This window comes from Kitasatospora sp. NPDC127060 (assembly GCF_042724935.1).
In the GTDB taxonomy this organism is placed as follows: Bacteria; Actinomycetota; Actinomycetes; order Streptomycetales; family Streptomycetaceae; genus Kitasatospora.
Map to the genome: position 1 here is coordinate 1 of NZ_JBHXEG010000026.1, position 56,542 is coordinate 56,542.

Consider the following 56,542-nt stretch of genomic DNA (forward strand, 5'->3'; position numbering starts at 1 on the left):
CCTCCTCGGAGGGGGCCGGGCCGCTTCGTGCGACTCAGCGGAAGATCACTGGAAGATCAGTGGAAGAAGTGCCGCGCGCCGGTGAAGTACATCGTCACGCCGGCCTTCTGGGCGGCCTCGACGACCTGCTCGTCGCGGATCGAACCGCCGGGCTGGACGATCGCCTTCACGCCGGCCGCGATCAGGATCTCCGGGCCGTCCGGGAACGGGAAGAAGGCGTCCGAGGCCGCGTACGAGCCCTTGGCCCGCTCGCCGGCCCGCTCGACCGCGAGCTTGCAGGAGTCGACCCGGTTGACCTGGCCCATGCCGACGCCGACCGAGGCGCCGTCCTTGGCCAGCAGGATCGCGTTGGACTTGACGGCCCGGCAGGCCCGCCAGGCGAAGGCCAGCTCGGCCAGCTCGGCCCCGGAGAGCGCCTCACCGGTGGCCAGCGTCCAGTTCGCCGGGTCGTCGCCCTCGGCGTGCACCCGGTCGGCGTCCTGGAGCAGCACGCCCCCGGAGATCGGGCGGACCTCCTGGCGGTTGGCCGGGGCGCCGGGGGCGACCAGCACCCGCAGGTTCTTCTTGCGGGCCAGCACCTCGACCGCGCCGTCCTCGTAGGCGGGGGCCACGACGACCTCGGTGAAGATCGGGGCGATCTGCTCGGCCAGCTCGACGGTGACCGGGCGGTTGACCGCGATCACGCCGCCGTACGCGGAGACCGGGTCGCACTCGTGCGCCTTGCGGTGCGCCTCGACCACGTCGGCGGCGGTGCCGATGCCGCACGGGTTGGCGTGCTTGATGATCGCGACGGTCGGCTCGGCGTGGTCGTACGCGGCGCGGCGGGCGGCGTCGGTGTCGACGTAGTTGTTGTACGACATCTCCTTGCCGTGCAGCTGCTGCGCGCCGGCCAGGCCGCCGGTGCCGTCGCTGTACAGCGCGGCGCCCTGGTGCGGGTTCTCGCCGTAGCGCAGCACGTTCTGCCGCTCCCAGGTGGCGCCCAGGAACTCGGGGAACCGCTCGTCGCTGGGGGCGTAGCCGGCCTCGAACCAGGAGGCGACGGCCACGTCGTAGGCGGCGGTGTGGGCGAACGCGGCACCGGCCAGGCGCTTGCGGGTGGCCAGGTCGAAACCGCCCTCGCGGACGGCCGTCAGCACGTCGGCGTAGCGGGCCGGGTCGACCACGACGGCCACCGAGGGGTGGTTCTTGGCGGCGGCGCGGACCATGCTCGGGCCGCCGATGTCGATCTGCTCGACGCACTCGTCCGGGGTGGCGCCCGAGGCGACGGTGGCCTTGAACGGGTAGAGGTTCACCACGACCAGGTCGAAGGGCTCGACGCCGAGCTCGGCCAGCTGGGCGCGGTGCGACTCCAGGCGCAGGTCGGCGAGCACGCCGGCGTGCACCCGGGGGTGCAGCGTCTTCACCCGGCCGTCCAGGCACTCCGGGAAGCCGGTCAGCTCGGAGACCTCGGTCACCGGGACGCCGGCGGCGGCGATCCGGCCGGCCGTGGAGCCCGTGGAGACGATGGCGACCCCGGCGGCGTGCAGGCCCTGGGCCAGCTCCTCCAGACCGGTCTTGTCGTACACGCTGATCAGCGCGCGACGGATCGGACGGATGTTCTCCGAAACGGGGGGCGTGGTGGAGCTGGCACTCATGCCGGAATCCATACCTTTCGGTCCTCGATGCGGTGACCTTCGCGGGCCAGCCGGCCCACGACGTCGACGAGCAGCTTGCGCTCGACAGTCTTGATGCGCTCGTGCAGCGCGTCGCCGCCATCGGCGTGGTCGGCGTCGACGACCTCGACGACGCCCTGCGCGATGATCGGCCCGGTGTCCACGCCGGCGTCGACCAGGTGGACGGTGCAGCCGGTGACCTTGACCCCGTACGCGAGCGCGTCGGTGACGCCGTGGGCGCCGGGGAAGGCGGGCAGCAGTGCGGGGTGGGTGTTGACGATCCGTCCGGCGAAGGCCGCGATGAACTCGGGGCCGAGGATCTTCATGAAGCCGGCCGTGACCACCAGGTCGGGCTGGTGGGCGGCGACGGAGGCGGTCAGCGCGCGGTCCCAGTCGGCGCGGTCCGCGAAGTCCTTCACCCGGTGGACGAAGGTCGGCAGGCCCGCCCGCTCGGCGCGCTCCAGCCCGACGATCCCGTCCCGGTCCGCGCCCACGGCCAGGATCTCGGCGCCGTAGGCCGGGTCGGCGACGGCGTCGATCAGTGCCTGCAGGTTGGTACCGGAGCCGGAGACCAGCACCACCAGGCGGGCCGGTCCGGGCGTACGGGGCGGGAAGAGCTGGGCGGGGGCGGCGGCCACTGCGCGATTCTCCGTAGGTCGGGCGCCGCCCGCTGGTACGTCCACCGGCGGTGGGGCCACTACGAACGGCAGGTCGAGCGAGGGGGAACACCAGGAGAACCCGCCGCGACGCGGGCCCCGGGAACCTGGGTGAGCTGCTGACCGTCACCACGATAACGGCTGGTCGGAGAGCCCCGGCACCCTCCCTGCGGCGCTACGCGCGTAGTTGAGACGGGGATCTCCTCGGCCCGCCGCGCCGGAGTTGCCCGCGGCCCGCGCGGGTCCGGGCAGGCCCCCACCGGGCTCTCGAACGCTTGCGGGATCATTGGGGCGGGGAAGACCGCTCCCGGGCGGCCCCCGAACGAGCCCCGACCGAGAAGGAACGGCTGAACCCATGAGCAGCGGCGACGACACCGACGAGCGCAACCCCTTCGCGCCGCCGCCCGCGGACGCCCCGGACCAGCCGTGGCGCCCCCGCAACCCCTGGCCCGGCCAGGGCCCGGACGGCGACCGCGGGCACCCGGCCGGCCAGGGCGGCGACCAGTCCGGCGACCGCCCCCCGCTCCCGCCCCCGTGGGGCCAAGGCTCCGGCGACGGCGGCCCCGGCCGGCGCCCCCAGGCCCCGCAGCCGCCCCGCCTCGACCCGACCGACCCGGTCCACCGCAAGGCCCGCAACGCCGCACTGGCCGGGCCCTTCGCCCTGGTCTGCCTGTTCGCGGGCTTCCACTGGATCGCCCTGCTGGTCGGACTGCTCGGCATCGCCTGGGGCATCGGCGCGCTGCGGGCCAAGCGGCCCGCCGCCCCCGCCCCCGCCCCCGCCGGCGGCGTCGGCCCCGCCGGGATCCCGGCGCCCAACCCGCTCACCCCGGCCGCGCTCGCCGGGATCCTCACCGGCGCGATGACCGTGGTGGTCGCCACCTCGGTGATCGGGCTCGGCGTCTACTACAAGGACTACGTCACCTGCGTGCAGGACTCGCTGACCAACGTCGGCGCCGAGAACTGCGACCGGTACGCGCCCCAGTGGTACGTGGACTTCGCCGGGAACGCCGAGTAGGGGCCGACCGGCCCGGTCAGTCGGTGGGGGGCCGGCCGCCCAGCCGAAGCACCACGGCGTACGCACCGGCGCGCAGCTCCAGCACGCTCCGGCGAGCCCGGAGCGTGAGCCGGGCGTAGGCGCCCGGCACGAACGCCGGCGCGTTGAGGTCGGCCTCGGCGTCGTCCGCGCCCGTGCCGTCCGCCGCGCGCCCGGGCCCCACCGGGCCGAGCACGCGGTGGCGGACCAGCAGGGCGCCCGGCACCGCCACCAGGGCCAGCCAGCCGGCCGCCGCCAGGCCCGTCCACCACGGCACCGGCCCCAGCCGGGCCATCCGCTCCGCCGCCAGCGCCCCGCCCGCCAGCCAGCCCAGCACCGTCGCCCCGGCGCCCAGCAGCGCCGCGGCGGCCAGCGCCGCCGTCACCGTCGCGGCGGGCGGCCACGGCTCGGCGGAGGTCCGGCCCCCCGCCGCCGCCCGGCCCAGCAGGACGGCCGGCACCAGCCCCGCCAGCAGCGGCAGCAGCAGCGCCGCCAGTCTCCAGCCGCCCGGGCCCTCCTGGGGCAGCAGGGCGAACAGCGGGAAGTCCGGCACCGGACCGAGCCGCGCGCCGACCGGCGACACCAGCGAGCCGGCGCCGACCTCGAAGCCGGCGCCCAGCGCGTACGCCGCGCCCCACAGCACCGCGTTCGGCAGCAGCACCACGGTGAGCAGCAGCAGCCCGGCCAGCGCGGCCGGCCCGCCGCCGAGCAGCGCCATCCCCCGCCCCCCGCCGAACACCGCGTCCAGCACCGCCGCCACCGCCACCAGCAGCCCGCCCGCCGCGACCAGGCCCGCCCCGGCCGCACCCGCCGCCCGGACCACCACGGCGGTGCCGCCGGTCGGCCGCCAGCCCGGCGGGAGCCGGTCGAACAGCGGCTCGGCGCCCGGACCCCCCGGCTCGACGGACCGTACGCCGGCCGCCGTCGCCAGCCCGGCCAGCAGGGCCACCGCCAGGAGGTCCGGCAGCACCCGGCTGCGGAACAGCCCGGTCCCCGTACAGTGCAGCGCCACCGCCGCCGCCACCGCGCAGTACCCCGCCCACAGCGCCACCGGGCCGCCCCAGCGCGAGCGCAGCCCGCGCCGCGCCGCCACCCCGGCCCCCGCCCGGTACAGCCGCACCACCGCCAGGGCGCCGAGCAGCAGCGGAGTGACCGTCAGCGGGGCGTCCGCTCCCCCGCGCAGGACCGGCGCGCCGTGCCCGAGCAGCCAGAGGGCACCCGCCAACCGGGTGGCTCCGGCCGCGTCCGAGTCCGCGTACGGCGTCGCCACCCAGAGCCCCAGCACCGGCACCCCGACCACCGCCAGGCCGACCAGCGCCGTCCGCACCCCCGCCAACAGGTCGGCCAGCACCGGGCGTCCACCCAATTCGCCCGGCACTTGCAGGACCGGACGGCCCATCAGCTGCGTCATGCGCCTCATGGTGCCAAGGCGACTCGCCATGCCCCGTGAACCAGCAAACCGCCGCCGTGTCCCAGATTATTGTCTTATGCGCCTTTTCAGACCCTGCCCCCAAGCCGCCGCCGCCCCGGCCAGGAGCGTCTGATGACCACGCCCCCCACCCGAGCCGCCGACCCGCTGCGGAAGCTGACCCCCCGTGAGGCCGAGACCCTCGCCCACCTGGCCGCGGGCCACGGCCTCGACCAAACCGCCGCCGCACTCGGCGTCACCCCCACGACCGCCCGCAGTTATCTCCACCGGGCCATGCGCAAACTCGGCTGCCCCACCGAGGCCGCCGCCATCGCCCTGCTCGGAACCGCACCCCCCACCGGCCCGGGCCGGCGCCCCCCGGCCGCCCCCGCCGACCCCAACCGCACGCGAGTGACCCCCACAGCCCCGGGAGAACGCAGCGGCATGACACAGACCACCCCGACCACCGGAGAGCCCGGCACCGGCCGGCCGACGGCCGACGGCGAACCCGGCGCCCCGGCCACCCCAGCGGCCGTACGGCCGACGGACGGGGGCACCCGCCCGCCGTCCAAGGCCCGCCCCGGGCCGAAGGCGCCCCCCGCCGTCGCCGCGCGGAAGGACGCGCGGAAGGAGCAGCGCCCCGCCGGACGCGGCACGGACAAGGCCGCCGGGCGCGACGGCCACGACACGGCCGCCGACCGGGCCGGGAGGCGGACCGCAGCCCCGGCCCCCGCCGAGGCCAAGGCCCGGGCCCAGATCAAGGCCAAGGCCACGCCGGCCGTACCGTCGCCCGACGCGGCACGCGGCCCGGCCGGGGCCGAACGCAAGACTCCGCCGGGCCCGGCCTCGACCCCGGTCGTCGCCCCGACCGAGCGCGACACCGCCGAGCGCGACACCGCCGAGCGCGACACCGCCGACGCCCGCGAGCGGATCAGCCAGGCGCTCACCGAGGCGGGCCACGGGCGGGACCTGACCGAGAGCTTCGAGGAGTTGTACGAGGGCGCGCACACCCGGCTGGTGCAGCAGGTGTTCCTCCTGACGGCGTGCCGGCACCGGGCGGTGCACTGTGTGCGCCGGGCCTTCGGGGACGCCCGGCAGGACTGGGGCGGGGTGGTCGGCTCGGGGGACCCGGAGGGCTGGGTGCGGGTGCGGGCCTGCGAACTGGCGCTGTCGCCGTGGCGGCGGGGCGGTCCCCGGCGGGTGCACGCGTGGACGCTGCCGCACCGGCGGATCCGGGTGCGGCCGGCCGACGAGGCGCAGTCGGTGCTGCCGGACCACGACCGGCTGACCGACCGGGACAAGGCGCTGCTGAAGGCCCTGCGCCGACTGTCCCGGCCGCAGCGCCGGGCGCTGCTGCTGCACGACGGGCTGGGGCTGCCGGCGGCGGCGATCGCGGTGGAGGTGGAGTCCACGCAGGCGGCGGCCGAGGGGCGGGTGTGGGCGGCCCGGGCGGCGCTGGCCCAGTGGGTGCCGGAGCTGGTGGGGCCGGACCCGGCGGCGCCGGGGTTCGCGGACGGGCTGAGCAGGCTGCTGCACCGGGCGGCGGTCCGGGGCTGCCCGGAGCCGCCGCGGGCGCCGGTGCCGGTGCTGCGGGCCAAGCACCGGCTGGGGACGGCGAGCCGGACGGGCGCGGCGGTGCTGCTGACCGTGGCGGTGGGCGGGGCCACGGTGGCGACGCTCGCGGGGCTGCGCCCGGCGGCGCTGTTCCACCGGCCGGAGCCGCCGGTCCCCGCGCTGTGCGTGCCGGCCCCGACCGCGGAGGTGGCCGAGCCGGGTGTGCCGCTGCTTCCGGGCGGGGCGCCGAACGGCATCAGCAGCCTGTGGTGCAGTCCGGCGCCCGGGCTGGCGGCGGTGGTGGCGGAGCCGCAGGCGCAGGCGGTCGCCCGCTGGGAGTTGCCGGTCGCGGCCCGGGGCGCCGCCCCGCCCCCGCAGCAGGACCCGGCGGCGTGCCCGAGCTGGTCCCCGCTGCCCTGCGGCACCGGGCCCACACGCTGAGGCACGCCCCGGCTCCGGAAACGGCGAGCGCCCCCGCCCGAGGAGGGCGGGGGCGCTCACCGCGCGGGTGACCTGGGTCAGCCGGCGATGATCTCGCGGGCCAGGCGGGCGGTCTCGGACGGCGTCTTGCCGACCTTGACACCGGCGGCCTCGAGGGCCTCCTTCTTCGCCTGGGCGGTGCCCGAGGAGCCGGAGACGATGGCGCCGGCGTGGCCCATGGTCTTGCCCTCGGGGGCGGTGAAGCCCGCGACGTAGCCGACGACCGGCTTGGTGACGTGCTCGGCGATGTAGGCCGCGGCACGCTCCTCGGCGTCGCCACCGATCTCACCGATCATGACGATGATCTCGGTCTCCGGGTCCTCCTGGAAGGCCTTGAGGGCGTCGATGTGGGTGGTCCCGATGACCGGGTCACCGCCGATGCCCACGGCCGAGGAGAAGCCGATGTCGCGCAGCTCGTACATGAGCTGGTAGGTCAGGGTGCCCGACTTCGAGACCAGACCGATCTTGCCGGAGGTGGTGATGTCGGCCGGGATGATGCCGGCGTTCGACTGTCCGGGGCTGATCAGGCCGGGGCAGTTCGGGCCGATGATCCGGGTCTTGTTGCCCTTCGAACCGGCGTACGCCCAGAAGGCGGCGGTGTCGTGCACCGGAACGCCCTCGGTGATGACGACGGCCAGCGGGATCTCGGCGTCGATGGCCTCGACGACGGCGGCCTTGGTGAAGGCCGGCGGCACGAAGAGGACGGAGACGTCGGCGCCGGTCTCCTTCATGGCCTCGGCGACGGAGCCGAAGACCGGGATCTCGGTGCCGTCGACGTCGACCGTGGTGCCGGCCTTGCGCGGGTTGACACCGCCGACGATCTGGGTGCCGGAGGCGAGCATGCGGCGGGTGTGCTTCATGCCCTCGGCGCCGGTCATGCCCTGGACGATGACCTTGCTGTCCTTGGTAAGGAAGATAGCCATGGTGTTAAGTCCCCTTCCTTACTTGTTGGCCAGCTCGGCGGCGCGGTCGGCCGCACCGTCCATGGTGTCCACGCGCTGGACCAGCGGGTGGTTGGCGTCGTCGAGGATCTTGCGACCCAGCTCCGCGTTGTTGCCGTCCAGGCGGACGACCAGCGGCTTGCTGACGTTCTCGCCCTTGCTCTCCAGGAGCGCGAGGGCCTGCACGATGCCGTTGGCGACCGCGTCACAGGCGGTGATGCCACCGAAGACGTTGACGAAGACCGACTTGACGTCGGGGTCGCCCAGGATGATCTCCAGGCCGTTCGCCATGACCTCGGCCGAGGCGCCGCCACCGATGTCGAGGAAGTTGGCCGGCTTGACGCCGCCGTGCTTCTCACCGGCGTAGGCGACCACGTCGAGGGTGCTCATGACGAGGCCCGCGCCGTTGCCGATGATGCCGACCTGGCCGTCGAGCTTGACGTAGTTCAGGCCCTTGGCCTTGGCGGCGGCCTCCAGCGGGTTGGCCGCGGCCTTGTCCTCCAGGGCCTCGTGCTCGGGCTGGCGGAAGTCCGCGTTCTCGTCCAGGGAGACCTTGCCGTCGAGCGCGATGATCTTGCCCTCGCCGGACTTGATCAGCGGGTTGACCTCGACGAGGAGGGCGTCCTCGGCGATGAAGACCTTCCACAGCTTCTGCAGGACCTCGGCGACCTGGTCGGCGACCTCCGCCGGGAACTTCGCCGCGGCGACGATCTCGGCGGCCTTCTCCGGGGTGCAGCCCTCGTTGGCGTCGACCGGGATCTTGGCGAGCGCGTCGGGGTTCTCCTCGGCGACGACCTCGATCTCCACGCCGCCCTCGACGCTGGCCATGGCCAGGAAGGTGCGGTTGGTGCGGTCCAGCAGGAACGAGACGTAGTACTCGTCCTTGATGTCCGCGGTCTGGGCCAGCATCACCTTGTGAACGGTGTGGCCCTTGATGTCCATGCCGAGGATCTGCTCGGCCTTGGCGACGGCGTCCGCCGGGTCGGCGGCGAGCTTGACGCCACCGGCCTTGCCTCGGCCACCCACCTTCACCTGAGCCTTGACGACGGCACGGCCGCCGAAGCGCTCCGCGATGGCGGCAGCGTCTGCGGCGGTCTCGATGACATCGCCGTCAAGCACGGGCACGCCGTGCTTGGCGAAGAGGTCCCTCGCCTGGTACTCGAACAGGTCCACGTGTTTGTCCTTGTTCGTGGTCGCGGATTGTGTCTCTACGAGCGTGCCACGGCAGGATCTTCGCTGCGGGTCGTCGAAGCGGTGCGGGTACGCAGAGGTACGGCCTTGCGGCCCGCACAGCCCCGGGCGCACACGTCAATCAACACGCGCGTCACGTCCGTCTGGCAGGTTATCCCCGTGGGACGGGCCCGTTCCGCCCGGGGCCCTGTCCGGCTTGGGTGAGAACCGTCACAGACCGGCCCGGACGGCCCGTCCGCCGATCGGGCGACTTCACCCGCCCGGGTGAACTCGTCACACTCCCTGGTCAGCCCCCTTGATCAGGTGCCCGGGGATCGGGCGCTTCTCGATCGCCGCCGCCATGATCTCGGGGAAGGCGTCCGGGGTGCAGGCGAAGGCCGGGGCGCCCAGTGCGGCCAGGGCGGCGGCATGGGCGTGGTCGTAGGCCGGCGCCCCTTCGTCGGAGAGCGCGAGCAGCGCGATGAACTGGACCCCGGCCGCCTTCATCGCGGCGACCCGCCGCAGCATGCCGTCCCGGATGCCGCCCTCGTAGAGGTCGCTGATCAGCACCACGATGGTCTCGGAGGGCCGGGTGATCTTCGACTGGCAGTAGGCGAGCGCCCGGTTGATGTCGGTGCCGCCGCCGAGCTGGGTGGCGAACAGGACGTCGACCGGGTCGGTCAGCTGCTCGGTGAGGTCGACCACCGAGGTGTCGAAGACCACCAGCCGGGTGTCCAGGGTGCGCATCGAGGACAGCACCGCGCCGAACACCGCCGAGTGGACGACCGACGGCGCCATCGAGCCGGACTGGTCGACGCAGAGGACGACGTCCTTCTTCACCGCGCGCTGGGCGCGGGCGTAGCCGACCAGCCGCTCGGGCACGACGGTGCCGTGCTCGGGCAGGTAGTTCTTCAGGTTGGCCCGGATCGTCCGGTCCCAGTCGATGTCCCGGTGGCGCGGCCGGTTCACCCGGGCGCTGCGGTCCAGGGCGCCGCCCAGGGTGGCCCTGGTCCGGTCGGCGAGCCGGCGCTCCAGATCGGCGACCACCTTGCCGACCACGGCCCGGGCGGACTCCCGGGTGGTCTCGGGCAGCGCGTGCTTGAGCGACAGCAGGGTGCCGACCAGGTGCACGTCCGGCTCGACGGCCTCCAGCGTCTCCGGCTCCAGCAGCAGCCGGTCCAGGCCGAGCCGGGTGATCGCGTCATGCTGCATCAGCTGGACCACGGTGGACGGGAAGTACTCGCGGATGTCGCCCAGCCAGCGGGCCACCTGCGGGGCCGAGCCGCCCAGCCCGGCACTGCGGCGACCGCCGCGGGGCGCGCGGGCGCCCTCCTCGGGGGTGCCCCGGTAGAGCGCGGCGAGGGCGCCGTCCATCGCGGCGTCACGGCCGCGCAGGGTGCGGCCGGTGCCGTCGGCCTCGCCGCCCAGTACCAGGCGCCAGCGGCGCAGCCGTTCGTCGGCCGGGCGTTCGTCGGTCGGGCGTTCGTCGGTCGGGGTCGCTGCCATCGGATCCTCCTCGGACGGCGGGGGTCAGGTGTTGCGGCCGGTGGCCTGGCGCGGGATCAACGGCCGGACGCCGAGCAGCAGGGCCAGCACCGGGACGGCGGCGTCGGCGCGCTCCCGGTCGAGCTCGCCGGTCGCCTCGGGCGCCGCCGGGGCCGCGCCCAGCGGGCCGGCCGCGACCCGGCCGCCGATGGCGGTGCGCACGCCCGCCTCCAGGCCGGCGAAGGTGCGCCGCAGCAGGGGCAGGACATCGGTGAAGACCTCGCCGCCGACCCCACTGAGCCACTCGTCCAGCAGGGCGAGCAGCCGGGGGTCGTGCAGCAGCAGGGCGCCGCCGCCGGTGAGGAAGCCCTCGACCCAACCGGCCGCGTCCGCCGGGGCGTTGGCCGTCGACAGCACCAGGCGCAGCCTCCGGCCGGCCTCCTCGGAGTCCAGCCGGCCGTCGTCCAGCAGCAGCCGCACGGCGCGGCCGCGCAGCAGACCGGGGGCGCCGGTGGCGGGCCCCCCGGCGGGCTCGCGGCGGGCCAGCGAGCCCAGGGCGGCGGCCCAGCGGGCGGGCAGGCCCTCGTCGGGCCCGGCGGCGGCCTCGGCGGTGCCGGCGGTGGCGGTGTCCGGGGCGAGCAGGGCGATCGCGCCGTGCACCTCGTCGATCCGGGCCCGCATCGCCGTCGCGCTCTCGGCGTCCAACCCGACGCAGGCGGGCGGCAGTCCGACGCAGACCCGCTCGGCCAGGCCCTCCGCGGCTTCGGCGAGCGCGCCGTGGTCGGTGCCGCGCACATCGCCGTAGCGCAGCGCGCGGACCAGCGCGGGCAGTGCGCCGGCCAGGTGCGCGACATCGGTGTCCAGGGCCGCGCAGTCGGCGAGCACCCGCATCACTGCGGGCAGCGCACCGGAGAGTCCGGCCAGCAGGCAGGTCTCCACCAGGCCGGTCAGCTCGGCGAGTTCGACAGCGGCACGGGCGGTGCCGACCGCCTTGTTGACGGCGGCCTCCGCCACCGTGGTGCCCCACTGGGCGGCCTCGGCGATCCGGACCGCGAACTCGGGCTGCCAGCACAACCGCCAGCTCTCCCGGAAGGTGCCGGTGGAGTTGACCGCGGAACGGGCCGGCACGCCCCACTCGACGCCCAGCAGCCGCAGCCGGTGCAGCAGCCGGGAGCGGGCCGCGTCGGTGTCCTTGCGCAGGTCGAGGTCGAGGTCCCGGGGCGCCGCCTCCGGCTTGAGCCGCAGCGAGCGCTGCAGCCGGGCGAGGTCGCGCTGCAGCGGCACCGCCGGGGCGGCGTCCGGCACCTCGCCGAGCGCGTCGCCGACCACCAGGCGGTCCCGGACGAGCTCCAGGGCGACGTCCGAGCCGTCGCAGAGCACCGCGCGGACGGCGTCCAGGGTCTCGGTCAGCCCGGCCAGCGGGCGGCCGCGCAGGACGGCGAGGGTCTCGGCGAGCCGGACCGCCTCGATGACATGGGCGGAGGAGACCGGGTGGTCCTCAGCGCGCAGCAGGTCGGCGGCCCGGGTCAGCCAACGCGGCACCGGGTCGCCCACGGCGGTGAACAGGTGGTGGTACCAGCCGGGCGACTGGATGCCCGCGCCGTAACCGGCCGCCTGGGAGAGCCGGCGGTGCGTCCACGGGATCCAGGTGATGTCCGTCCGCACCTTCTTCGGCAGGCCGGCGAGCAGCGCCCTGTCGTGGGCGACGGTGGGCATCGCCGCCAGCGCGGGCACGTGGAAGGCGCCGCAGACCACGGCGATCCGGCCGTACCCGGCGCGCCGGGCGGCCCGGATCCGCTGGCGCATGTGGGCCTCGCGCAGCTCGTCCCGGCGGGACTCGCCGAGGCCCTCGGCGCGCAATGCGGCCATCGCCTCGGCGACGGCGGCGAACGGGGCCAGCGCGTCCGCGCCGGGGGCGCGGTGCTCGACCACGTCCTCCCACCAGCGCTCCGCGTCGTCGTGGCCGGCGGCCTCGGCGAGCAGGGCCAGCGGGTCGGCGGGCAGGTCGTCGGCGGGCAGGTCGTCGGCGGGCACGTCGTCGGCGGCCTCCTCGGCGTCCTCCCGGGGGACGGGCGCGAAGCCGTGGGCGGCGGGCAGGTCGATGAAGTGGACCGGCAGGTCGCGGTCCACGGCGTACCGGATCGCCACCCACTCCGGGGAGAACTCGGCGTACGGCCAGAACGCGGCCCGCGCCGGGTCGTCCACCGCGTGGGCGAGCAGGGCGACCGGCGGCACCAGGTCCTTCTCGGCGGCGAGGTGCACGACGGCGTCGGCCTCCGGCGGGCCCTCGATCAGCACCGCGTCCGGCTGCCACTGCGCCAGCGCCGCCGCGACCGCCCGGGCCGAGCCGGGCCCGTGGTGCCGGATGCCCAGCAGGGCGACCTCCGAGGTCACGCCGTCACCTCGCGGGCCGCGCGGTAGAAGTCCTTCCAGCCGTCGCGCTCGCGCACCACCCCTTCGACGTACTCGCGCCACACGGCCCGGTCGGCCACCGGGTCGCGGACGACGGCACCGAGGATGCCGGCCGCCACGTCCCCGGCGCGCAGCACGCCGTCGCCGAAGTGGGTGGCCAGGGCGAGGCCGTTGGTCACCACCGAGATCGCCTCGGCGGTGGAGAGGGTGCCGCTCGGGGTCTTGACCTTCGTCCGGCCGTCCACGGTGAGGCCGGCCCGCAGCTCGCGGAAGACCGTCACCACCCGCCTGATCTCCTCGGCACCGCCCGGCAGTTCGGGCAGGTCGAGGGAGCGGCCGAGCTGGCCGACCCGGCGGGTGACGATGTCGACCTCCTCGTCCAGCGAGCCGGGCAGCGGCAGCACCACCGTGTTGAAGCGGCGGCGCAGCGCGCTGGACAGCTCGTTGACGCCGCGGTCGCGGTCGTTGGCGGTGGCGATCACGTTGAAGCCGCGCACGGCCTGGGTCTCGCCGCCCAACTCCGGTACCGGCAGGGTTTTCTCGGACAGGATGGTGATCAGACTGTCCTGCACGTCGGCCGGGATGCGGGTGAGCTCCTCGATCCGGGCGATCTTGCCGTCCGCCATCGCCCGCATCAGCGGCGAGGGCACCAGGGCGTCCCGGCTGGGGCCGTGGGTGAGCAGTTGGGCGTAGTTCCAGCCGTACCGGACGGCCTCCTCGGGGGTGCCGGCGGTGCCCTGCACCAGCAGCGTGGAGTCGCCGCTGATCGCGGCGGCCAGGTGCTCGGACACCCAGGTCTTCGCGGTGCCGGGCACGCCGAGCAGCAGCAGCGCGCGGTCCGTCGCCAGGGTGGTGACGGCGACCTCGACGATCCGGCGCGGGCCGATGTACTTGGGGGTGATCCGGGTGCCGTCGGGCAGCTCGCCGCCGAGCAGGTACGTCGCCACGGCCCACGGCGACAGCTTCCAGCGCTCGGGGCGCGGACGGTCGTCCTGCGCGGCCAGCGCGGCCAGTTCGCCGGCGAAGGCGTCCTCGGCGTGCTGCCGCAGAACGTCGGTCATGGGGGCTCCTTGAGGTCGGCCGCCGGGCGTACGGGTGCCCGGGCGGCAGGGTGATCGGGGGCGCGTCCGGCCGGGTCGCCACGGGCTCGGCGAAGCTCGGAAGGACACGCTCCAGGGGAGCCAGGTCGGCGTCCCGGCCTGTGGGAACCACCTTGCAACGCGGCACTGACAGTCCGACGGACGGCCGTGCGACGGGCAGTCAGCCACTGTCAGTGCCCCCGCCTACGGTCGGTCGCATGGAGGAACGCTGGAGCACCGAACACGTCCTGTCCCTGGCCCCTGACGGCGCGTCGCAGAAGGCCGCGGGCAAGCTGTCCTCGCCCGCGCCCTGGTCCGGGACGGGCACCGACGGCGCCGCGCTCTGGGGCGAGTGCCGGGGCAGCGGCCGCACGCCCTACCGCACCGTGATCGAACTCGCCACGCCCGCCTACCAGTGCAGCTGCCCCAGCCGGAAGTTCCCGTGCAAGCACGCGCTCGGGCTCCTCCTGCTGTGGAGCGGCGCCCCCGAGGCCGTGCCGTCCGGCGAGCCCGCCGACTGGGCCGACGAGTGGCTCCGGGCCCGGCGGGAGCGCGCCGAGAAGCGCGCCGCCACCCCGGTCGACCCGGAGGCCGCCCGCCGCCGGGCCGAGAAGCGCGGGGCCCGGGTCGCGGCCGGCGCGGCCGAGCTGCGGCTGCGGCTGGCCGACCGGATCCGGCACGGCCTGGCCGACCAGTCCACGGCCGGCCCCTGGGAGGAGGTCGCGGCCCGGATGGTCGACGCCCAGGCCTCCGGGCTGGCCGCCCGGGTAAGGGAGTTGGACACCCTGCCGGAGGACCGGCTGCTGGCGGAGTACGCGATGCTGCACCTGCTCGCCACCGCCGCCACCCGGCTCGACGAGCTGCCGCCCGACCTGGCCGCCACCGTCCGCGCCCGGGTCGGCTACACCCTGGACGCCGCCGAGGTGCTCTCCGGGCCGACCGTCCGGGACCGCTGGCTGGTGCTCGGCAGCCGCACAGTGCCGATGGAGGGGGGCGCCGACGAACGGCTCACCACCCGCCGGGTCTGGCTGCGCGGCGCCAAGACCGGCCGCCACGCCCTGCTGCTGGCCTTCGGCCGCCCCGGCCAGGCCCCCGACCTCACCCTGCCCACCGGCCACCTGCTGGAGGCCGAACTCGGCTACCACCCCGGCGCCCGCCCGCTGCGCGCCGCGCTCGGCACCCGCTACGGCCCCCCCGAGGCCGGCCCGGCCGCCCCGCCCGCCGGGCTCACCGTCGCCGAGGCGGTCGCCGAGTACGGCACCGCGGTGGCCGACGACCCGTGGCTGGACAGCTGGCCGACCGTGCTCGCCGGGGTCGTCCCGGTCCGCACACCGGACGGCTGGCACCTGACGGACGGCCACCACACCGCCCCGGTCCGCCCCTCGGCCGTCCCGGAGGCGGCGCTGTGGCGGCTGGCCGCGGTCTCCACCGGCCGCCCGCTGACGGTCTTCGGCGAGTACGGCCACCAGGGCTTCGCCCCGGTCACCGCCTGGACCGCCGAACACCGACCGGTCGGCCTCACTTCCGTTTAGGAGCACCGACGATGACGATCACCCAGGACCCGTGGGAGCCCCTACGGACCAGCGCCCTGCTCGGCACCGACCGGCGCCCGCTGCCCGCCACCGGGCTGCCGCTCGCCGACGCCGTGGACCGCTCCGACCCGGCCACCGCGCTGCTGGAGCTGGCCGCGCTGGCCACCGTCCGCCGCCGGGCCGGCGCCCTGCCCGTACCGGCCACCGAGCCACTCGGGCCGCCCGCGCCCGAGGACCGGCGCCCGGAGCTGCCCGAGGCCGCCGCCCGCCGGCTGGCCGTCCTGCTGGCCGGGCGCGCCGGGGGCAGCGGCGGCGGCACCCTGGCCAACCTGGCCGAGCTGCTGCCGCAGTGGCTCGCCACCGCCCGGGCCGAGGGCCTGCGGCCGCCCGCCGCGCTGATACCCGGGCTACTCGACGCAGCCCGCGCGCGCAGCGAACTGCGGCCCGACGCCGTCGCGTTGGCCGGTCCGCTCGGCCGCTGGCTGGCCGCGCAGAACCCCGACTGGCGGTTCGTACTGCGCACCGGCACGCCCGAGCCGGCCGCCCCGGCCGACGCCGCCGGCACGGCCGGCCAGGCCGACTCGCCCGACCACCGTCCGTGGCACGAGGGCCTGTTCGCCGAGCGGGTCACCCATCTCACCCTGCTGCGCCGCCGCGACCCGGCCGCCGGCCTGGAGCTGCTGCGCACCACCTGGCCGACCGAACGCGCCGAGGACCGGCTGCTCTTCCTGGACGCCCTCCAGGACGGTCTCTCCCTCGCCGACGAACCCTTCCTGGAGGCCGCCCTCGGCGACCGCAGCAAGAACGTCCGCGCCACCGCCGCCGAACTGCTCTCCACCCTGCCCGGCTCGGCCCTCGCCCGGCGGATGGCCGAGCGGGCCCGGGCCGCCGTCCGGCTCGCCGGGAGCGGCACCCACCTGCTGGTCACCCCGCCCGCCGAGTGCGACGAACGGATGCAGCGGGACGGCATCGCCCCCAAGTCCCCCACCGGGCGCGGCGAACGGGCCTGGTGGTTCGGCGAGGTGGTGGCCGCCACGCCGCTGGCGGACTGGTCCGAGAGCACCGGACTGACGCCCGAGCAGCTGCTCGCGCTGCGGGTCGGCGACAGTGTGGACGAGACCAGCAGCAGCTGGGCCGACGACCTGCGCGAGGCCTGGGCCCGCGCCGCCGTGCGCCAGCACGACGCGGACTGGGCCAGGGCGCTGCTCGGCCCGGCCCCCGTCCCGTCGACCCGGGGCGCCGGCCGGGCCCGCGGCGCGCGGGTCACCGGTGCCCCGGCGAAGCTGCTGGCCGTCCTCCCGGCCGAGGAGCGGGCCGCCTGGACGGCCGCCTTCATCGAGGTGCACGGCCTGGGCGAGGCCTTCCAACTGCTCGGTGCCTGCGCCACCCCGTGGACGCCGCCGCTGTCCACCGCCGTGGTGGCGGCGCTGGCCCGGGCCGCCACCTCCGGCGCGTACCCGTGGAGCCACAGCGGGGTGCTGGGGATGACGGAACGCGCGCTCTCCCCCGGGACGGCCGCCGCGGTGGAGGAGCTGGCCGCCGAGGCCGCCCCCGACTCCGCCTGGTCGGAGACCTTCGCCCGGCTGGCCGGGACGCTGCGCTTCCGGGCCGCGATGCTGAACGAGCTGACGGCACAGGCGAACTGAGCCCGCCGACGAGCCGACGGCACCCGGGGCCGGCAGCCAAGAGCCGGGAGCCGGGAGCCGGGAACGCCCGAGCGGGCCGGTCCACCGTACGGACCGGCCCGCTCGACGCCCGAACCCAGCCCGAGCATCCAGCCGGAACCCGGCCCGAACCCAGGCGGAACCCGGCCCGGAGCCAGGCCCGGGGCCAGGCAGAACCTCAGCCGGCCGCCCGCAGGTTGGCCTCGACCCAGGCCACCACGTCCCGGGTCGGCGTGCCCGGGGTGAAGATGTCCGCGACGCCCATCGCCTTGAGCTCGACGATGTCCTCGGGCGGGATGATCCCGCCGCAGAAGACCTTGATGTCCGCCGCGTCGCGTTCCTTCAGCAGCTCCAGCACCCGCGCGCAGAGCGTCATGTGGGCGCCGGAGAGGATCGACAGGCCGATGCCGTCGGCGTCCTCCTGGATCGCGGTGTCGACCACCTGCTCGGGCGTCTGGTGCAGCCCGGTGTAGATGACCTCCATGCCGGCGTCGCGCAGGGCGCGCGCGATGACCTTGGCGCCACGGTCGTGACCGTCGAGCCCCGGCTTGGCGACCACCACACGGATCGGCCCCGACACACTCATGACTGCCTCCTGGACCTCGTCGTCCATCATCCGACCGGACCTTGTGGGCCCACGGGTGCGGTTAACGGTCGATAACCAACCGACCTGAGGGGAGATTAGCGCCACCCGGCCCGGTTGGCCGAGCCGCCTCCCAAGAGGAGGGCAAAGTCACAGCTCCGGGCCTTGCTACCAGCGAGTAAGCCCCTCGGCGGACCATCCGTGCCGACGCGGCGCAGACCCCCGTGCGACCCCTTGACAACCGGCGGTTTTTCCGGCGCACGGAGCGTAGGGCTACAGTCACGGCTGTTCACCTCGCCCGATGACGTGCCCGAGGCCCACCGAGGAGGCAGCCCCCGATGGCTCCCGAAGCAGCCGCCCGCCCGACCCGTGCGGAGCTGCGCCTCGCCGCCCGCGAGCAGTCCCGCGCCCAGCGCCGCGGCGCCGCCAGGGCGGCCACCCGGGCCGCACTGTTCCGGGTCGCGCTCCCGTCGGTGGCCGCGCTCGGAGTCGCCGGGGCGGCGGGCGCCGTGGTGGTCCAGGAGCAGGCCGACCAGACGGCGCCGCAGGCCTCGGCGGCCGGCACCCCCGACCGGACGGCCGCGGAGCAGGCGGCCCGGCAGGCGGTCGCGAACACCGACCAGGCCCAGGCCTCGCGCGGCGACGCCCGGCAGCCACTGACCGCCGCCCAGCCCGGCGACGGCCAGCCGACCGCCACCCCGACCGCCACCCCGACGCCCGAACCGGCCAAGCCCAAGGTGGTCATGCCGGTGGCCCAGCACGGCCTCGGCGAACTGTTCGGCGCGGCCGGCACCCACTGGGCCAGGCGCCACACCGGCATCGACTTCCCGGTGGACGGCGGTTCCGAGGTGTACGCCGTCACCGACGGGACGCTCCGGACGCAGTGGAACCCGTTCTACGGCTACATGTCGATACTGAAGATGCCGGACGGCACCGAAGCCTGGTACTGCCACCTGCGGGCGTACAAGGTCCGCAAGGGGCCGGTGAAGCAGGGCGACGTGATCGCCTTCGTCGGCAGCAGCGGCAACAGCACCGGACCGCACCTGCACTTCGAGGTCAGACCCCAGGGCAGCGGTCCGGTCGACCCCCTGCCCTGGTTCCTCTCGAACGGGCTGGACCCGCGCTGAGGCCCGTCCGGCGAGATCCGCCGGGCAGGCCCTCCGGTCCGTCACCGAACTCCCGCCGCGCAGGCGGGAGTTCGGTGACGGACGGCTACAACTTCTCGACCGGCGCGTAGCGCAGCACCAGCCGCTTGCGGCCGGTGGAGCCGAAGTCCACCTCGGCCTGGGCGTTGTCGCCGACGCCCGTCACGCCCACCACCGTGCCCAGCCCGAAGGTGTCGTGGGTGACCCGGTCGCCGACGGCCAGCGAGACGACCTCGCGCTCCACGACCTTGCCGCCGCGCCGCACCGTCTGCCCCCAGCCGGCCTTCGGCGAGGCCGACCCGGACGAGGAGGAGCGCGAACTCCCGCCCGCGGAAGAGGACTTGCCCCAGGACGAACCCGACGAGCCCGACGAGAAGCCTCGCTGGACCGGCGCCTGGGCCGCCCCCTTCCGCTTCCACTCGACCAGCGTCTCCGGAATCTCCTCCAGGAACCGCGAGGCCGGGTTGTAGGCCGGCTGCCCCCAGGCGCTGCGCAGCACCGAGCGGGTCAGGTAGAGCCGCTCGCGGGCCCGGGTGAGGCCCACGTACGCGAGCCGGCGCTCCTCCTCCAGTTCCTTGACCTGGTTGAGCGCCCGCATGTGCGGGAAGATCCCGTCCTCCATCCCGGTCAGGAAGACCACCGGGAACTCCAGGCCCTTGGCGGTGTGCAGGGTCATCATCGTGATGACGCCCTGCCCGTCCTCGTCCTCGTCCGGGATCTGGTCCGAGTCGGCGACCAGCGCGACCCGCTCCAGGAAGTCGGCCAGCGAGCCGACCGGCGGCGCGCCGTCCTCCCCGGCGTCCGGCCGCTCACCCGGGTCCTGCTCGTACTCCAGCGCCACCGACGCGAGTTCCTGCAGGTTCTCCACCCGGGTCTCGTCCTGCGGGTCGGTGGAGGCCTGGAGTTCGGCCAGGTAGCCGGTCTCCTCCAGGACGGCCTCCAGCACCGCGGCCGGGCCCGCGCCCGACTCGACGACCTGGCGCAGCCCGGCCATCAGGGTGTTGAACTTCTTGACCGCGTTGGCCGAGCGCGCGGCCATCCCGTACGCCTCGTCGACCCGGACGAGTGCCTGGGCGAAGGAGATCCGCTCCCGCGCGGACAGCGCGTCGATCATCGCCTCGGCCCGCTCGCCGATGCCGCGCTTGGGCACGTTGAGGATCCGGCGCAGCGGCACGGTGTCCTCGGGGTTGGAGAGCACCCGCAGGTACGCCAGGACGTCCCGGACCTCCTTGCGCTCGTAGAAGCGCACCCCACCGACCACCTTGTACGGCAGGCCGACCCGGATGAACACCTCCTCGAACACCCGGGACTGGGCGTTGGTGCGGTAGAAGATCGCGACGTCGCCGGGCTTGGCCTCGCCCTTGTCGGTGAGCCGGTCGATCTCGTCGGCGATGAACTGGGCCTCGCCGTGCTCGTCGTCCGCGACGTAGCCGACCACCTTCTCGCCGTGGTCGCCGGCCGTCCAGAGCTTCTTCTCGCGCCGGTTGGCGTTGCGCTCGATGACGGCGTTGGCGGCGCTCAGGATCGTCTGGGTGGAGCGGTAGTTCTGCTCCAGCAGGATCGTGGTGGCGTTCGGGTAGTCCTCCTCGAACTGGAGGATGTTGCGGATGGTCGCGCCGCGGAAGGCGTAGATCGACTGGTCCGCGTCACCGACCACGCACAGCTCGGCCGGCGGCAGCTCGGCCAGCCGCCCGGCCGCCGGGTTCACCAACTCGCCGTCCACGGTGCGCTTGGGGGCGTCCGCCACCGAGCCGCCGGTCAGCTCGCGGACCAGGGTGTACTGGGCGTGGTTGGTGTCCTGGTACTCGTCGACCAGGATGTGCCGGAACCGGCGGCGGTAGTGCTCGGCGACGTCCGGGAAGGCCTGCAGCAGGTTCACCGTCGTCATGATGATGTCGTCGAAGTCGAGCGCGTTGGCCTCGCGCAGCCGCCGCTGGTAGAGCGCGTACGCCTCGGCGAGCTTCTTCTCCATCGGGTTGGCGGCCTGGTCGGCGAAGGTCTCCTCGTCGATCAGCTCGTTCTTCAGGTTGCTGACCTTCGCCGTGAAGGACTTCGGCGGGAACTGCTTCGGGTCCAGGTCGAGGTCGCGGCAGACCAGCGACATCAGCCGCTGGGAGTCGGCCGAGTCGTAGATCGAGAAGCTGGAGGTGAAGCCCAGCTGCTTGGACTCGCGGCGCAGGATCCGCACGCAGGCGCTGTGGAAGGTGGACACCCACATGGCCCGGGCGCGCGGGCCGACCAGCGCCTCGACGCGCTCGCGCATCTCGCCGGCCGCCTTGTTGGTGAAGGTGATCGCCAGGATCTCGCCGGGCTGCACCCCGCGGGCACCCAGCAGGTGGGCGATCCGGTGGGTCAGCACCCGGGTCTTGCCGGAGCCGGCACCGGCCACGATCAGCAGCGGCGAGCCGGCGTGCAGCACCGCCTCGCGCTGCGGGTCGTTCATCCCCTCCAGCAGCTGCGCCGGGTCCACCACCGTCCGGGCGGCGCCGTTGCGGTACCAGGCGTCCCGCTCGGCCTCGGCGGCGTGGTCGGTGTGGAACAGTCCGTCCGGGATCGCCTCCTCGTACGCGTCGTACGGGGTTTCGTCCTCGTACGGCGGGGGCTCCTCGTCGATCGCGTCGGCGGGCGCGGCGGGCACGGCGGGCTGCTTCGACCCGGCGGCGGGTGCCTCGAAACCGGGGAGCGGGAGGTCGTCAAAGAGGCTACTCATGGCACTCCGAGTCTATGGCCACCCACCGACAAGCCCGCCCGGCCCGGGAAACCCGGGGGCCGGACGGGCTCGGACCCGACTTCCGCAGCTCAGACCAGCGGCTCAGACCAGGCGACGGGCGGTGGCCCAGCGGGTGAGCTCGTGCCGGTTGCTGAGCTGGAGCTTGCGCAGGACGGCGGAGACGTGGCTCTCCACGGTCTTCACCGAGATGAAGAGCTGCTTGGCGATCTCCTTGTACGCGTAGCCGCGGGCGATCAGCCGCAGCACCTCGCGCTCGCGCTGGGTGAGGCGGTCCAGGTCCTCGTCCACCGGCGGGGTGTCGGTGGCGGCGAAGGCGTCCAGCACGAAGCCGGCCAGCCGGGGCGAGAAGACCGCGTCGCCGTCGGCGATCCGGAAGATCGCGTCGACCAGGTCGGTCCCGGTGATGGTCTTGGTGACGTAGCCGCGCGCGCCGCCGCGGATCACGCCGATGACGTCCTCGGCGGCGTCCGAGACGGACAGCGCCAGGAACTTCACCCCTCCCTGCTCGCCCATCACGCCGACCGAGCGGCGCAGCACCTCGACGCCGCCGCCGCCGGGCAGGTGGACGTCGAGCAGCACCACGTCGGGCCGGGTCTCGGCGACCACGCGGACCGCCGAGTCCACGTCGTCGGCCTCCCCCACCACGTCGATGCCGGTCACGTCGGTACGGCCGATCTCGGCCCGGACCCCGGTGCGGAACATCCGGTGGTCGTCCACCAGGACGACCCTGGCCGTGCGCTCCGGCGCTGCCTCAGTCATTCGTTCTCTCCATCTCCAGCTCGACCTCGGTACCGCCGCCCGCCGCCGGCCGCACCCGAGCGGTGCCGCCGTTGCGCTTCATCCGGCCGATGATCGACTCCCGTACGCCCATCCGGTCCTCGGGCACCGTGTCGGGGTCGAAGCCGGGTCCGTGGTCGCGGACGAACACCGACACCGTCCTCCCCTCCACCTCGGCGTAGACCTGGACCGGTCCCCCGCCACCGTACTTGGCCGCGTTGACGGTCGCCTCCCTCGCGGCCTGCATCTGTGCCGCGATCCGGTCGTCCATCGGGCAGTCGCCGACGATCACCAGCTCGACCGGGACGCCGTGCCGGTCCTCGACCTCGGCGACGGCGGCGCGCAGGGTCTCCGCCATGGTGTCCGGCGCGGCCTCGGCGGCGGCCTCCGGGCGGTACAACCACAACCGCAGCTCGCGCTCCTGGGAACGGGCCAGCCGCAGCACCTCCTTGGGGTCCTCGGCCCGGCGCTGGATCAGGGTGAGGGTGTGCAGCACCGAGTCGTGGATGTGCGCGGCGATCTCGGCCCGCTCCTGGGCGCGGATGCGGGCGGTGCGCTCGGCGCCGAGGTCCTGCCACAGCCGCAGGCCGTACGGGCCGAGCAGCACCAGCACCCCGGCGAGCACCGCGAGCGAGGCCTCGATGACCGAGCCGAGGGTGGAGCCGCTGCCCTGCATGGCGAGCAGCGCGATGGTGCCGGCCACCGCGAGCAGCACGCCGGCGCCGACCCGGGTGTAGGCGCTGCGCCGCTTCTCGCCCTCCTCGATGCCGAACCAGCGCTGCCAGCGCGAGTCGTCGGCCTGCCGCCAGACCAGCGCGACGCCGACGCCGATCGCCAGCAGCGGCCAGGTGTAGGGCTTGGCGGTCTGCCAGCCGAGCACGTTCAGCAGGGCGATCAGGCCGATCACGACCATCACCAGGGCGGCGAGCTGGCCGATGCCGCCCTGCCCGCCCTTGCCGGCGGGTCGGACGTCTGCCTCGGCCCCGCCCTCGGCGGCGGCGGTCACCGCGACCGGCTCGCCCTGGAGCGCGTGCTGGAGCAGTTCGCGCAGCCGCCCGATCCAGCCGCCCCCGCCCGGCTTGGTCAGCGGGGTGCCCGGCCGCAGCCAGGGCGAGGTCGGGACGTAGACGCCGTTGACGTTCACCCAGTGGGTGGCGGCGCGCTGCGAGGGCTCGCCGATGCCGATCGGCACCACGAACCAGAACGCCGCGTACAGCAGCGCGCCGATCCCCTGCGCGAAGAACAGCAGCACGAAGGCCAGCCGGACCCAGCGGACCGGCAGCCCGAGGTGCACCGCCAGGCCGTGCGCGACGCCGCCGAGCATCCGCCCCTGCGGGCTGCGGTACAGCCGCCGGTAGGGCGGCCGCCCGCCGTCGGGCGCGGTCGGGTCGGCGCCGGCCGACGCCGCGGCGTCGGGGGCGAGAGGACGGGGATCGGTACCGGGTGCTGCCACGCCACCGATGGTTCCACGCGGGCGCCTTCCGGCGCATCAGGGTGTGGCCCCCACCCTTATCAGGGACAAGTCAGGGTCCGGGCAGGGCCTTACCCGGTTGGGCCGGCCCGCCCCCTGCCGGAGGATGGTGCCCATGACCGAGGACCACCGCATCCAGGAGGCCGGGCCCACCGCCCCGCCGGAGCCGGAACGCCCCCCGCTGACCAGGGCCGAGCACCACCGCGTGGTGGCCGGCGTCTGCGGTGGCCTCGGGCGGCATCTGGACATCGACCCGGTGGTCTTCCGGGTGGTCACCGTGGTGCTCTGCCTCTCCGGCGGCCTGGGCCTCTTCCTGTACGGCCTGGCCTGGCTGATCGTCCCGACCGAGGCCGGCGCCGACGGCCGCCGCGGCGGGCGCACCGAGCTCCAGCGGGTGCTCACCGGCCGGGTCGACGGCCAGTCGATCGGCGCGGTGCTGCTGACCGTGATCGGCACCGGGGTGTTCTTCTCCTCGATGGGCGACGGCGACCAGCTGTTCCCACTGCTCCTGCTCGGCGGCCTGGTCTTCCTCGCGGTGCGCTACGACCCGGAGCGCCGCCACGGTGGCCGCCGCCGGGGTCGCGAGCGCCGGCGCGGCGGCCCGTACGACCGCCACTTCCCCGAGGCCGAGGGCCCCGGCTGGGCGCAGGACGAGGCCGCCAAGGCCCGGCACGCCGCCGGCCAGGCCGCCGGAACCGTCCCCGCCGACTCCCCCGTCCCCGGCCCGAGCGGCTACCTCTGGGACCCCCGCCACCCCGAGCGCAACCCGTACGGCGCCGGCGACACCGGCCCGGGCACCAAGGTGCCGCCGCCCGGCGGCCCGGCGCCGGCCTGGTGGCAGCGCACCGACCTGCCGGCGGGCGACCCGCTGCGCAAGGAGCGCCCGGAGCGCTGCCGCGAGCCGGCCGCCGTACGGCACCCCCGGGAGCGCTCCCCGCTCGGCTTCTTCGGCTTCCTGCTGGCGGTCGGCGCGGCCACCGCGGTCTGGTCCGCCTCGGCGGGCCACACCGACGTCACCAAGCTGAGCACCGTGGTGCTGGCCACCGGACTGCTGGTGATCGGCCTGACCCTGCTGCTGGCCGCGAAGTTCGGCAAGGCCCGCAAGCTCGCGGTGCTGGGCCTGCTGACCACCCTGGCGCTGGCCTTCGCCGGCCACTCGCCGCACACCGTGCAGGACGCCATCGGCGACCGCTCCTGGACGGTCGCCGCGGCCGCCGACCTGAAGGACCGTTACAACCTGGGCGCCGGCAACGTCCGGCTGGACCTCTCCCACCTCGACCCGGCCGGGGGCACCCTCGCCACCAAGGTCGACCTCGGCGCCGGCGAGCTGGTCGTCACCGTGCCGGCGGACGTCTCGGTGGACGTCGTGGCCCGGGTCGGCCTGGGCAACGTCACCGTGCCGGGCGACCACAACGACGGCACCGGCCGGCACGTCTACCAGCTCGGCCCGGTGGGCGGTCAGCCGTCCAAGGGCACCCTCGATCTCCAACTCGGCATCGGCATCGGCGACATCAAGGTGGTCCAGCAGTGAGGAAGCACCGGCTCGACCTGTTCTCGCTGATCGCGGGCAGCCTGTTCACCGCGATCGCCGTCAGCTACCTGGTGGCGGCGCTCAACGACGAGACGGTGAACGGCCGGATCGTCGTCCCGGTCACCTTCATCGTGCTCGGCGTCGGCGGCCTGGCCGGCGCGGTCGCCGCGGTGGCCCGGCGCAACCGGCCGGAGCGGCCGGGCCGGACCGAGGAGTAGCGCCCGTACGGTCAGCTCTGCTGCGGGCCCAGGGTCAGCTTGTCGCCGTCCTTGCTGACGCCGTACCGGGGCAGCGGCTTGACCGCCGGCCCGTTGACCACCGCGCCGGTCGCGGCGTCGAACCGGGAGCCGTGGCAGGGGCAGTACAGCTGGCCGTTCTTCGGGGCGTCCACCGCGCAGCCGGAGTGGGTGCACACCGCGGAGAAGGCGCAGTACTGGCCGGACTTGGGCTGCACGATGTAGACGGCGTCCCCGGTGGCCGGGTCCTTGACCTGGGCCGAGCCGCCGACCGGCACGCTCGCCGCGGCGACGGTGGGGGCGGGCGCGGCGGCCGGTGCGGTGGTGCCGGGCGCCGGGGCCGCGGACTGCTTGGCGGCGGCCGACCGGCCCCGGCCGAAGGTGCGGGTGAGCGAGCCGGTCAGCAGTCCGGCGCCGCCGACGGCGACCGCCGCGATCCCGCCGTCCATCAGCACCCGGCGCCTGACGTGCTCCTCGGTCAGCCCGCGTTCGCGGTCCCGCCCGGCCCGGCGGGCCAGGTAACCGTCCACCGACAGGTACGGCGTGCCGGCCAGCAGCAGCGGGGTCCAGGCCATCAGGTAGCCGAGGTCGTTGCCGAGGTAGTACGGCGAGACGTTCCAGCTGACGGTCAGCCACAGGCTCAGGTTGATCAGCGCGCCGCCGAGGGCCGCGACCCGGCCCCAGAGGCCGAGCAGGGTGCCCAGGCCGACGGCCAGCTCGCCGAAGGCGACGGCCAGCGCGAACAGGGTGGGCGTGTCCAGGGCGGGGCCGAGCAGGAAGGCGATCGGGCTGCCGCCGGCCTTGGCGGCCTGGGTCTGCGAGACGAAGGAGGCCGGGTCACCCGCGCCGGCCAGGAAGTGCGCGTCGGAGAGCTTGTCCAGGGCTGCGTAGACGAAGGTGACGCCGAGGAACAGCCGCAGCGGCAGCAGCGCGTACCCGGACGCCAAGGCCCGCCGCTGCGCCGCCCGGTCGGACGCTCCTCCGTCGACCGCCTCGGAGTTGCTGACCTCCGGCATCCGTCTCACCTTCCCTCTCGGCCTGCCACTTCCTGACAGGTCCGGTCCGCATTCTGCCCGCTCCTGCACGCTTTCGGTGGGACGTGTCGGGGCCGGGGCCGCGAACGGCCGCGCCGTCGTTCCCTCCAGTACGGGAACGACGGCGCGACTGTTCAGGCTTCGCGGGGAGTGCTCACTCCCACTCGATGGTGCCCGGCGGCTTGCTGGTGACGTCGACGACGACGCGGTTGACGTCGCGGACCTCGTTGGTGATCCGGGTGGAGATCTTCGCCAGCACGTCGTACGGCAGGCGGGACCAGTCGGCGGTCATGGCGTCCTCGGACGAGACCGGGCGCAGCACGATCGGGTGGCCGTAGGTGCGGCCGTCGCCCTGCACGCCCACGCTGCGCACATCGGCGAGCAGCACGACCGGGCACTGCCAGATCTCGCGGTCCAGACCGGCCGCGGTGAGCTCCTCGCGGGCGATCGCGTCGGCGTCGCGGAGCAGGTCCAGGCGCTCCTCGGTGACCTCGCCGACGATCCGGATGCCCAGGCCGGGGCCCGGGAACGGCTGGCGCTGGACGATCTCCTCCGGCAGGCCCAGCTCCTGGCCGACCATCCGGACCTCGTCCTTGAACAGCTTGCGCAGCGGCTCGACCAGCTGGAACTGCAGGTCCTCGGGCAGGCCGCCGACGTTGTGGTGGGACTTGATGTTGGCGGTGCCGGTGCCGCCGCCGGACTCCACCACGTCCGGGTACAGGGTGCCCTGGACCAGGAAGTCGACCGACTCGCCGTGGGCGCCGGCCTCGGCGACGATCTCGGCCTGGGCCTGCTCGAAGACCCGGATGAACTCGCGGCCGATGATCTTGCGCTTCTCCTCGGGGTCGGTGACCCCCTTCAGCGCGTTCAGGAAGCGCTCGGAGGCGTCGACGACCTTCAGCTGAACGCCGGTGGCGGCCACGAAGTCCTTCTCGACCTGCTCCGTCTCGCCCTTGCGCATCAGGCCGTGGTCGACGTAGACGCAGGTCAGCCGGTCACCGATGGCTTTGTTGACCAGGGCCGCGGCGACCGCGGAGTCCACGCCGCCGGACAGGCCGCAGATCGCGCGCTTGTCGCCGACCTGCTCGCGGATCAGGGCGATCTGCTCCTCGACCACGCTGCCGGTGGTCCAGGTCGGGGCGATGCCGGCGCCGCGGTAGAGGAAGTGCTCCAGGATCTGCTGGCCGTGGTCGGAGTGCAGCACCTCGGGGTGGTACTGGACGCCGTACAGCCGGGCCTCGTCGTTCTCGAAGGCCGCGACCGGGACCAGCTCGGTGGAGGCGGTGACGGTGAAGCCCTCCGGAGCGGCGGAACATGCGTCGCCGTGCGACATCCACACCGAGTGCTGCGCCGGGACGCCCTCGAACAGGGTGGAGCCGGTGCGGGACACGGTCAGCGGGGTGCGGCCGTACTCGCGGGCGCCGTTGTTGTCGACGGTGCCGCCCAGCGTCTTGGCCATCAGCTGGAAGCCGTAGCACATGCCGAAGACCGGGACACCGGCCTCGAAGATCGCGCGGTCGAGCTGGGGCGCGCCCTCTTCGTAGACCGACGACGGACCGCCGGAGAGGATGATCGCCTTGGGGTTCTTGGCGAGCATCTCGGCGACCGGCATGCTGCTCGGCACGATCTCGCTGTAGACCCGCGCCTCACGCACCCGACGGGCGATGAGCTGGGCGTACTGGGCGCCGAAGTCGACCACCAGGACGGTGTCGTTGTCCGGCGCGGACTGGACGGGAATTGCAGAGGACACAGACGGCCTTCCGGCAGCGGTATCGAGGTGCCACGCGCAGCCGCGTCCCGGCGGGGGCTGCGACGGCGGCGACGGGTGTGGGGTGTCTGGACACCGATTCTACCGGGCTGTCCGGTTTCACTCGTCTGCACGTCCAAAGGACCGTGACCGGTCGGGGCCGCGGTTCGTTGCTTCTGACGACCGGACGGCCGCGCCGCGTCCGCCAGACGCGCCGCCGCCGCCCCCGACCGGGGGCACTGCCGTACGGACTGCAGGACCACGCGTGGAGCTTCACCCCAGTCCACCGGCGCATGTGGCGCCGCCGCCCCGGCCCGCCGGGAGCACGGCGCCGTGGGACCGTGCGCGGGTGCCGCGGCCGGCCAGCAGGGGACAGCGACCCCGGCCGCGACTGGGCCGAGAGGTGGGACGGCCGGCTCCCCGGGGACGCCCGGGGCCGGCCGTCGCACCGCCCTTCGACCCACCTTCCGACCCACCTTCCGACCCGCCCCTTCGACCGCCCCTTCGATCCGGGGCACGCCCCGGGCGCACTTCCCCGCACCGTCCCGCGCCGCTACGCGCGTCCCCGTGCGCCGCAACCCGCCAGACCACTACGCACCGTGATCATTCGACGCAACACCGTCCGCAAATGAGCTGTGCCGAACGTGCCGAACCGGTTGCAGAGAAACCCCTCCGTCCACCACGATGCTCGGTGTGAACGGTTCTCCCGGCGGCCGGCAGGCGCGTCGCGGGGTCCTGGACGGATGTCTCCGCAGTCGTCGTACAGAAAGTCGATAGCGGTTTTCACTTCACGCTCCGTGAGCGGGGGCCCGGCGCAGACCTGCCCGCCGACCCACCGCCGCACGGAAGCGCGCCCCGCTCCACCGGCCACCCACGCCGGCGCCGAAGGGGTACGACCCGAGCCAACCGACACGACGGCGCTCCTCCCCCGGCGCCGTCACCTCCAGCACCCGGCGCAGCCCTGACGCCGAGTGCTGTGCGGCAAAGGGCCCCGTTCCCCCGCGGGGCCCTTTGCCCTTCCCGTCCGGTTCCGAAGGGGCGGGCCCGGAGGCCCTACGGGTGGTCGCGCCAGACGGTCGGGTCGACCGGCTCCTCCGGCCGCCCCGCCGGGTCCGCGGGCAGCGGCGCCCCCGCGGCCCGGGTCGGCGGCGCCTCGTGCGAACCGAGCACCTCGCTCACCCCGGCCACCGGCGCCGCGTCGGCCACCGGCGGCGCCGCCGGGTACGGCGCCCCGGGCGGCGGGGTCTGCGCGGGCACCCCGGGCGGCCCGGCGTCCTGCGGCGGCGTCCCGTAGCCCGGCGTCCCGTACCCCGGCGTCCCGTACCCCGCAGCCCCGTAGCCCGGCGTCCCGTAGCCCGGCACGCCCTGCCCGGGGACGCCCTGCCCGGGGATGCCCGGCGCCCCGTACCCCGGAGCCGGCGGGTACGGCACCGTCGCGCCCCGGCCGCCGAGCGCCGCCAGCATCGCGGGCACCAGCAGCGCCCCGACCGCCGCCCAGACCACCGCGGCCACCAGCACGCTGAGGAACACCAGGCCCGCCGAGGTGTCCTGGGTGGTGACCGTCCGGTTCGAGCCGCCCCAGCTGCCGGAGTCCGGCGCCAGGAAGGACATCGCGGAGCTGCTCAGTCCGCCGGACGCCGCCGTCAGCCCGGTCAGCAGCGCGGCGTACACCACCGCCAGCCGGAGCCGGTCGGGCCCGTCCAGCCGCCGCCGGTAGGCGGTCCAGCCGAGCAGGCCCGCCGCGGCGATCGCCAGCAGGCCGGCCCAGCGCCAGTCGGCGGTCTGGTCGTGCAGGTCGAAGAAGGAGAACTCGCTCCGGTCGCCGCGGTTCGGGCTCCAACCGGGGACGTCCCCGCCCAGGTCGCGGCCCGCCCGGAAGGTCGCGCCCGAGCCCACGCCCAGCAGCACCAGTCCCAGGTTGGGCAGGAAGGCCAGCGAGAGCGCCGTCTGCCAGCCCTGGTCGCTCTCGACCGCGACCAGCACGAAGGCCGTCACCGAGGCCAGGCCCACGGTCAGCGCCAGCGCCTGGCCCGCGGTCAGCGCCGCCACCGCCCAGCCGCGGACCGAGCGGCTGCGCCAGGCGGCCCAGCGCAGCGCGTCGGTGCCGTGGACGGCGAACGCCAGCAGCCCGCCGAGCAGGACGGTCCAGCCGACCGCCCACAGCCAGCCGGAGTCCGTGCTGAAGGTCGGCTTCCCGAGGCTCAGGCCGGAGCCGTAGTAGTCGGACTCGCCGTCGGAGCCCTTCGGGTTCCAGCTGGTGCCGGCGACCAGCCCGAGCACCACGGTGACCAGGCCGAGCACCACCGCCGTGCGCAGCGCCTCGCCGGCCGCCTGGGCCCGGGTCAGCTGGGATCCGTCGGCCCTGCGCCGGCGCAGCCCGGCCCGCAGGCCGAGCCAGAGCGCGACGCCCCACAGGACGGTGACCGTCATCGGCACCAGCCAGAAGGTGACGTCCACGCCCTCCGAGCGGCTCCTGCTGATCGGGCTCTGGTAGCCGAGCCGGAACGGCGCGCCGAGCGCGTTCAGCGCCATCGCCAGGGTGGAGAGGAAGCGGTCGCCGAAGTCGGGCGTGGGGAAGGTCCGGTCGTAGGTGTAGTCGCTGGGGATCGCCGCGAACAGCGCCGCCAGCAGCAGCACCGCGGTCGGGGCGAGGGCCGCCCGCAGCGCCGGGCGCCAGTCGGGGCCGGCCAGCAGCCGCCGGGCGGCCGAGGACGGCTGGTACGGCCGGCCGGCGCCCCAACTGCCCACCGCGGGCGGACCGCCGACCGGCGGGTACCCGGGCGGCGGGTAGCCGGGCGGCGGGTAGCCGGGGCCGGGCGGCGGGTAGGGCCCGGCCGGCGGGACGGGCGGCGGCGGATGGTACCCGGGCGGCACGGGCGCGGCGGGCGGCGCGACGGCCGGGGGCGGGGGCGGCGGGGGTGTCGGCGGCCGTCCGCACGAGCCGCAGACGGACGCTCCCTCCACCGAAGTCGCCCCGCACGATGCGCAGTTGGCCATGGAACGCGTTCCCCCCCGCTCGACGAGTGCCTGGTCCCCCAGGGAGCCCGTTTATCCCATCGGATCCGAACGGATGTCAACCGCGATACGGGCCGGGCCGGTTGACCGTTCGAGCCGGGTCAGTCGCGCTTCTTCGGGACCTCCGGGACGGGCAGCAGCGGCAGTCGCAGCGCGCCGAACGCGCCCTCCGGCACGGCCGGGCGCACCGGCGCGACCGCACCGACCCGGTGGTACTCCCCGCCCTGCTCCGGGCGGCGGTCCGGCTCGCCCTTGTTGGGCCACATCGACATCGCACGCTCGGCCTGAGCGGTGATGGTGAGCGAGGGGTTGACGCCGAGGTTGGCGGAGACGGCCGCGCCGTCCACCACGCTGATCCCGGGGTGGCCGTAGAGCCGGTGGTACGGGTCGACCACGCCGGTCTCGGGGGCGTCGCCGATCGGGCAGCCGCCGAGGAAGTGCGCCGTCATCGGGATGTCGAAGATCTCGCCGACGGTGCTGCCGGGGAAGCCGTTGATCTCGTCGGCCAGCGCCTGGGCGCCCTGCTCGGCGGCCGGGATCCAGGTCGGGTTGGGCTCGCCGTGGCCCTGGCCGGAGGTGAGCCGGGGCTTGCCGAGCAGGCCCTTCTTGAGCGAGACGGTGATCGAGTTGTCCAACGACTGCATCACCAGGCCGATGATCGTCTTCTCGGACCAGCCGCGCTGGTTCATCGAGCGGCCGAAGGTCACCGGGTGGAGCACCGAGTTGCCCAGGTAGCGCAGCCAGCGCGGGCCCTTCCCACCGCCCTTGACCTGGGCGATCGACAGCGCGCCCATCGCGTTGGAGCCCTTGCCGTAACGGACCGGCTCGATGTGGGTGTTCGCGTCCGGGTGGATCGACGAGGTGATCGCGACGCCCTTGGTGAAGTCCGCCTTGGCGCCGTAGCGCCGGTCGGTGGTCTGCGCGCCCACCAGCGCCTCGGAGTTGGTGCGGGTCAGCTCTCCGAGCCGCGCGGAGATCCGGGGCAGGTGGCCGGCGTCGCGCATCCGGTGCAGCAGCGACTGGGTCCCGTAGGTGCCGGCCGCGACCACCACCCGGGCGGCGGTGATGGTCCGGGCGCCGGCCTTGACCCGGTCGGTCCTCGACCGGGAGTCGGTGCGCCGCACGTCCACCGCGAAGCCTTCGCCGTGCTCCCGGATCCGGGCCACGGTGGTGAGCGGGTGGATCTCCGCGCCGCCCCGCTCGGCCAGGTACAGGTAGTTCTCGGTGAGCATGTTCTTGGCGCCGTGCCGGCAGCCGGTCATGCACTCGCCGCACTCCACGCAGGCCCTGCGGGCCGGGCCGGCGCCGCCGAAGTACGGGTCGGCGACCTCCTCGCCGGGCGCGGCCTTGGCGGCGCCGTCGGTGTCCTTGCCGTCCCCGAAGAAGACCCCGACCGGCGCCATGTGGAAGGTGTCCCCGACGCCCATCCGCTCGGCCGCCGCCTTGAGGTGGACGTCGGACGGCGTGACGGTCGGGTTCAGCCGGACCCCGAGCATCCGCTGCGCCTGGTCGTAGAACGGCGCCAACTCCGCCTGCCAGTCGGTGATGTGACGCCACTGGCGGTCCTCGAAGAAGGCCTTCGGCGGCACGTACAGGGTGTTGGCGTAGTTCAGCGAGCCGCCGCCGACCCCGGCGCCGGCCAGGATCAGCACATTGGCCAGCAGGTGGATCCGCTGGATGCCGTACAGCCCGAGCTGCGGCGCCCACAGGTAGTTCGACAGGTCCCAGGAGTTGCGGGGCAGTTCGTCCCGCTCGAAGCGCCGCCCGGCCTCCAGGACGGCGACCCGGTAACCCTTCTCGGTCAGCCGCAGCGCCGCGACCGAACCGCCGAAGCCGGAGCCGACCACGACCACGTCGTAGTCGAACTCCGCCGCACCGCCGGACTCCACCATCTGCCACTGCTCCTAGGGGGGTGAAAAGGGACCCGAAAGGGGTTGAAAGAGCTGGTCGACCCCGCCGGTCGGGCGGTCGGTTCGGCGCTACTTGAAGCGCAGCGCCTTGAGCGCCCGCAGCCCGCCGGTCATCACGGCGGCGAACTGCTTGTCGTCCAGCCCGAACGACGGGGCGATCGGCATCAACCGCTGGGTCGCGATGGTCTGCGCCTCGGTGAAGCGCAGGATGCCCTCGGCGCCGTGCCGCCGGCCCAGCCCCGAGTCGCCCATGCCGCCCATCGGCGCGGCGACCGAGCCGTACGCGGCCGCGTAGGCCTCGTTGACGTTGACCGTGCCGGTGCGCAGCCGGGCCGCGACCGCCCGGCCGCGCCGCGGGTTCCTGGTCCAGACGCTGGAGTTCAGGCCGTACGGCGTGGAGTTGGCGGCGGCCACCGCCTCGTCCTCGGTGTCGAAGCGGTAGACCGAGACGACCGGGCCGAAGGTCTCCTCGGCGCAGACCGCCATCTCCGGGGTCACCCCGTCCAGAACGGTCGGCTCGTAGAAGTACGGGCCGAGGTCGGGCCGGGCCCGTCCGCCGGTGAGCACGGTGGCGCCGGACTTGACCGCCTCCGCCACGTGCCGGGTGGTGGTGTCCAGCTGCCGGGCGGAGACCAGCGAACCCATGTCGGCGCCGTAGGCCAGGCCGCCGCCCAGGCGCAGCGCCCGGGTGCGGGCGACGAAGAGCTCCAGGAAGCGGTCGGCCACCGAGCGGTGCACCAGCAGCCGCTCGATCGAGATGCACAGCTGGCCGGCCGTGGAGAAGCAGGCCCGGACGGCACCTGCGGCGGCGGCCTCCAGGTCGGCGTCGGAGAGCACCAGCATGGCGTTCTTGCCGCCGAGTTCGAGCGAGGCGCCGACCAGCCGGGCGGCGGCCCGCTGGGCGACCTCACGGCCGGTGCGGGTGGAGCCGGTGAAGGAGACGTAGTCGGCGTGCTCCACCACGGCGGGGCCGATCACCGGGCCGTCGCCGATCACGACCTGCCACAGGTCGGCCGGCAGCCCGGCCTCGATCAGCAGCTCACGGGCCCACAGCCCGGTCAGCGCGGTCTGGGTGTCGGGCTTGTTGACCACCGCGTTGCCGGCCACGAAGGCGGGCAGCAGGTCACCGATGCACAGCTCCAGCGGGTAGTTCCACGGCGAGATGTGGCCGATCACGCCCTTGGGGCGGCGAGCCTCCACGGTGTGGGTGAGCACCGGCAGCGCACCACCGCGGCGCCGGTCCTTCAGGTAGCCGTGCGCGGCGCGCCCGTAGTGCCGGGCGGCCATGGCGACGGCCAGCACCTCCTCGAAGGCGTGCAGCCGGGCCTTGCCGGTCTCGGCCTGGACCAGGTCCAGCACCTCGTCCTGCCGCTTGAGCAGCAGGTCGTGGAAGCGCAGCAGCACGGCGGCCCGGCGGCGCACCGGCAGCGCGGCCCAGGCGGCCTGGGCGCGGCGGGCCAGCTGGAACGCGACCTCGACGTCGGCCGGGGTGGACTGCGGCAGGCCGGCCAGCCGCTCACCGGTCAGCGGGGCGACGGTCTCCACCACGCTGGGCTCGCCGGTGGCGGTGACCCCGGCGGCCAGCCGCTCGACCAGGGAGCGCGGGACGGCGGTCGCTACGGTCCGGCCGCCGCCGGGGGCGGCCGGGTTGCCGTCCGCGGGGGCGGCGTCGGGGTGTTCGGTGGCCACTGCGTCTGCTGTGAGGTCCGACATACGGCGCAGCCTAGGCCTTCGGCGGCCGGTCCGGTACCCGTCGGTAACAAGAATCTGCCGCAGTCGGGCGAAAGCGGGGCGCTCCGCCCGTACGGCCCGGACCGCTCAGCGGTTGGGGGTGAAGTGGTTGAGCACCGTGGTGAACCGCTGCTCGGCCTGCTGCCATTCGTCGCCCTTGTCCGGGCTGGACGCGTAGATCGCGTAGGCGGTGCCGTCGTCGTCGATGAACTCGGTCTCGATCGCCCGGCGGCGGCCGCCCTCCTTGGCCGCGTAGCTGAACTCCCAGGTGGCCGCCTCGTGGCCGTTCACCACGGCGCCGGCCATCCGGTGCTGCTTGTAGTCCTTCAGCGACTTGGAGACGTTGACCTCCATCTGCCGCATGTGGTCCAGCGGTTTGACCGACTGGCCGACGGTGACCGCGAACTGCAGGTAGTGCACCCGGTTGTCGGGGCTGTAGAAGATCTGGTTGGCGTCCGGCGCGGTGCTGCGCTGCCAGGTCGGGCTGCCGGTCGGCAGCGGGAAGCGGAAGCCGGCCGGGTCGTCGACCCAGTGGTAGCCGGGCGGCGCGGACGCTCCCGGGGTGGGGGTGCCGGTCGGATCCGTTTCGGTGGGCTCGGGCGTGTCCGGCTGCCCGGTGGGCACCGGGTCCGCGCCGGGGGAGCCGGACAGGTGCCGGGTGGCGAGGAAGGTCGCCGCGGCCACCAGCACGCCGACCGCCACGGCGATAGCGACCAGCTTCATCCGGTTGCGGCGTTTGGCCGGACCGCGCGCGGGCGCGCTGGAGTGCGCGACCGGCGCACCGGTGGGAGTGTGCGCCTGTCCGGCTGCGGCCACGCCCCCGGCGGTGTCCCCGATGACCGCACCGAAAGCACCGACCGGACCGCCGACACCGACCGCACCGACCGGAACCACCGGCACGACCGGAACGGGCTGGGCGGACGGCACGGCCGCCACCGCGGTCGGGGCGGTCCCGGCCGGACGCGGATCCGTCGGATCCTCCGCGCCCGCCGCGCCGTCCGAACCGCCCGGCGTCACCGCGACGGTCCCGTCCTGCCCCGCGCTGCGGTCCACCACCGGCACCGACTGGGTGGGCGTGCGCACCGGCGCGGCCGGTTCCCCGAGGGTCTTCAGCCCCATGGTGTGCCCGGACTGCACCTCGGCCAGCATCCGGGCCGCCTCGTCCGCGCTCGGCCGGTCGGCCGGGTCCTTGGCCATCAGTGCGGCCAGCACCGGCCCCAGCGGGCCGGCCCGGCGCGACTCCGGCAGCGGCTCGTCGACCACCGCGGCCAGCGTGGTGATCGGCGAGTCCCGGCGGAACGGCGACTGGCCCTCGACGGCCGCGTACAGCGTCGCCCCGAGGCCCCACAGGTCGGAGGCCGGCCCGGGCCGCTGGCCCTGGGCGCGCTCGGGTGCCAGGTAGTCCGGCGAGCCGACCAGGTCGCCGGGCCGGGTCAGCTCGGTCGAGCCCTCGTACTTCGCGATGCCGAAGTCCAGCAGCACCACCCGCCCGGTGCCGCGCTCCAACAGCACGTTGGCCGGCTTGACGTCCCGGTGCAGCACGCCGAGCTGGTGGCCGCGGTGCAGCGCGGCGAGCACCTGGCTGCCGACCTCGGCGGCGGCGCGCGGCGGCAGGGTGCCGTCCTGGCTGATCACGTCGGCCAGCGAGCGGCCGTCGACCAGCTCCATCACGATCCAGGGCCGGCCGTCCTGCTCCAGCACGTCGTGCACGGTGATCACACCGGGGTGCTTGATCCGGGCGGCGGCGCTGGCCTCCCGCTTCATCCGGGTGTGCAGGATCTGCAGGTCCTCCTCCGGCAGGTGGTTGACGGTCAGCTCCTTGACCGCGACCTCGCGGTCCAGCATTCGGTCCCAGGCCCGCCAGACCGTGCCCATCCCGCCCCGGCCGAGTCGCTCACCGAGCTCGTACCGCCCGGCCAGCAGCCGCTCCGCTTCGGCCGCCTCCGGCCGGTCCTGCGAGCCCATCGGCGACCGCTCCCCCTCTCGATTCCATCTGCCGCCGTCGCGGCGGAAAGCCCGCCGCAGACCGCTGTTCGAACAAATCCCACGGACACATTAGGCGCACCCTGCCACGCCCGGTAATCTCGCCCACCCGCCGGACCGGCGCAGCGGCGGCCACCGGGGCCGTCAGCCTGCGAACAGCACCACGGCGACCACTCCCAGCACCAGCAGCGCGAGCACGCCCCCGACCAGCAGCGGCCCCAGCAGGGCCGGGGGTATCCGGGGCGCCCTCCCCCCGCCGGCCCGCGCCGCCCCGCCCTCCGGCGCGACCTCCGCCGACCGGTCGCCCCGACCGCGCCGCCGCGGCCGCAGGGGGACCAGCGGCGCCTCCGGCTTCAGCTCCAGCTCCCGCGCCGCCCGCTCCTCGTCGGCCGGCTCCGGGGCGCCCGCCAGCAGCGCCGCCAGCTCCGCCCGCACCGCCTCCGCGGTGGGCCGCAGCCCCGGGTCCAGCTGCACCAGCCGTTCGACCAGCGGCGCCACCGGCCCGCAGACCACCGAGGGCTCGCGCCGCCCGTCGCGTACGGCCGTCACCAGCTCCGGCACGCCGTGCTCCGGGAACGGCGCGCGACCGGTGACCATCCGCTGCAGCAGCACCCCGAGCGCCCAGCAGTCCCCGGCGGGGCCGCCGTCCAGCGGCCAGCGCTCGGCGACCGGGCCGACCAGGGTGGCCCGCACCTCGTACCGGCGCCGCCCGCCCGGTCCGCCGAGATCCTCCGCCAGCCCCTCCTGCGCGACCCCGTCGAGCAGCCCGCCGAGCATCGCCGCGCCGTCCTCGCAGACCAGCACCGAATCAGCGGTCACATTGCCGTGGGAGAGCCCGGCCTCGTGCAGCGCCCGCAGCGCCCCGGCCAGGTCCGCCGCCAACTCGGCGGCCCGGTAGGGCGGGAGCGGCCCGGCGGCGAGCAGCTCGGCCAGCGTCCAGCCGGCCGGCCGCTCCTCCACCGTCCACAGCAGCTCGCCCTCGACGAAGGCCCCGACCCCGCGCAGCAGCCGCGGGTGCCAGGACGGCGCGGCCGAGCCGACCGTCGCGACCCGCCGCACCAGCCGGTCCCCGTGCCCGGGGTTGGGCTCGTCCGGGTCCTGACCCCCGGTCAGTAGCGCGGGCAACTCCACGGCGCGCAGCAGGACCGTTTCACCGGTCCGCTCGTCCACCGCGGAGGCGCGCAGCAGTTCGGGACGGTCCGTCAGCCGGTACCGCCCCGCCAACAACTGGCCCGGGCTGCCTCGCATGCCAGTTCCTCTCGCTCACCGAGCAGCCTACTGAGCGGCTCCTTTACGCTCGGCCCCATGGACTGGACCGATCTGATCGACACCGCCTTCAGGGTGGCGGGCAACAGCAACCAAGCCAAGCAGGCCGAGGCCGTCCGCTCGGTGGAAGCGGCCGTCATCGATGGCGAGCAGCCCGTCGCCTCCACGGCCGGGCGCCATCCCGACCACTTCCGCAGGGGGGTGATCGTGCTCACCACCCACCGGCTGCTCTTCCTGAAGGACGGGAAGCCCCCGGTACCGGTTCCGCTCACCGCCGTCACCGACGCCACCGTGGCCCGCACCAAACTCAACGGCGACGTCCTGACCGTCGTCGCCCTGACCGGCTCCCACCGCTTCGAGGACGTGGCCAAGGCCGACGTCTTCGCCGAACGGATCCGCGAGGCCGCCCGGGTCGCCCGCACCACCCGGCCGCCGACCCCGGCCGACACCACCGGCCCCGACACCACCCCCGCCGACGCCACGTCCGGCGGGCAACTCCTCGACCAGCTTGAGCGCTTGGCCGCCCTACGGGCGTCCGGCGCGCTCACCGAGGACGAATTCGCCCGAGCCAAGCAGCGCCTGCTCGGCTGACACCCGCCCCACGGCCCCGCCCCACGGCCCCGTCCTACCGCGCCGTTCTACAGCCCTGTCCTACGGCGCCGGCTGGAAACTGTTGAACACGACGTCCCGGACCGGGGCCTGCGCGGCCCACTGCGCGTCCGGGACGATCCAGTAGATCGAGTAGCCGTACTTGGCCGGGCTCCCGGTCACGAAGCCCCGGTTGAGCGAGTGGGTCTTGGGCGTGCCGTTGGTCCACTCCCAGTCCGCCGCGTTGGTCCACTGCCGGTAGGCGATCGCCGCCAGGTTCAGCCGCTGGTAGTTGGTCACCTGGCCGCGCACGTTGGGCTCGGACTCCTGCCAGTCGGCGAGGGCGCTGGCACCGGGCGAGGTGGTCCACTCGATCCGCAGCTGGCTGCCGTCGGCGGAGTTCTTGAAGATCCGCCGGTTGGCGTCCGACCCGGCCGGCTGCAGCCAGTCAGGCAGGACGACCGAGAAGCCGCTCGGGTCCTGGTACGCGTGGAACCCGGCCGGTACCGGACCACCGGGCGCGGCCGGCGGCGTGGTCTGCGCCGCGGCCGGGTCGGAGGCCGGCGGCTGGGCCGCCGTGCTGGTGGCCGGCGGCGGTGCGGCGGCCGAGGACTCCGCCGGGGACCCAGCCGTGGCTGACGGCTCCGCCTGCGTCCCGGCCGGAGCCGGCTCGGTGGCCGGCGGCCGGCTCGGCGCGGTCCCGGTGGTCGCCGCGACCGGCGCGGTGGCGCCCGCGCTGTGCGTGCCCTCCCCCTTCGCGCCGCCGTCCCCGCTGCCGACGGCCTGGACGACGGCGACGATCCCGGCGATCAGCAGCAGCACGACCACCACGGTCGCGATGGCCAGCCGCCGCCGGCCCTTGCGCGGATCGGCCCCGGCCGCCTGGGTCGCGCCCATCGTCCACTCACTGGTCACCGGCCGGATCGGCTCGGTCGCCGGCACGGGATCCGCGGGCTTCACGGCAGCGGGCTCCGCCGCGGGCTTCTCGTCCCGGGCCCGGCTCCCCACCCGGACCGTCCCCAGCAGCCCGCCCACGGTCCGCTTCGGAGTTTCCTTGGCCTTCTCGGCCTCCTTGGACCCCTCGGTCCCCGTGGCCTCCTCGGCCGCCTTGGCCGCCGCCGCTCCCCCGGCCCCCTCGGCCTTGCCGTCCGCCACCGCCACCGACTCGACCGGCATCGCGTGCTCGGTCGTCGACTCGGACTTCGCGGTCGCCTCCGCGACCACCCGCTTGAGCATCGACCGGGTCTGCGAGGCGTCCAGCCGCTTCGCCGGGTCCTTCTCCAGCAGCCCCTCGATGACGGGCAGCAGCGGCCCGGCGTTCGCGGGCGCGGTCAGGTCCTCGGTCATCACCGCGGTCAGGGTGGCCAGCGCCGAGCCGCGGTCGTACGGGGGCCGCCCCTCGACCATGGCGTACAACGTGCCGCCCAGCGACCACAGGTCGGCCGGCGGCCCGGGCTTCTGCCCGCGCGCCCGCTCCGGGGATATGTACGAGGGCGCGCCGACCAGCATCCCGGTGGAGGTGACCGAGGCGTCGCCCTCCACACTGGCGATGCCGAAGTCGGTGAGCACGACCCGGCCGTCGTCGCCGATCAGCACGTTGGACGGCTTGACGTCCCGGTGCAGGATGCCCAGCGCGTGCGCCGCGCTCAGCACGCCCAGCACGTCCAGCGCGATCTCCGCCGCCCGGGCGGGCGCCAGCGGCCCGTCCTCCCGGACGACGTCGGCCAGCGAGCGGGACTCGACCAGCTCCATGACGATCCACGGCCGGTCGTCCTCGTCGACCACGTCGAAGACGGTCACCGCCGAGTTGTGCCGGATCCGCGCGGTCGCCTTCGCCTCGCGCAGCGTCCGGACGATCAGCCGGTGCTTCTCCTCCTCCTCGACGCTGGCGTTCATCCGCAGTTCCTTGACCGCGACGGTCCGGCCCAGCATCTCGTCCTCGGCGCGCCAGACGGTGCCCATGCCACCGCGTCCGAGCACGCCGTTCAGCCGGTAGCGGCCGGCCAGGAGGCGGCCGGTGGAACCCTGCGCCTGGGTCATTCGGAACGTTCCCCCATGTGCTGCTGGCGGTCGTGGTGACGGCGCGTCGGCCCGGCCAGGGCCCGAACGCCCAAGCCTCCATCATCCCCTGTCCGGAGGGGCGACGACCACCCACCCCCCGTTCCAACCCGGGACGAACCGGAACGGGTGCGACGCTCTGTGCCCGATCTGTGATCGAAAACTCGCCAAGATCTGCCCGAAGCGCTGCTACCGTTCGGCAGCTCAACGTCATTTCCGGGGGGACTCGACGCCCATGACCGCACCCACACCGGGCGCTGACGCCCCGTCGCCCCGCCCGCACACCGCTCAGCACTATTCGGTCGCACCCGTCCTGGACACCCCGGACGGCTACGTCGCCCCCGGCATGCCCGGCGTCCCCGTCACCGGCTACCCGCCCAGCGCCCCCACCACCGCCCGGAACGCCCCCCGCCGCCGCACCGCCCCCGCGATCGCCCTGGCCCTCCTCGCCGCCCTCCTGAGCGGCCTCGCCTACGGCTGCGCCCCGCTGCGCGCCGCCGACTCCCTCGGCTGGCTCACCATCGCCCAGGCCGGCCTGGTCGCCCTCCCCCTGGGCCGCCTCGGTGGCCGGAACCGCCTGCTCCCCCCGCTCGGCGCCCTCCTCGCCGCCGGCGCCCTCCTCACCGGCCAGCTCACCGAGCACCTCCGCCTGCTCCGGGCCGAGGACCCCGCCCCCCACGACCTCCTCACCGGCACCCTCACCACCTGGCGCGCCGACCTGCGCCCGCTCGACCTGGCCTTCTACGCCATCGCCCTGATCGGCGGCTTCCTCCTCACCCGCCGCGCCGCCGACCGCGGCTGACCGCGAACGCCCCCGGAAAACCCGGAGGCCCCCACCGGCGGAGCCGGAAGGGGCCTTCGTCAGCGCACCGCTCAGTGGTGGTCCAGCGCCGGGTTCACCGTGACCTCGACCCGCTGGAACTCCTTCAGCTCCGTGTACCCGGTGGTGGCCATCGCCCGGCGCAGCGCGCCGAAGAGGTTCATGGTCCCGTCCGGCGTGTGCGAGGGGCCGGTCAGGATCTCCTCGGTGGTGCCGACGGTCCCGAGGTCCATCCGCTTGCCGCGCGGCAGCTCCTCGTGGACGGCCTCCATGCCCCAGTGGAACCCCTTGCCCGGCGCGTCCGTCGCCCGGGCCAGCGCCGCACCGATCATCACGGCGTCGGCGCCGCAGGCCACGGCCTTCGGGATGTCGCCGCTGTAGCCGACGCCGCCGTCCGCGATCACGTGCACGTAGCGGCCGCCGGACTCGTCCATGTAGTCACGGCGGGCCGCCGCGACGTCCGCCACCGCGGTCGCCATCGGCACCTGGATGCCGAGCACGTTGCGGGTGGTGTGGGCGGCGCCCCCGCCGAACCCGACGAGCACACCGGCGGCGCCGGTCCGCATCAGGTGCAGCGCGGCGGTGTAGGTGGCGCAGCCGCCGACGATCACCGGAACGTCCAGCTCGTAGATGAACTGCTTGAGGTTGAGCGGCTCGGCGGCGCCGGAGACGTGCTCGGCCGAGACGGTGGTGCCGCGGATGACGAAGACGTCGACCCCGGCGTCCACGACGGCCTTGGAGAACTCGGCGGTGCGCTGCGGCGAGAGCGCGGCGGCGGTGACCACGCCGGAGTCACGGACCTCCTGGATCCGCTGCTTGATCAGCTCGGCACGGATCGGCGCGGAGTAGATCTCCTGCAGCCGGTGGGTCGCGGTGGAGGTGTCGGTCATCGAGGCGATCTCGTCCAGCAGCGGCTGCGGGTCCTCGTAGCGGGTCCAGAGGCCTTCGAGGTTCAGCACGCCCAGACCGCCCAGACGGCCGATCTTGATGGCCTGCTCCGGCGAGACCACACTGTCCATCGGGGCGGCCAGGAACGGCAGCTCGAAGCGGTAGGCGTCGATCTGCCAGGCGATCGAGACCTCCTTCGGGTCACGCGTACGGCGACTGGGGACGACGGCGATGTCGTCGAAGGCATACGCCCGGCGGCCGCGCTTGCCTCGCCCGATCTCGATCTCAGTCACTTCGAGCCCTTCTGGTTTGTTGCTCATACCCGCCGGGTCACCCCGGCCGCCCCCAGTATCCCGTACTGCCGATGACTCGCGCGCTCGCCTCCGGGGCGCTCCGACCCGCTGCCGACGGTCGGCGCTCCCCTTCGGCTCGCCCCGGGCCGCCCCGACGGCCCACGCCCCGGAACCGGCCGAGGGGCCCGCCGCTGCGGTGCAGCGACGGGCCCCTCGGACGATCAGGCCGATCAGGACGCTCAGCGGTTCGAGTAGTTCGGCGCCTCGACGGTCATCTGGATGTCGTGCGGGTGGCTCTCCTTGAGCCCCGCCGAGGTGATCCGGACGAACCGCCCCTTGCTCTCCATCTCGGAGATGGTCGCGGCGCCGACGTAGCCCATGGTCTGCCGCAGACCGCCGACCAGCTGGTGCAGCACCGCCGACAGCGGGCCGCGGTAGGGCACCTGACCCTCGATGCCCTCGGGCACGAGCTTGTCGTCCGAGGCGACCTCGGCCTGGAAGTAGCGGTCCTTGGAGTACGAGCGGCCCTGGCCGCGCGACTGCATGGCACCCAGCGACCCCATGCCGCGGTAGGACTTGAACTGCTTGCCGTTGATGAACATCAGCTCGCCCGGGGACTCCTCGCAACCGGCCAGCAGCGAGCCCAGCATGACGGTGTCGGCACCGGCGGCCAGCGCCTTGCCGATGTCGCCGGAGTACTGCAGGCCGCCGTCGCCGATGACCGGCACGCCGGCCGCCTGGCAGGCCTGGGCGGCCTCGTAGATGGCGGTGATCTGCGGGACGCCGATGCCGGCGACGACGCGGGTGGTGCAGATGGAGCCGGGGCCGACGCCGACCTTGACGCCGTCCACGCCGGCGTCGATCAGCGCCTGGGCGCCGTCCCGGGTGGCGACGTTGCCGCCGACCACGTCGATCCCGACGGCCGACTTGATCTTCGAGATCCAGGCCAGCGCGTTGTGGCTGTGGCCGTGCGAGGTGTCGACGACCAGGAAGTCCGCGCCCGCCTCGACCAGGGCCTGGGCCCGGTCGAAGGCCTCGGCGCTGGCGCCGACCGCGGCACCGACCAGCAGACGGCCCTCGGCGTCCTTGGCGGCGTGCGGGTACTTCTCGGCCTTGACGAAGTCCTTGACGGTGATCAGGCCCTTGATCCGGCCCTCGTCGTCGACCAGCGGCAGCTTCTCGATCTTGTGACGGCGCAGCAGCGCCATCGCGTCCTCACCGGAGATGCCGACCTTGCCGGTGATCAGCGGCATCGGGGTCATGATCTCGCGGACCTGGCGGCTGCGGTCCGACTCGAAGGCCATGTCACGGTTGGTCACGATGCCCAGCAGCTTGCCGGCCTCGTCGGCGATCGGCACGCCGGAGATGCGGAACTTGGCGCACAGCGCGTCGGCCTCGGCCAGCGTGGTGTCCGGGCCGACCGTGATCGGGTCGGTGACCATGCCGGACTCGGAGCGCTTCACCAGGTCGACCTGGTTGGCCTGGTCCTCGACCGACAGGTTGCGGTGCAGCACGCCCACACCGCCCTGGCGGGCCATCGCGATGGCCATCCGCGCCTCGGTGACCTTGTCCATCGCCGCGGACAGCAGCGGGATGTTGACGCGCACGTTCCGGGAGATCCGCGAGGAGGTGTCGACCTCGTTCGGCAGCACCGCGGAGGCCCCCGGCAGCAGCAGGACGTCATCGAACGTGAGCCCGAGCATGGCGAACTTCTCGGGTACGCCTGCGGCGTTGTAAGACATTTGGGGGTACCTTCCGTGGCCGGCCTAATCCGCTCGCGCCCAGAGGGAGGGGGCGCGTTGATCGCTCACTCGCGCAGACCGCCGAAAGCCGGGTGAGCCGGACTTGGACGAACCTCCAAGGAAACCCCGTGCGCACCCGCGAAACTTTGGCAACCTGCCCAGGCGCCGATACCCCATGGTACTGGCACCGCGAATGTGCCCTCGTGTGCCCTTGACAACAAGCGCCCCCAGCGGCTCATTCCGCCGCACACGGGCCCCGGACCAGCCCCTCCGTCTCAGGAGGACTCCTCCGCGAGCGCCCGCAGCCGACTGAGCGCCCGGTGCTGGGCCACCCGGACGGCCCCCGGCGACATCCCGAGCACCTCGCCGGTCTCCTCCGCCGACAGCCCGGCGGCCACCCGCAGCAGCACCAGTTCGCGCTGACGGGCCGGCAGGTTGGAGAGCAGTTCCTTGGCCCAGGCCGCGTCGCTGCTCAGCAGCGCCTGCTCCTCCGGGCCGAGCGCCTCGTCCGGCACCTCCGGCAGGTCGTCCTGCGGCACCACGGTCGAGCCGGGCCCGCGCATCGCGGCCCGCTGCAGATCGGCGATCTTGTGCGCCGCGATGCCGTAGACGAAGGCCTCGAACGGCCGCCCCTGGTCCTTGTACCGGGGCAGCGCGCACAGCACGGCGACGCAGACTTCCTGGGCCACGTCGTCCACGTGGTGCCGGGCCCCGCCCGGCAGCCGGACCAGCTTGGCGCGGCAGTACCGCAGCGCGAGCGGGTGGACGTAGGCGAGCAGCGCGTCGATGGCCGGGCCCTCGCCGCGCACGGCGGCCGCGACCAGCTGGCCCACCAGGGGCGAGCCGCCGGTCCCGAGCACCGGCGGGCGGCCCGGACCGGCCTCCGCGCCGGAATCGCCGGAGTCCGCGTACGCCGGATCGTGGCCCGGGTCGGAGGGCTCGGCCTCACCCGGGTCCGCCTGGCCGGCCGCACCGGCGACATCGTCGCGCATCGGTCCATGGTGCCTGGTCGATCGAGAAAACGCGGCACCGCGTCCGGAGTTGTGCACCGGAACGTTATGCGCTGCGGCACCGTACGGCGTGCCGCGCACCACCGGCCCCTCCTGCACCGTGCCGCCTTCCGCCCCGCCGCCGTGGATGGTCCCGTCCGTCGCGCCGTCCGCCGAGTGTCCTGCGGCTGCGTGGTTCGCCGCAGTGCCTGTCCGCTGGTCCCCGAGGTGCTCCACTCCTCCATGGTGCAACCTCGGGACCGTAACGTCACACGCCTGTGCGGCGTCCGTTCCGGAATTCGACGGCGGCGCGCCGCAACCGGCGGCGCCGGCGACGGTCAGCGGACCAGGCCCCAGCGGAAACCCAGCGCCACCGCGTGCGCGCGGTCGGAGGCCCCGAGCTTCTTGAACAACCGTCGGGCATGGGTCTTGACGGTGTCCTCGGACAGGAACAGCTCGCGCCCGATCTCGGCGTTGCTGCGCCCGTGGCTCATGCCCTCCAGGACCTGGATCTCACGCGCCGTCAAGGTCGGTGCCGCGCCCATGTCGGGGCTGCGCAGCCGACGCGGGGCGAGTCGCCAGGTCGGGTCGGCGAGGGCCTGGGTGACGGTGGCCCGCAGCTCGGCGCGCGAGGCGTCCTTGTGCAGGTACCCGCGGGCACCCGCGGCCACCGCGAGCGCCACTCCGTCGAGGTCCTCGGCGACGGTGAGCATGATGATCCGGGCGCCCGGATCGGCGGACAGCAGCCGCCGGACCGTCTCGACCCCGCCGAGGCCGGGCATCCGGACGTCCATCAGGACGAGATCGGAGCGGTCGGCCACCCAGCGGCGGAGGACCTCCTCCCCGTTCGTCGCGGTGGTGACCCGGTCCACACCGGGTACGGTCGCGACGGCGCGGCGAAGCGCCTCGCGGGCGAGCGGGGAATCGTCGCAAACGAGAACGGAAGTCATGACCGTCGTCCTCCGCAGCTGATCCGCGTCACGTTGAGCCTCCTGGCTGGTACGAACCTCTCCGACACGGCCGATCGGCGACGGACTTCGCACTGATCGCCCCGACTTGCCCGCGATCGTTCCCGACGTCCGGCGCCCGCTAACCGCCTCCGCACTTCCAACGACCGTCACTCGAATGAGTTACGGCCTTCAGGCCATCTCCACCACTGTACGTGGCCAACCCATTACCGATCAGCCGCATCGCGGTGCACACGCCGCACTTTTGCGCAGCTCGCGCGCGGGTGGGCGCACGACCCGCACACCGGTGCGGCCCGTCGCGCGCCCGTCGGCCACCCGATTGCCACGCCCGCGCCCGTCAAACCCTTTGCCCACTTTGCCCGTTTTTATAGCTTTCGTATGGTCATTGACTGTTGTGCCAGTGTGTGGGTGACTTGTCCATGGAGTTGCCTTAAGTCATATTTCCAGGTGTCCACACCAGCGCGGGACGCCCCGCCGGGCACCGCCGGGCGGCAGCCCCGCCGAAATGCCCGGCCGCCGCCGAACCGCCTCTGAAGGGAATGAGCCATGGCAGATTTCTCCCGCCTCCCCGGTCCCAACGCGGACCTCTGGGACTGGCAGCTCTCGGCAGCCTGCCGCGGCGTGGACAGCTCGCTCTTCTTCCACCCCGAAGGCGAGCGCGGAGCAGCCCGCAGTTCGCGCGAGGCGAGCGCCAAGGAGGTCTGCATGCGCTGCCCGGTGATCGCCGAGTGCGCCGCGCACGCCCTTGCGGTCCGTGAGCCCTACGGCGTCTGGGGCGGGATGACGGAGGACGAGCGCGAGGAGATGCTGGGCCGCTCGCGGCACCGGCTGGTGGAGGTCCCACTGACCCCGCCGGCGGTCGCGCAGCGTTAGACCGCCTCCGCGGTGCGCCGTGAAGAAACGTTTCTTCGCGGCGCCTCAGGCCGCCCCGGTCCCGTACAGGGGCGCCTCGGTCGCCGACCGTCATCGGCCGTCAGCGATCGGCGGCCGCCCCCGCCAGCCGCTCCCGCATCAGCGCGACAGCCGGCACCTCGGCGAGGTCCGGCAGGGTCAGCGCCACCACCTGGCGCACCGCCGGCACCCCGGAGGCCGTCCGCACCGGAACCGTCGACACGCCGTCAGGACGCACCGACTGCAAGGCCAGCCGGGGCAGCACCGCCACCCCGAGCCCGGCCGCCACCAGGCCGACCACCGCCGGGTAGTCATCGGTCGCGAAGTCGATCCGGGGCTCGAAGCCCGCCCCCGCGCACAGCTCCACCAGGTGCCCCCGGCACTGCGGGCAACCGGCGATCCACTGCTCCCCCGCCAGCTCGGCCAGCCCCACCGGACCACCCCTCCCGGCCAGCGGGTGGGCGGCGGGCAGCAGGCCCACCAGCGGATCGTCCAGCAGCGGGGTGACCACCAGGTCGGACCAGTCGGTGCCGGCCGACAGCTGCTGCGCCTCCAGATTGGCCTCGGCCCGCGCCTCGCGCGGCGAGCCGTGCGCGGGCGCCGGCGCCGCGGTCGCACCGTCGGACTGCGGGTAGCGGAAGGCCAGCGCGATCTCGCACTCGCCGCCGCGCAGCATCGCCAGCGACTCCGGCGGCTCGGCCTCGACCAGCGACACGCGCACCCCCGGATGGCTGTCCCGCAGGCGGGCGACCGCCGGCGGCACCAGGGTGGAGCTCGCGGTCGGGAAGGAGACCAGCCGCACCCGCCCGGCCCGCAGCCCGGCGATCGCGGCCACCTCCTCCTCGGCGGCGGAGAGCCCGGCCAGAATTCCGGTGGCATGCTTGAGCAGGACCCGCCCGGCCTCGCTGAGCTGCATCCCGCGGCCCGAGCGGACCACCAGCGGGGTGTCCACCGACTTCTCCAGGGCCTTCATCTGCTGACTGATGGCGGGCTGGGTGCACCCCAGCTCGCGGGCGGCGGCGGAGAAGGAGCCGGTGCGGGCGACGGCACGCAGGACGCGCAGGTGGCGGGCCTCGATCATGCCTCAGTTATAAGGCAATCTTTGCATTCCGCAAAATCCTACTGATAGTTGAAGCCTGGAGCACCACCCCGAGCGGGCGAGTCACCGCCCTGAGCCGAAGGGGAGCGCCGACCGTCGGCACCGGGCCAGGAGCGCCCCGGAGGCGAGCGGGCGAGCACCACAGCCGGAGGCCCGGCCCGCGACCCCGTGCGGGGTGCGGACCGGGCCTCCGGTCAGCCGTTCGGCCTCAGTGCGAGTGGCCGTGGCCGCCGTGCGAGTGGCCGGCCTCCGGCTCCGTCTCCTTCTTCTCCACCACGAGGGTCTCGGTGGTGAGCAGCAGGGAGGCGATCGAGGCGGCGTTCTCCAGGGCGGAGCGGGTGACCTTGACCGGGTCGATGACGCCGGCCTTCACCAGGTCGCCGTACTCGCCGGTGGCGGCGTTGTAGCCCTGGCCGGCCTCCAGGTCGGCGACCTTGGAGGTGATGACGTAGCCCTCCAGGCCGGCGTTCTGGGCGATCCAGCGCAGCGGCTCGTGCAGCGCCTTGCGGACCACGGCGACACCGGTGGCCTCGTCACCCGACAGGCCCAGGCCACCGTCCAGCACCTTGGCGGCGTGCACCAGGGAGGCGCCACCGCCGGCGACGATGCCCTCCTCGACCGCGGCACGGGTCGCCGAGATGGCGTCCTCCAGGCGGTGCTTGCGCTCCTTCAGCTCCACCTCGGTGGCGGCGCCGACCTTGATGACGCAGACCCCGCCGGCCAGCTTGGCCAGGCGCTCCTGCAGCTTCTCGCGGTCCCAGTCGGAGTCGGTGCCGGCGATCTCGCCCTTGATCTGGGCGACGCGGCCGGCCACGGCGTCGGCGTCGCCGGCGCCCTCGACGATCGTGGTCTCGTCCTTGGTGATGGTCACGCGGCGGGCGCTGCCCAGCACGTCCAGACCGGCCTGGTCGATCTTGAGGCCGACCTCCTCGGAGATGACCGTGCCGCCGGTGAGGGCGGCCAGGTCGCCGAGGATCGCCTTGCGGCGGTCGCCGAAGCCCGGGGCCTTGACGGCGACGGCGTTGAAGATGCCGCGGATCTTGTTCAGGACCAGGGTCGACAGCGCCTCGCCGTCGACGTCCTCGGCGATGATCAGCAGCGGCTTGGAGGTGCCGGACTGCAGGATCTTCTCCAGCAGCGGCAGCAGCTCCTGGATGGAGGAGATCTTGCCCTGGTGGATCAGGATGTACGGGTCCTCGAGGACCGCCTCCTGGCGCTCCGCGTCGGTGACGAAGTACGGCGACAGGTAGCCCTTGTCGAACTGCATGCCCTCGGTGAAGTCCAGCTCCACGCCGAAGGTGTTCGACTCCTCGACGGTGATGACACCGTCCTTGCCGACCTTGTCGATCGCCTCGGCGATCAGCTCGCCGACCTGGGTGTCCTGCGCGGAGAGGGACGCGACGGCGGCGACGTCGTCCTTGCCCTCGATCTCGCGGGCGACGGACAGCAGGTGCTCGGAGACGGCGGCGACGGCCTTGTCGATGCCCTTCTTCAGGGCGGCCGGGCCGGCGCCGGCGGCGACGTTGCGCAGACCCTCGTTGACCAGGGCCTGGGCCAGCACGGTGGCGGTGGTGGTGCCGTCACCCGCGACGTCGTTGGTCTTGGTGGCGACCTCCTTGACGAGCTGCGCGCCAAGGTTCTCGTACGGGTCGTCCAGCTCGACCTCACGGGCGATGGTGACACCGTCGTTGGTGATGGTCGGAGCACCGAACTTCTTGTCGATGACGACGTTGCGGCCCTTGGGGCCGATGGTCACCTTGACGGTGTCGGCCAGCTTGTTGACACCGCGCTCCAGCGAGCGGCGGGCGTCCTCGTCGAACTGCAGGATCTTCGCCATGTTCCCTATTCCCTCGGGGCTGCGGCCGACCGGCCGCCGAACTACGTGAACCAACGACCACGCCCCGGGCCCCTGTCACTAGGGACACGGATCCGGGGCGGGTCGGAACGACTTACTTCTCGATGATGGCGAGAACGTCGCGGGCGGAGAGGACGAGGTACTCCTCGCCCTGGTACTTCACCTCGGTGCCGCCGTACTTCGAGTACAGGACGATGTCACCGACGGCGACGTCGAGCGGCAGACGCTGGCCGTCCTCGAAGCGGCCCGGGCCGACGGCCAGGACGACGCCCTCCTGGGGCTTCTCCTTGGCGGTGTCCGGGATAACCAGGCCGGAGGCCGTGGTGGTCTCGGCGTCGAGCGGCTGGACCACGATGCGGTCCTCGAGCGGCTTGATGGCAACCTTGCTGCTGGTGGTCACGTCCGAGCTCCCCTTCGGAGATTACGGGGTTGTCTAACGGGTAGTGGCGAACCTGCGGGTCTGCCGTCGCGGGGGTCAGACACACGTCTTCGCATTAGCACTCCCCCAGTGGGGAGTGCCAAGGACGACCATAGGCCGCCGTTAGCACTCAGTCAACCAGAGTGCCAACGACGCGCCCCCGGGACCCGGGCTACGGATGAGTAGCCGTACTCATGTGCGGCGCCCGGACCGACGGCCAGACTCCTGCCATGACCTCGATCCCGATGCGCGTCGGCCCGTCCCGGCTCAAGGACGCGGCACTCGCCCTGCTGGCACTGCCCCTGCTCGGGGGCGTGCTCCCGTTCGTCGTCTTCTGCTTCGTCGCCTGCCTCGGCAACGGGCCCGGCGCCGGGGACGACGGGGACGGGCGCGGGTGGGCGTTCCTGGCCTACGGGATGATCGCCGGTCCGGCGGCCGCCCTGGTGGCGGGCGTCGTCGTGGCCGTGCGCGGCTGGCGCTCCGACTACCGGATCCTGTCGGTCGCCGCCGCGCTCTCCCCGTTCCTGGTGCCCGCCGTCCTCTCCTCGGGCGTCCTGTGGCGGTGAACCGCCCGCACCGCCGCCGACCGGTCAGAATGGCCCGGTGGACACCGAGAACCTCCAGCCCCTGCTGACCCCCGAGGGTCAGGCCCTGCTCGCCGAGCTGCGCGAGTTCGCCCCCGAGGAGGAGCTGGCGCTGGCCACCCGACTGCGGCGGGAGCACCCGGCGGAGCTGGTGTCGGCGGCGTTCGGGCAGGCGCGGCTGCGGCAGCGGGCCCGGACGAAGTTCGGGGCGGACGCCGACCTGATGTACTTCACCCCCAACGGGGTCGAGCAGTCCACCCGGCGCAGCGTGGCCGAGTGGCGGGCCCGCCGCTTCGCCGAGCTGGGCGTACGGCGCCTCGCGGACCTCTGCTGCGGCATCGGCGGGGACGTGCTGGCGCTGGCCCGGGCCGGGATCCACGTGCTGGCCGTCGACAAGGACCCGGCGGCCTGCGCCGCCACCGCGGCCAACGCCGCCGCGCTGGGCCTGTCCGCGCTGGTCGAGGTGCGCTGCGCGGACGTCGCCGAGGTGGACGTCACCGGCTACGACGCGGTGTTCACCGACCCGGCCCGGCGCACCGCGCGCGGCCGGGTGTTCGACCCCGAGGCGTACGCCCCGCCGCTGTCCTGGGCGATCGAGGCCGGCCGGCGGACCCCGATCGGCGCCCTGAAGGTCGCCCCGGGCATCCCGCACGAGGCCGTCCCGGCGGACGCCGAGGCCGAGTGGGTCTCCGACCACGGGGACGTCAAGGAGGCGGTGCTCTGGTTCGGCACCGGGGCGACCCGCCCGCACCGCGCCACCCTCCTGCCGCGCGGCGCCACCCTGACCGGCGGCGACCTGCCCGACCCGCCGGCCGGCCCGGTCGGGCGGTACCTGTACGAGCCGGACGGCGCGGTGATCCGGGCGCACCTGGTGGCCGAGGTGGCCGGGCAGGTCGACGGCCGGCTGATCGACCCGAAGATCGCCTACGTGACCTCGGACCGGCTGGTCGCCACCCCCTACGCGCACGCCTTCGAGCTCACCGACGTGCTGCCGTACAACGTCAAGAAGCTCAAGGCCCTGCTGCGCGAGCGCGGGGTCGGCACGGTGGTGATCAAGAAGCGCGGGATGGCGATCACCCCGGAGGAACTGCGCCGCCAGCTCAAGCCCTCCGGCCCGAACACCGTCACGGTGATCCTCAGCCGTACCGACAACGGGCCGCTGATGATGCTGGGGCAGCCGGTCGGCTGACCTACGAGGCCGGCGCCTGGACGTAGTCCTCCAGCCGGGCCACCGAGAAGCCCTGCTCCTGGATCCGGGCCAGCAGGTCCGCGAACATCTGGGTCATCGTGGCGCCCTTGAGCTCCTTGGGGCCGCGGAAGTGCGCCAGGATGATGTCGCCGGACTTCAGCTTCTTGTCCCCCGCCTGGTACTGCATGTCGTGGATCTGCATCGACTCGCGCCAGAGCACGATCGCCCGCGGTCCGCACTGCTGCACCGAGGAGTTGAGCGTCGGGGTGTTGGCGCCGTCGCCGAACGGCGGGCGGAACAGCAGCGGGGCGGTGCCGTACTGCTGGGTGAGCGCGGCCTGGTCCTCGCAGACCTCGGACTTCTGCTTGTCCGCCGACAGCTTGCTCATCACCGGGTGGGTGACGGTGTGGTTCTGGATGTGGTTGCCCAGCGCCTGGAGCGGCTTGAAGTAGCCGTAGTCGTTCTTGACGATGTCCTTGGTCAGGAACATCGAGATCGGCACCTTGAGGTCGGTCAGCATCTCGACGAACTTCGGGTCCTTCTCGGCGCCGTCGTCGATGGTGATGAAGACGACCTTGTCGGTGGTCTTCACATCGCTGAACACCGGCACGGTGCCGGTGCGTTCGAGCTTGATGGGCTTGTCGGCGGGCGGCGCGGGGGCCGGGGCCAGCGGCTTGAGGTTCCACTTCGCCCAGGCCGCGGCGTCGCCCTGGGCCGGGGCCGCGCCGGGCGTGGTGGCCGCGGCGGTCGGCGTGCCGCCGCCGGCGGGCCCGGCCGCCGACGACGCCGCCGTGCTCGCGGCCGGTGCGGCGGCACCGCCGCCCCCGTTGTCGCCGCACGCGGTGGCGAAGGCCAGCAGGGCCAGCGCCCCCGCCGCGTACGTCCTGGTCCTGCTCAGCCCGTCCCTGTTCACCGCAGCGCGCTCCCGGTCCCGTCCAGCCTTCTCTCAGCTATGCACGGTAGCGGCCGCGGCGGCGGTTCCCGTCCACGCCCTACTCGACGTGCTCGCTGATGAAGGACCAGCGGTGCACCGGGCGGCCGAGCAGCTCGGCCGGCGGGTCGGCGACGGCCCCGAACATGTCGGACTGGGGCGGCTCGCCGCTCCACCAGGTGATCAGCAGCACCCGCTCGCCGGGCGCGGAGAGCAGTTCGAGGCGTTCCAGCCCGGCCGTTCCGCGCAGTCCGGGCAGCGCGAACTCCCGTACCCAGGCGGCTAGTTCGGACCCTCGGCCATCCGTCGCCCGGGCCTCCCACATCGCGGCGACGGTCACGCGGCGCCGCCGCCGAGGGCCTGGTAGGCCTGGCCGTGGACGTCGCCGTGCCCGAGCGCCGCGGGGACGTGGACGTCCGTCACCGGCAGCGAGGAGTCGGCGGACAGGTCGAAGGCGGAGGGGGCGCGGTCGCGCCACACCATCTCGGAGCCCAGCGCCGCCACCATCGCGCCGTTGTCGGTGCACAGGCCCGGGCGGGGCACCCGCAGCCGGATGCCCGCCCGGTCGCAGCGCTGCTGGGCCATCTCGCGCAGCCGGGAGTTGGCCGCGACGCCGCCGCCGATCATCAGGTGGTCGACGCCGTTGTCCTTGCACGCCTTGACCGCCTTGCGGGTGAGCACGTCGGTGACCGCCTCCTGGAAGGAGGCCGCGACGTCGGCGATCGGCACCTCCTCGCCGGCCCGGCGCTTGGCCTCCACCCAGCGGGCGACGGCGGTCTTCAGGCCGGAGAAGGAGAAGTCGTACTCGGGGTCGTTCCTGCCGCTCAGGCCGCGCGGGAAGCTGATCGCCTTGGGGTCGCCCTCGCGGGCCGTCCGGTCGACGATCGGGCCGCCCGGGAAGCCCAGGCCCAGGACCCGGGCGACCTTGTCGAAGGCCTCGCCGGCCGCGTCGTCGATGGTCGCGCCGAGCGGGCGGACGTCCGTGGTGATGTCCTCGCTGAGCAGCAGCGAGGAGTGCCCGCCGGAGACCAGCAGAGCCATCGTCGGCGAGGGCAGCCGACCGTGCTCCAGCTGGTCGACGCAGATGTGCGAGGCGAGGTGGTTGACCCCGTACAGCGGCTTGTCCAGCGCCCAGGCGTACGCCTTCGCCGCGCTGACGCCGACCAGCAGCGCGCCGGCCAGGCCGGGACCGGCGGTGACGGCGATGCCGTCCAGGTCGCCGGCCTTGATCCCGGCGGTGTCCAGGGCGCGCTGGATCGTCGGGACCATCGCCTCCAGGTGGGCGCGGCTGGCGATCTCCGGGACGACGCCGCCGAAGCGGGCGTGGTCGTTGACGCTGGAGGCGACCGCGTCGGCCAGCAGGGTGGTGCCGCGCACGATGCCGACGCCGGTCTCGTCGCAGGAGGTCTCGATGCCGAGGACGAGCGGTTCGTCAGCCATGGGGGGTGTCCTTAGGGTCCTTCGGGTCAGTGCTCGGGTGTTCGAGGCGCATCACCAGCGCGTCGATGTTGGCGGGCTGGTAGTAGCCGCGCCGGATGCCCACCGGTTCGAAGCCGTGGCGCTCGTACAGCCGTTGGGCGCGCTGGTTGTCCACCCGGACCTCCAGCAGCAGGTCGGCGCAGCCGCGCCGGGCGGCCTCGTGGATCAGGTCGGTGAGCAGGGCGGTGCCGAGACCGGCGCCCTGGTGGCGGTCGTCGACGGCGATGGTCTGGACGTCGCCCTCGCCGGCGACGGTCATCAGACCGGCGTAGCCGACGATCGTGCCGTCCGCGGCGGCGGCGACCGAGTAGTGGCGGGTGCCGCCGGGGTGGGCCTCGGCGAGCTCGGACCAGAACATCCCGTGGGACCAGGCGTCCTCGGGGAACAGCCTGAGCTCCAGGTCCATCACCGGCCCGATGTCCCACCAGCGCATCGGGCGCAGGGTGGTGCCGTGGTTCACGCGGGGAGCACCGCCTTGCCCCCCAGGACGGTCTTGTAGCCGGCCGGGACCTGGGCGTCCGGGCGGCGCAGGTACAGCGGCACGTTCGGCAGCAGCTCGCGCCCGGCGGCCAGCTCGGCCGCGGCGAAGCCGGCCAGGGCACCGGCCGAGACGTGCGCGGGGCCGTGGGCGCCCGGGAAGGCGTCCGGGTAGAGCAGCGCGCCGGCGCCCACCGAGCGGGCCGCGGGCGTCAGCTCGGCCGGGCGGTCCACCCCCGGGCCCTCGGTGCGGTTGCCGTCGGCGTCGTACGAGGCCCAGTAGACCTCCTTGCGGCGCGCGTCGGTGGCCACCGTGAACGGCTCCCCGGTCAGGCCCTCGGCGCGGGCCTGGAAGGCGATCGCGTCCAGGGTGCAGACGCCGTGCACCGGCAGGCCCAGCGCGTGGCCGAGCGCGGCGGCGGTCACCAGACCGACCCGCAGGCCGGTGTACGGGCCGGGGCCGACGCCGACCGCGATGCCGGTGAGGCGGCTCTTGTCCACTCCGGCGGCCCGCAGGACCTGGTCGATCGCGGGCAGCAGCAGTTCGCCGTGGCGCCTGGCGTCGACCTGATGGGTCTCGGCGAGGACGCCCGTGCCGTCATGGACGGCGGCGGTGACGGCGGGGGTAGCGGTGTCGAACGCGAGCAGCAGCACGGGGTCAAGGTTAGACCGACGTTGGGCCGACCGGCTGATCGAGCTGGTGTCCCCCTCCGGAACACACGTACTGGGCGCTGCCGACCCGCCCTGGAGACCTGGCACGATTAGGGCCGTACGAACAGCGGACGGCGGCGGGAGCGGGCACGTGGCGAAGATGGGTCCTGGAGTGGTGGTCACGGGGTTGACCCTGGGGGCCCTGGCGGTGGTGAGCCTGCTGGCCTTCCAGGCCAACGGCGCGCAGGACCGCGCGGGCGGAGCCCGGCCGACCGTCGCCTCGACGTCCACCGGCCCGGCCGCCTCCGCGACGCCGAGCGCCTCCGCCACCCCGACCGTCCCGCCGCTGCCGGCGTCCTCGGGCAGCGGCACCCGGGTGGTCTACTCGGCCGGCAG

45 protein-coding genes (1 of these 45 cut by a window edge) are annotated in these 56,542 nt (G+C 74.3%); 13 read left to right on the forward strand and 32 right to left on the reverse strand.

What is annotated here, in order from left to right; translation table 11 throughout:
• Nucleotides 1–56: 56 nt before the first annotated feature.
• Complete coding sequence (purH, locus tag ACFWIS_RS16695; protein WP_380462507.1) at nt 57–1,634, reverse strand: bifunctional phosphoribosylaminoimidazolecarboxamide formyltransferase/IMP cyclohydrolase; 1,578 nt, start codon at nt 1,632–1,634, stop codon at nt 57–59.
• Entirely contained in the window at nt 1,631–2,290 is a 660-nt protein-coding gene (purN, locus tag ACFWIS_RS16700; RefSeq protein ID WP_380462508.1) for a phosphoribosylglycinamide formyltransferase, read from the reverse strand. Before purN ends, purH begins: the two co-directional genes overlap by 4 nt.
• Nucleotides 2,291–2,663: 373 nt before the next feature.
• Here purN and ACFWIS_RS16705 point away from each other — a divergent pair, with 373 nt between their 5' ends.
• A complete protein-coding gene (locus ACFWIS_RS16705; protein WP_380462509.1) occupies nt 2,664–3,323 on the forward strand; it encodes a hypothetical protein in 660 nt (219 codons plus the stop codon).
• A gap of 16 nt (nt 3,324–3,339) precedes the next feature.
• Here the strand turns inward: ACFWIS_RS16705 and ACFWIS_RS16710 are convergent, their stop codons facing one another.
• Nucleotides 3,340–4,752: a DUF6350 family protein gene (locus ACFWIS_RS16710; protein ID WP_380462510.1), complete on the reverse strand. Its 1,413-nt coding sequence runs from the start codon at nt 4,750–4,752 to the stop codon at nt 3,340–3,342.
• A gap of 132 nt (nt 4,753–4,884) precedes the next feature.
• On the opposite strand from ACFWIS_RS16710, the gene ACFWIS_RS16715 reads away from it, so the two are divergent.
• On the forward strand, nt 4,885–6,744 hold the full coding sequence (locus tag ACFWIS_RS16715; protein WP_380462511.1) for a LuxR C-terminal-related transcriptional regulator: 1,860 nt from the start codon (nt 4,885–4,887) through the stop codon (nt 6,742–6,744).
• Between the two features lie 77 nt (nt 6,745–6,821).
• On the opposite strand, the gene sucD is transcribed toward ACFWIS_RS16715, so the two are convergent.
• The 5 genes from sucD to ACFWIS_RS16740 form a co-directional block, all read right to left on the reverse strand.
• Nucleotides 6,822–7,706, reverse strand: coding sequence for a succinate--CoA ligase subunit alpha (sucD, locus tag ACFWIS_RS16720; RefSeq protein WP_380462512.1), 885 nt, complete (start codon nt 7,704–7,706; stop codon nt 6,822–6,824).
• Nucleotides 7,707–7,724: 18 nt separating this feature from the next.
• Nucleotides 7,725–8,897: an ADP-forming succinate--CoA ligase subunit beta gene (gene sucC, locus ACFWIS_RS16725; RefSeq protein WP_380462513.1), complete on the reverse strand. Its 1,173-nt coding sequence runs from the start codon at nt 8,895–8,897 to the stop codon at nt 7,725–7,727.
• Nucleotides 8,898–9,188: 291 nt separating this feature from the next.
• Nucleotides 9,189–10,400, reverse strand: a complete 1,212-nt coding sequence (locus ACFWIS_RS16730) for a VWA domain-containing protein (RefSeq protein WP_380462514.1) — start codon at nt 10,398–10,400, stop codon at nt 9,189–9,191.
• 24 nt (nt 10,401–10,424) lie between these two features.
• A complete protein-coding gene (locus ACFWIS_RS16735; RefSeq protein WP_380462515.1) occupies nt 10,425–12,773 on the reverse strand; it encodes a DUF5682 family protein in 2,349 nt (782 codons plus the stop codon).
• Complete coding sequence (locus tag ACFWIS_RS16740; protein WP_380462516.1) at nt 12,770–13,852, reverse strand: AAA family ATPase; 1,083 nt, start codon at nt 13,850–13,852, stop codon at nt 12,770–12,772. The genes ACFWIS_RS16735 and ACFWIS_RS16740 overlap by 4 nt, the downstream gene beginning before the upstream one ends.
• Before the next feature lie 236 nt (nt 13,853–14,088).
• On the opposite strand from ACFWIS_RS16740, the gene ACFWIS_RS16745 reads away from it, so the two are divergent.
• Both ACFWIS_RS16745 and ACFWIS_RS16750 read left to right on the forward strand, forming a co-directional pair.
• Nucleotides 14,089–15,402 (forward strand): SWIM zinc finger family protein, encoded by a 1,314-nt coding sequence (locus tag ACFWIS_RS16745; RefSeq protein WP_380462517.1) that lies wholly within the window; start codon nt 14,089–14,091, stop codon nt 15,400–15,402.
• Nucleotides 15,403–15,413: 11 nt separating this feature from the next.
• Complete coding sequence (locus tag ACFWIS_RS16750) at nt 15,414–17,048, forward strand: DUF5691 domain-containing protein (protein WP_380462518.1); 1,635 nt, start codon at nt 15,414–15,416, stop codon at nt 17,046–17,048.
• A gap of 196 nt (nt 17,049–17,244) precedes the next feature.
• On the opposite strand, the gene ACFWIS_RS16755 is transcribed toward ACFWIS_RS16750, so the two are convergent.
• Nucleotides 17,245–17,652: a cobalamin B12-binding domain-containing protein gene (locus tag ACFWIS_RS16755; RefSeq protein WP_380462519.1), complete on the reverse strand. Its 408-nt coding sequence runs from the start codon at nt 17,650–17,652 to the stop codon at nt 17,245–17,247.
• A gap of 335 nt (nt 17,653–17,987) precedes the next feature.
• On the opposite strand from ACFWIS_RS16755, the gene ACFWIS_RS16760 reads away from it, so the two are divergent.
• Nucleotides 17,988–18,776, forward strand: a complete 789-nt coding sequence (locus tag ACFWIS_RS16760; RefSeq protein WP_380462520.1) for a M23 family metallopeptidase — start codon at nt 17,988–17,990, stop codon at nt 18,774–18,776.
• Between the two features lie 85 nt (nt 18,777–18,861).
• On the opposite strand, the gene pcrA is transcribed toward ACFWIS_RS16760, so the two are convergent.
• The 3 genes from pcrA to ACFWIS_RS16775 form a co-directional block, all read right to left on the reverse strand.
• A complete protein-coding gene (gene pcrA, locus ACFWIS_RS16765; RefSeq protein ID WP_380462215.1) occupies nt 18,862–21,504 on the reverse strand; it encodes a DNA helicase PcrA in 2,643 nt (880 codons plus the stop codon).
• 102 nt (nt 21,505–21,606) lie between these two features.
• Entirely contained in the window at nt 21,607–22,284 is a 678-nt protein-coding gene (locus ACFWIS_RS16770) for a response regulator transcription factor (protein WP_188306707.1), read from the reverse strand.
• Entirely contained in the window at nt 22,277–23,626 is a 1,350-nt protein-coding gene (locus ACFWIS_RS16775) for a PspC domain-containing protein (protein ID WP_380462216.1), read from the reverse strand. Before ACFWIS_RS16775 ends, ACFWIS_RS16770 begins: the two co-directional genes overlap by 8 nt.
• 262 nt (nt 23,627–23,888) lie before the next feature.
• On the opposite strand from ACFWIS_RS16775, the gene ACFWIS_RS16780 reads away from it, so the two are divergent.
• Together ACFWIS_RS16780 and ACFWIS_RS16785 are read left to right on the forward strand one after the other, a co-directional pair.
• Nucleotides 23,889–25,304 (forward strand): PspC domain-containing protein, encoded by a 1,416-nt coding sequence (locus ACFWIS_RS16780; protein WP_380462214.1) that lies wholly within the window; start codon nt 23,889–23,891, stop codon nt 25,302–25,304.
• The gene (locus tag ACFWIS_RS16785; RefSeq protein WP_380462213.1) at nt 25,301–25,522 is read left to right on the forward strand and encodes a hypothetical protein; all 222 of its coding nucleotides are present in this window, start codon (nt 25,301–25,303) and stop codon (nt 25,520–25,522) included. Before ACFWIS_RS16780 ends, ACFWIS_RS16785 begins: the two co-directional genes overlap by 4 nt.
• A gap of 11 nt (nt 25,523–25,533) precedes the next feature.
• Here the strand turns inward: ACFWIS_RS16785 and ACFWIS_RS16790 are convergent, their stop codons facing one another.
• From ACFWIS_RS16790 to ACFWIS_RS16820, 7 genes are all read right to left on the reverse strand, one after another.
• Complete coding sequence (locus ACFWIS_RS16790) at nt 25,534–26,556, reverse strand: Rieske 2Fe-2S domain-containing protein (protein ID WP_380462212.1); 1,023 nt, start codon at nt 26,554–26,556, stop codon at nt 25,534–25,536.
• Between the two features lie 172 nt (nt 26,557–26,728).
• On the reverse strand, nt 26,729–28,324 hold the full coding sequence (gene guaA / locus ACFWIS_RS16795; RefSeq protein WP_380462211.1) for a glutamine-hydrolyzing GMP synthase: 1,596 nt from the start codon (nt 28,322–28,324) through the stop codon (nt 26,729–26,731).
• A gap of 1,050 nt (nt 28,325–29,374) precedes the next feature.
• Complete coding sequence (locus tag ACFWIS_RS16800; RefSeq protein WP_380462210.1) at nt 29,375–31,195, reverse strand: hypothetical protein; 1,821 nt, start codon at nt 31,193–31,195, stop codon at nt 29,375–29,377.
• 242 nt (nt 31,196–31,437) lie between these two features.
• Nucleotides 31,438–33,228 carry a GMC oxidoreductase gene (locus ACFWIS_RS16805; RefSeq protein ID WP_380462209.1) on the reverse strand — a complete coding sequence of 597 codons (1,791 nt, stop codon included), beginning with the start codon at nt 33,226–33,228 and terminating at the stop codon, nt 31,438–31,440.
• An 87-nt stretch (nt 33,229–33,315) separates the two neighbouring features.
• A complete protein-coding gene (locus tag ACFWIS_RS16810) occupies nt 33,316–34,959 on the reverse strand; it encodes a succinic semialdehyde dehydrogenase (RefSeq protein WP_380462208.1) in 1,644 nt (547 codons plus the stop codon).
• 105 nt (nt 34,960–35,064) lie between these two features.
• Entirely contained in the window at nt 35,065–36,942 is a 1,878-nt protein-coding gene (locus tag ACFWIS_RS16815) for a protein kinase (RefSeq protein ID WP_380462207.1), read from the reverse strand.
• A 162-nt stretch (nt 36,943–37,104) separates the two neighbouring features.
• The gene (locus tag ACFWIS_RS16820; RefSeq protein WP_380462206.1) at nt 37,105–38,208 is read right to left on the reverse strand and encodes a protein kinase; all 1,104 of its coding nucleotides are present in this window, start codon (nt 38,206–38,208) and stop codon (nt 37,105–37,107) included.
• A 57-nt stretch (nt 38,209–38,265) separates the two neighbouring features.
• On the opposite strand from ACFWIS_RS16820, the gene ACFWIS_RS16825 reads away from it, so the two are divergent.
• Entirely contained in the window at nt 38,266–38,817 is a 552-nt protein-coding gene (locus tag ACFWIS_RS16825) for an SHOCT domain-containing protein (protein ID WP_380462205.1), read from the forward strand.
• Between the two features lie 60 nt (nt 38,818–38,877).
• On the opposite strand, the gene ACFWIS_RS16830 is transcribed toward ACFWIS_RS16825, so the two are convergent.
• A complete protein-coding gene (locus ACFWIS_RS16830) occupies nt 38,878–40,854 on the reverse strand; it encodes a protein kinase (protein ID WP_380462204.1) in 1,977 nt (658 codons plus the stop codon).
• Nucleotides 40,855–41,107: 253 nt separating this feature from the next.
• On the opposite strand from ACFWIS_RS16830, the gene ACFWIS_RS16835 reads away from it, so the two are divergent.
• On the forward strand, nt 41,108–41,674 hold the full coding sequence (locus ACFWIS_RS16835; protein ID WP_380462203.1) for a hypothetical protein: 567 nt from the start codon (nt 41,108–41,110) through the stop codon (nt 41,672–41,674).
• 71 nt (nt 41,675–41,745) lie between these two features.
• Here ACFWIS_RS16835 and ACFWIS_RS16840 read toward each other — a convergent pair whose 3' ends face one another.
• The 4 genes from ACFWIS_RS16840 to ACFWIS_RS16855 all read right to left on the reverse strand — a co-directional run bounded on the left by ACFWIS_RS16840 (nt 41,746) and on the right by ACFWIS_RS16855 (nt 46,554).
• Nucleotides 41,746–42,873 (reverse strand): GuaB3 family IMP dehydrogenase-related protein, encoded by a 1,128-nt coding sequence (locus ACFWIS_RS16840; RefSeq protein WP_380462202.1) that lies wholly within the window; start codon nt 42,871–42,873, stop codon nt 41,746–41,748.
• A gap of 239 nt (nt 42,874–43,112) precedes the next feature.
• On the reverse strand, nt 43,113–44,615 hold the full coding sequence (gene guaB, locus ACFWIS_RS16845; RefSeq protein ID WP_380463613.1) for an IMP dehydrogenase: 1,503 nt from the start codon (nt 44,613–44,615) through the stop codon (nt 43,113–43,115).
• A gap of 275 nt (nt 44,616–44,890) precedes the next feature.
• A complete protein-coding gene (gene shbA, locus ACFWIS_RS16850) occupies nt 44,891–45,607 on the reverse strand; it encodes an RNA polymerase sigma factor ShbA (protein WP_380463611.1) in 717 nt (238 codons plus the stop codon).
• Nucleotides 45,608–45,942: 335 nt separating this feature from the next.
• A complete protein-coding gene (locus ACFWIS_RS16855; RefSeq protein ID WP_014136228.1) occupies nt 45,943–46,554 on the reverse strand; it encodes a response regulator transcription factor in 612 nt (203 codons plus the stop codon).
• A gap of 564 nt (nt 46,555–47,118) precedes the next feature.
• Between ACFWIS_RS16855 and ACFWIS_RS16860 the strand changes: the two genes are divergently transcribed.
• On the forward strand, nt 47,119–47,445 hold the full coding sequence (locus tag ACFWIS_RS16860) for a WhiB family transcriptional regulator (protein WP_350519940.1): 327 nt from the start codon (nt 47,119–47,121) through the stop codon (nt 47,443–47,445).
• A 100-nt stretch (nt 47,446–47,545) separates the two neighbouring features.
• On the opposite strand, the gene ACFWIS_RS16865 is transcribed toward ACFWIS_RS16860, so the two are convergent.
• The 3 genes from ACFWIS_RS16865 to groES all read right to left on the reverse strand — a co-directional run bounded on the left by ACFWIS_RS16865 (nt 47,546) and on the right by groES (nt 50,817).
• Nucleotides 47,546–48,544 carry a LysR family transcriptional regulator gene (locus ACFWIS_RS16865; protein WP_380463609.1) on the reverse strand — a complete coding sequence of 333 codons (999 nt, stop codon included), beginning with the start codon at nt 48,542–48,544 and terminating at the stop codon, nt 47,546–47,548.
• A gap of 226 nt (nt 48,545–48,770) precedes the next feature.
• Nucleotides 48,771–50,399, reverse strand: coding sequence for a chaperonin GroEL (gene groL / locus ACFWIS_RS16870; protein ID WP_380463608.1), 1,629 nt, complete (start codon nt 50,397–50,399; stop codon nt 48,771–48,773).
• A gap of 112 nt (nt 50,400–50,511) precedes the next feature.
• On the reverse strand, nt 50,512–50,817 hold the full coding sequence (groES, locus tag ACFWIS_RS16875; protein ID WP_014136232.1) for a co-chaperone GroES: 306 nt from the start codon (nt 50,815–50,817) through the stop codon (nt 50,512–50,514).
• 248 nt (nt 50,818–51,065) lie between these two features.
• On the opposite strand from groES, the gene ACFWIS_RS16880 reads away from it, so the two are divergent.
• Nucleotides 51,066–51,401, forward strand: coding sequence for a hypothetical protein (locus ACFWIS_RS16880; protein ID WP_380463606.1), 336 nt, complete (start codon nt 51,066–51,068; stop codon nt 51,399–51,401).
• A gap of 37 nt (nt 51,402–51,438) precedes the next feature.
• Nucleotides 51,439–52,608, forward strand: coding sequence for a methyltransferase domain-containing protein (locus ACFWIS_RS16885; protein WP_380463604.1), 1,170 nt, complete (start codon nt 51,439–51,441; stop codon nt 52,606–52,608).
• 1 nt (nt 52,609) lies between these two features.
• On the opposite strand, the gene ACFWIS_RS16890 is transcribed toward ACFWIS_RS16885, so the two are convergent.
• The 5 genes from ACFWIS_RS16890 to tsaB form a co-directional block, all read right to left on the reverse strand.
• Nucleotides 52,610–53,521, reverse strand: a complete 912-nt coding sequence (locus ACFWIS_RS16890; RefSeq protein WP_380523895.1) for a polysaccharide deacetylase family protein — start codon at nt 53,519–53,521, stop codon at nt 52,610–52,612.
• A 79-nt stretch (nt 53,522–53,600) separates the two neighbouring features.
• On the reverse strand, nt 53,601–53,879 hold the full coding sequence (locus tag ACFWIS_RS16895; protein ID WP_380460922.1) for a hypothetical protein: 279 nt from the start codon (nt 53,877–53,879) through the stop codon (nt 53,601–53,603).
• The gene (tsaD, locus tag ACFWIS_RS16900; protein WP_380460920.1) at nt 53,876–54,979 is read right to left on the reverse strand and encodes a tRNA (adenosine(37)-N6)-threonylcarbamoyltransferase complex transferase subunit TsaD; all 1,104 of its coding nucleotides are present in this window, start codon (nt 54,977–54,979) and stop codon (nt 53,876–53,878) included. Before tsaD ends, ACFWIS_RS16895 begins: the two co-directional genes overlap by 4 nt.
• Nucleotides 54,972–55,451, reverse strand: coding sequence for a ribosomal protein S18-alanine N-acetyltransferase (gene rimI, locus ACFWIS_RS16905; RefSeq protein WP_380460926.1), 480 nt, complete (start codon nt 55,449–55,451; stop codon nt 54,972–54,974). The genes tsaD and rimI overlap by 8 nt, the downstream gene beginning before the upstream one ends.
• A gap of 23 nt (nt 55,452–55,474) precedes the next feature.
• Entirely contained in the window at nt 55,475–56,149 is a 675-nt protein-coding gene (gene tsaB, locus ACFWIS_RS16910; protein ID WP_380460918.1) for a tRNA (adenosine(37)-N6)-threonylcarbamoyltransferase complex dimerization subunit type 1 TsaB, read from the reverse strand.
• A 157-nt stretch (nt 56,150–56,306) separates the two neighbouring features.
• Here tsaB and ACFWIS_RS16915 point away from each other — a divergent pair, with 157 nt between their 5' ends.
• Nucleotides 56,307–56,542, forward strand: partial view of a hypothetical protein gene (locus ACFWIS_RS16915; RefSeq protein WP_380460924.1) — the start only. The gene runs 331 nt beyond the window's last position; 236 of the gene's 567 nt are visible here — the first part of the coding sequence; it begins with the start codon at nt 56,307–56,309; the stop codon falls past the right edge of the window.

What these genes read in the sequence shown, in the direction of transcription:
- purH (WP_380462507.1), bottom strand. Translation starts at nt 1,634, where the DNA reads ATGAGTGCCAGCTCCACCACGCCCCCCGTTTCGGAGAACATCCGTCCG.
- ACFWIS_RS16705 (WP_380462509.1), top strand. Translation starts at nt 2,664, where the DNA reads ATGAGCAGCGGCGACGACACCGACGAGCGCAACCCCTTCGCGCCGCCG.
- ACFWIS_RS16710 (WP_380462510.1), bottom strand. Translation starts at nt 4,752, where the DNA reads ATGACGCAGCTGATGGGCCGTCCGGTCCTGCAAGTGCCGGGCGAATTG.
- ACFWIS_RS16715 (WP_380462511.1), top strand. Translation starts at nt 4,885, where the DNA reads ATGACCACGCCCCCCACCCGAGCCGCCGACCCGCTGCGGAAGCTGACC.
- sucD (WP_380462512.1), bottom strand. Translation starts at nt 7,706, where the DNA reads ATGGCTATCTTCCTTACCAAGGACAGCAAGGTCATCGTCCAGGGCATG.
- ACFWIS_RS16730 (WP_380462514.1), bottom strand. Translation starts at nt 10,400, where the DNA reads ATGGCAGCGACCCCGACCGACGAACGCCCGACCGACGAACGCCCGGCC.
- ACFWIS_RS16740 (WP_380462516.1), bottom strand. Translation starts at nt 13,852, where the DNA reads ATGACCGACGTTCTGCGGCAGCACGCCGAGGACGCCTTCGCCGGCGAA.
- ACFWIS_RS16745 (WP_380462517.1), top strand. Translation starts at nt 14,089, where the DNA reads ATGGAGGAACGCTGGAGCACCGAACACGTCCTGTCCCTGGCCCCTGAC.
- ACFWIS_RS16750 (WP_380462518.1), top strand. Translation starts at nt 15,414, where the DNA reads ATGACGATCACCCAGGACCCGTGGGAGCCCCTACGGACCAGCGCCCTG.
- ACFWIS_RS16755 (WP_380462519.1), bottom strand. Translation starts at nt 17,652, where the DNA reads ATGAGTGTGTCGGGGCCGATCCGTGTGGTGGTCGCCAAGCCGGGGCTC.
- ACFWIS_RS16760 (WP_380462520.1), top strand. Translation starts at nt 17,988, where the DNA reads ATGGCTCCCGAAGCAGCCGCCCGCCCGACCCGTGCGGAGCTGCGCCTC.
- pcrA (WP_380462215.1), bottom strand. Translation starts at nt 21,504, where the DNA reads ATGAGTAGCCTCTTTGACGACCTCCCGCTCCCCGGTTTCGAGGCACCC.
- ACFWIS_RS16770 (WP_188306707.1), bottom strand. Translation starts at nt 22,284, where the DNA reads ATGACTGAGGCAGCGCCGGAGCGCACGGCCAGGGTCGTCCTGGTGGAC.
- ACFWIS_RS16775 (WP_380462216.1), bottom strand. Translation starts at nt 23,626, where the DNA reads ATGCTCGGCGGCGTCGCGCACGGCCTGGCGGTGCACCTCGGGCTGCCG.
- ACFWIS_RS16780 (WP_380462214.1), top strand. Translation starts at nt 23,889, where the DNA reads ATGACCGAGGACCACCGCATCCAGGAGGCCGGGCCCACCGCCCCGCCG.
- ACFWIS_RS16790 (WP_380462212.1), bottom strand. Translation starts at nt 26,556, where the DNA reads ATGCCGGAGGTCAGCAACTCCGAGGCGGTCGACGGAGGAGCGTCCGAC.
- ACFWIS_RS16805 (WP_380462209.1), bottom strand. Translation starts at nt 33,228, where the DNA reads ATGGTGGAGTCCGGCGGTGCGGCGGAGTTCGACTACGACGTGGTCGTG.
- ACFWIS_RS16810 (WP_380462208.1), bottom strand. Translation starts at nt 34,959, where the DNA reads ATGTCGGACCTCACAGCAGACGCAGTGGCCACCGAACACCCCGACGCC.
- ACFWIS_RS16815 (WP_380462207.1), bottom strand. Translation starts at nt 36,942, where the DNA reads ATGGGCTCGCAGGACCGGCCGGAGGCGGCCGAAGCGGAGCGGCTGCTG.
- ACFWIS_RS16820 (WP_380462206.1), bottom strand. Translation starts at nt 38,208, where the DNA reads ATGCGAGGCAGCCCGGGCCAGTTGTTGGCGGGGCGGTACCGGCTGACG.
- ACFWIS_RS16825 (WP_380462205.1), top strand. Translation starts at nt 38,266, where the DNA reads ATGGACTGGACCGATCTGATCGACACCGCCTTCAGGGTGGCGGGCAAC.
- ACFWIS_RS16830 (WP_380462204.1), bottom strand. Translation starts at nt 40,854, where the DNA reads ATGACCCAGGCGCAGGGTTCCACCGGCCGCCTCCTGGCCGGCCGCTAC.
- ACFWIS_RS16835 (WP_380462203.1), top strand. Translation starts at nt 41,108, where the DNA reads ATGACCGCACCCACACCGGGCGCTGACGCCCCGTCGCCCCGCCCGCAC.
- guaB (WP_380463613.1), bottom strand. Translation starts at nt 44,615, where the DNA reads ATGTCTTACAACGCCGCAGGCGTACCCGAGAAGTTCGCCATGCTCGGG.
- shbA (WP_380463611.1), bottom strand. Translation starts at nt 45,607, where the DNA reads ATGCGCGACGATGTCGCCGGTGCGGCCGGCCAGGCGGACCCGGGTGAG.
- ACFWIS_RS16855 (WP_014136228.1), bottom strand. Translation starts at nt 46,554, where the DNA reads ATGACTTCCGTTCTCGTTTGCGACGATTCCCCGCTCGCCCGCGAGGCG.
- ACFWIS_RS16860 (WP_350519940.1), top strand. Translation starts at nt 47,119, where the DNA reads ATGGCAGATTTCTCCCGCCTCCCCGGTCCCAACGCGGACCTCTGGGAC.
- ACFWIS_RS16865 (WP_380463609.1), bottom strand. Translation starts at nt 48,544, where the DNA reads ATGATCGAGGCCCGCCACCTGCGCGTCCTGCGTGCCGTCGCCCGCACC.
- groL (WP_380463608.1), bottom strand. Translation starts at nt 50,399, where the DNA reads ATGGCGAAGATCCTGCAGTTCGACGAGGACGCCCGCCGCTCGCTGGAG.
- ACFWIS_RS16880 (WP_380463606.1), top strand. Translation starts at nt 51,066, where the DNA reads ATGACCTCGATCCCGATGCGCGTCGGCCCGTCCCGGCTCAAGGACGCG.
- tsaD (WP_380460920.1), bottom strand. Translation starts at nt 54,979, where the DNA reads ATGGCTGACGAACCGCTCGTCCTCGGCATCGAGACCTCCTGCGACGAG.
- rimI (WP_380460926.1), bottom strand. Translation starts at nt 55,451, where the DNA reads ATGCGCTGGTGGGACATCGGGCCGGTGATGGACCTGGAGCTCAGGCTG.